Origin of the sequence: Microbacterium sp. OR21, from assembly GCF_047306785.1 — a bacterium.
Taxonomy (GTDB): Bacteria; Actinomycetota; Actinomycetes; order Actinomycetales; family Microbacteriaceae; genus Microbacterium; species Microbacterium esteraromaticum_E.
Window position 1 is genome coordinate 224,556 of sequence record NZ_JAZEXJ010000003.1, and the last position, 54,393, is coordinate 278,948.

The following is a 54,393-nucleotide window of genomic DNA, read 5'->3' on the forward strand; positions in this document are numbered from 1 at the left end:
GCCGTCTACGCCGCCGGTGTCGGCCAGCACCAGATGTGGGCCGCGCAGTTCATCAAGTACGAGCGGCCCAACTCGTGGTTGAACTCGGGTGGGGCCGGCACCATGGGCTACTCGGTTCCCGCTGCGATGGGCGCGAAGGTGGCCGAACCCGACCGTGTCGTGTGGGCGATCGACGGCGACGGATGCTTCCAGATGACCAACCAGGAGCTTGCGACCTGTGTCATCAACAACATCCCGATCAAGGTCGCGATCATCAACAACTCCTCGCTCGGCATGGTGCGGCAGTGGCAGACGCTGTTCTACGACGGACGTCACTCGAACACCGACCTGAACACCGGTCACGGCACCGTGCGCATCCCCGACTTCGTCAAGCTCGCCGAGGCGTACGGCTGCCTCGCCCTGCGGGTCGAGAAGGAGGAGGACGTCGACGACGCCATCCGCACGGCGCTCGAGACCAACGACCGTCCGGTCGTGATCGATTTCGTCGTGAGCGCCGACGCGATGGTGTGGCCGATGGTGCCGCAGGGCGTCAGCAACAGCTACATCCAGTACGCGCGTGACCACGCCCCGGCATTCGATGAGGAGATCTGAGCCATGTCCACACACGTGCTGAGCCTTCTCGTCGAGGACACCCCCGGCATCCTGACCCGCGTCGCGGGTCTGTTCGCGCGCCGCGGCTTCAACATCCACTCGCTCGCCGTCGGGGTGACGGAGGTGGCGGGGATCTCCCGCATCACCGTCGTCGTCGACGTCGAGGCGCTGCCGCTCGAGCAGGTCACCAAGCAGCTGAACAAGCTGATCAACGTGATCAAGATCGTCGAGCTCGAGCCGTCGACCTCGGTGCAGCGCGAGCACATGCTCATCAAGGTGCGCACCGACAACAACACCCGCTCGAACGTGCTCGAGATCGTGAACCTCTTCCGCGCCTCGATCGTCGACTACGCCCCGGATGCCGTGGTGATCGAGGTCACCGGCGACCAGGGCAAGGTGCAGGCGCTGCTGCGGGCGCTCGAGCCGTTCGGCATCAAGGAGCTGGCCCAGTCGGGCCTGCTCGCCATCGGCCGCGGCGGCAAGAGCATCACCGAGCGCGTTCTGCGCGGCTGACACAACTTACGAACCACTAGCAAGGAGAAACAACACCGTGAGCACCGAGATCTTCTACGACGCGGACGCCGACCTCTCGATAATCCAGGGCAAGAAGGTCGCCATCGTCGGCTACGGCTCGCAGGGCCACGCCCACGCGATGAACCTTCGTGATTCGGGCGTCGAGGTCACCATCGCCCTCAAGGAGGGCTCGAAGTCGATCGCCAAGGCCGAGGAGGCGGGCTTCCCCGTCAAGAACGTGGCGGACGCCGCCGAGTGGGCCGACGTCATCATGATCCTCGCGCCGGACCAGCACCAGCGCACGATCTACAACGAGTCCATCAAGGACAAGCTCAAGCCCGGCAAGGCCCTCGCCTTCGCGCACGGCTTCAACATCCGCTTCGGCTACATCGACGCCCCCGAGGGCGTCGACGTCATCCTCATCGCGCCGAAGGCTCCGGGGCACACCGTCCGCCGCGAGTTCGTCGCCGGCCGCGGCATCCCCGACATCATCGCCGTCGAGCGCGACGCGTCGGGCAAGGCATGGGAGCTCGCGCTGTCTTACGCGAAGGCCATCGGCGGCACCCGCGCAGGCGTCATCAAGACGACCTTCACCGAAGAGACCGAGACCGACCTGTTCGGCGAGCAGGCCGTGCTCTGCGGTGGCATGAGCCACCTCGTGCAGGCGGGCTTCGAGACTCTCGTCGAGGCGGGCTACCAGCCGCAGATCGCGTACTTCGAGGTGCTGCACGAGCTGAAGCTGATCGTCGACCTGATGTGGGAGGGCGGCATCGCCAAGCAGCGCTGGTCGATCTCCGACACCGCCGAGTTCGGCGACTACGTCTCGGGCCCGCGCGTCATCGACGCCGGTGTCAAGGAGCGCATGCAGGGCGTGCTGGCCGACATCCAGTCGGGCGCCTTCGCCAAGCGCTTCATCGAGGACCAGGACAACGGGGCCGAGGAGTTCCTGGCGCTGCGTGAGAAGGAGCAGGGTCACCCGATCGAGGCGACCGGCAAGGAGCTGCGCTCGCTGTTCGCATGGAAGTCGCAGGACGAGGACTACGTCGAGGGCAGCGCCGCACGCTGATCTGATCTGTCCGAAAGGAGGCATCCGGCTCGCCGGGTGCCTCCTTTCGCGTCCGCGGGCATCGCGAGACATCCGATGTCTATGCCAGGATGGGGACATGCGACAGGACTGGTTCGACGAAGCCCGATTCGGGCTGTTCGCGCACTTCGGCGTCTACAGCGTGGCGGCCAGGCACGAATGGGTGCAGAGCTACGAACGATTGACCGACGACGACTACCGGCAGTACGCCGAGCACTTCGATCCCGATCGCTTCGACGCACGAGCCCTCGCGCGGCGGGCGAAGAGCACCGGGATGGGCTACGTCGTGCTCACCGCCAAGCACCACGACGGTTTCTGCCTGTTCGACTCCGCGCTCACCGACTTCACCTCGCAGGTCGCATGCGGCCGCGATCTGGTTCGCGAGTACGTCGACGCGCTGCGCGAGGAGGGGGTGAAGGTCGGCCTCTACTACTCGCTCATCGACTGGCACCACCCCGACTTCACCGTCGACTGGAATCACCCGCGACGCGACGACGTCGATGCCGCTTCGCTCAACGACGGACGCGATATGGCCCGCTACCGGGACTACCTCCATGCACAGGTGCGCGAGCTGCTCACCGGCTACGGCGAGCTCGACTATCTCTTCTTCGACTTCACCTACCCCGAGGAGCGCGACGGGTGGGCGGGCAAGGGCCCGGAGGACTGGGATGCCGAAGCTCTGCTGGCGATGTGCCGTGACCTGCAGCCGGGCATGCTGGTCAACGACCGTCTGGGCATCCCCGCGGACTTCGTCACCCCCGAGCAGTACCAGCCCACGTCCCCTCTCGTTGACGAGGCGGGGGAGCGCCAGGTCTGGGAGGCCTGTCAGACGCTCAACGGCTCGTGGGGCTACCACCGCGACAACACCGATCAGAAATCGGCGACGCTGCTCGTGCAGATGCTCGCCGACTCGGTGTCGATGGACGGCAACATGCTGCTCAACATCGGACCGGACGGGCGCGGGGCGATCGCCCCGCGTGACGCGGCGACCCTCGATGAGATCGGGGAGTGGATGTCGCTGCATCGGGATGCCGTCGTCGGCGCCGGCCACGCGGATCTCGTCCCGCCGCGCGAGGGCGTCTACACCCGACGCGGCAGCAGGCTCTACCTGCACCTGTTCAGCTGGCCGCTCGGCTTCGTGCACCTGCCCGACCTGGCCGGCAAGGTGTCGTTCGCCCGACTGCTGAACGACGGATCCTGGCTGCGGACCTCTGTGGCCGATCCCGAGCAGCGTGCGTCGCTCATGACGCCCGCGGGTGAGGCGGAGGGCACGCTGACCGTGCACCTCCCGGTGCGTCGCCCGGACGTGCTCGTGCCGGTGATCGAGCTCACCCTGGAGTGAGCTGGCGGGTCAGAGATCGGATCTTCACGACCCCTGCGCCGCATCCTCCACGACGATCGGCGGAGTGTCGCTCGCGGCCCACTCGGGTGCCGGCAGCGTCACGGTCTGCCCGCCCTGGATCTGACGCAGCGCATCGGCGATCTCCTCGGCGTTGACGGGTACGGGCAGGCCGCACTTCTCGAGCTCCGAGGCGAACTTCAGCGTCAGACGCTGCTTGCCCGCCTCGACCGCCTCCGCGGTCGTGCCGTACCTGATCTCGCTGCCGGTCTGGATGTCGGAGACCGTGTCGCACACGTGGTAGACCGAGCCGCCGTCGACCCACGTGACCGCATCCTCGCCGAGCAGCTGGATGACGGTCGACTGGTCGGCGGTGTACTTCTCGACGGATGGCGGATTGACATCGACGCCGATGATCGCGGCGACGACGGCGAGGACGATGCCGACGGCGCCGGCGATGGTCTTCTGCCCCTTGTCCATGTCCTTATTCAGGAAGATGAGGATGATCAGCGGCAGGAACGCCACGATCGCGATGATCGCCCCGAGCTGGTTCTGCACGAAGAACCGGGCGGTGTCGGACTTCCTCGCCGGATCCAGCCGGTTCGCCTTCTTCCAGAGGATCGAGCCCGTGATCGAGAGAGCTGCGATCACCACGAGCAGCACGATCAGGGTGGTGAACGCCCACTGAGGGAAGACCGCCTCGCCGCCGCCCTGGACGAGCAAGCCGGTATCGGGATCGCGTGTCAGCTCGCCGTCTGCGCCGGTCACCTCGCGCTGACGGAGCAGCCAGAAGATGCCGACGGCCTCTGCGGCGATGGCGAGGGTCCACAGCGCGGCGGCGATCCACCGCAGCGTCGTCGATCTCCTCTTCGCTTCGGCGGTCGGCACCCAGGTGCGCTCCGGCCCGTCGCCTCCGGCGCCGGATTCAGTGGTCGCCCTGCTGTTCTCTGCCACGCGTTCCTCCCCGGGAGTCTGGTGTCCTGAGCCTAGTGGGACGCGGCATCAGGCGTGGGTACGCTGGAGGGATGAATTCCGACTCCGAGGACGACGCGCTCAGCTGGGCGGGTGACGATGCGCTCGAGGCGCGACGGCCGGCACCCTCGCGACGACACGATGCCCCCGCGGCGGACCGCCAGGCGCCCGTCTCGGGTGCGGGGAACGAGCGCTCCGACGCACCCGCTTCGCGGGGCGTGGAGCCGGTGGCAGACACCCGCGCGGAGGAAGACGAGTCGCAGGGCATCGGCACCGCCACGCTCGTCATGCTCGGCATCCTCGGGGGCGTGTACCTCCTCTACACGATCGGCTGGGCGATCGGCGGAGTCGGGATGCAGGCGAAGGCGATGTTCATGCTGCCCGCGCCTCTCTATCTCGCGAGCATGTGGATCGCCGTGCTCGCGCCCGCCCTCTGGTTCACCGCGACTCTGCTGCTCACCCGTGGCGGCAGGGACTGGGTGCGTATCAGCGCACTGGTGGTCGGGGCGGCGCTGCTCGTGCCCTGGCCGTTCGTCGTCGCCGGGGGAGGGGGAGCGCTGTGACAGAGAGTGCGCACCCCGCATCGGCCGCTCCGACCGCCTCGCGCCTCGTCAGCGCGATGCGCGGATTCGTCACTGGCCTGCTCGGGCTCGCCTACGCATTCCTGATCTGGAACGCCACGTTCTACCTGATCGAGATGGCGCAGGCGGGAATCAGCGGCTACGGGTGGACCGTGCTGCTGATGCCGGTGATCGTCCCGATGATCGTGTTCGTCGTCGCCCTGCTGATCAGCCGGCGTCGCACGTTCGGCGTCTTCGTCGTCGTGATGCTCGCAGGACTCGGCCTGAGCGCGGTGTTCTGGCTCGACACGCTCAGCTTCGCACTGCGCAACGGCGCCTCGCTGCTCGGCTGAGCGCGGAACACGGGCGCCCGGAAACAGCGCGTCACACGGTCGGGACGCCGGAGCGCCCTGGGGTAAAGTGTGTCCCGATCGCGCCCCGACGGCGTGCGGCGCATCGGCTGACCCCCGCTCGTCCTGCCCCGAAGGATCTCTGTGCCGAACAACACCGCCACCAAGCCCGTCGTCCTGCTCGCCGAAGTGCTCTCACCCGCGACGATCGAGGCTCTCGGCCCCGATTTCGACGTGCGCGAGGTCGACGGAACCGATCGTGAGGCGCTGTTCTCGGCCCTCGCCGACGCTGACGCCGTGCTGGTGCGCTCGGCGACGCGCATCGACGCCGAGGCTCTCACCCACGCTCCGAAGCTCAAGGTCGTCGCCCGCGCCGGCGTCGGACTCGACAACGTCGACATCAAGGCGGCGACGGCAGCCGGCGTCATGGTCGTCAATGCGCCCACCTCGAACATCGTCTCGGCCGCCGAGCTCACTGTGGGTCACATCCTGAGCCTCGCCCGCCGCATCCCCGCCGCGCACGCGTCTCTCTCGGGCGGCGCGTGGAAGCGCAGCTCGTTCACCGGTGCCGAGCTCTTCGAGAAGACGGTCGGCATCATCGGGCTCGGCCGCATCGGCGCTCTCGTCGCCGCGCGCCTGAACGCCTTCGACATGCGCGTCATCGCCTATGACCCGTACGTCACCAGCGCACGTGCGCAGCAGCTGGGCGTGCAGCTGGTCACCCTCGACGAGCTGATCGCCGAGTCCGACTTCATCACCATTCACATGCCCAAGACGCCGGAGACGACCGGCATGATCGCCGCCGAGCAGTTCGCGGCGATGAAGCCGACCGCGTTCGTGGTGAACGTCGCGCGCGGGGGTCTGATCGACGAGGGCGATCTGCACGAGGCGCTCGTGGCCGGCGAGATCGCCGGCGCCGGGCTCGACGTGTTCACCTCCGAGCCGCCGGCAGAGGGCAGCACCGCGCAGGCGCTGCTCGGCCTGCCGAACGTCGTCGTGACGCCGCACCTCGGTGCCAGCACCGACGAGGCGCAGGAGAAGGCCGGCGTGTCCGTGGCACGCTCGGTTCGCCTGGCCCTCGGCGGCGACCTCGTCCCCGACGCGGTCAATGTCGCCGGCGGGGTCATCGACCCGTACGTGCGCCCTGGCATCCCGCTGGTCGAGAAGCTCGGCCAGATCTTCTCCGCCCTCGCGCAGGCGCCGCTCACCAGCCTCGACGTCGAGGTGCACGGCGAGCTGAACAGCTACGACGTCAGCGTGCTGCGCCTCGCCGCGCTCAAGGGCGTGTTCACCAACATCGTCAGCGAGACGGTGTCGTACGTGAACGCCCCGCTGCTGGCCGAGCAGCGCGGCATCGCCGTGCGTCTGCTGCAGGATGAGATCAGCGAGGAGTACCGCAATGTGATCACGCTGCGCGGCGCGCTCTCCGACGGCTCGCAGCTCGCCGTCTCGGGTACGCTCACAGGCCCGAAGCAGATCGAGAAGCTCGTGTCGATCAACGAGCACGCCATCGAGCTGCCGATCGAGAAGCACCACGTCGTGATGCTGTACACCGACCGTCCCGGAATCGTCGCGGTCTACGGCCAGAAGTTCGGCGAGGCCGGCATCAACATCGCCGGCATGCAGATCGCACGCCAGGCCGCCGGCGCCCAGGCGCTCAGCGTGCTGACGCTGGACTCGCCCGTCTCGGAGCAGCTGCTCGAAGACGTCAGCGCCGCGATCAACGCCGACCTGTTCCGCCAGATCGAGATCGCCGAGGTCTGATCGCTCACACGCGCTGACGCGGGTTCCGGTTCACTCCGGGGCCCGCGTCGCCGCATCCACGACCAGATCGATCAGTCGGTCGAGGGCGACGCCGGTGGGCACGAAATCGCTCATCCCGCCCTGCTCGTCGCCGGGTTCGGCGAGTGAGTTGTTGAAGTACAGGCCGTCGCTCAGCAGCATCACCAGATCCAGCGCCGTCTCGTCGCGCACGTGCGGGCGGATGGCCGCGGCCCAGCGGTCGCGCACCTCGCGCAGGGCATCTGATGCCACGGCCGAGCCCCCCTGGGCGAGCCGTGTCATGGCGATGAGCGCGCGGTCGAGGGCGTCGTCCTCCATCACGGAGGTGCGCACGTAGTACGCGATCGGTCCGTCGACCGCCCCGGACATCCGCTCGAGATCCTCATCGGTCAGCGCCGCCAGCCGAGCGGCGAGGCCGGCGGTCAGCCCCTCCTTCGAGGCAAAGTGATAGAGCAGACCGCCCTTCGAGACGCCCGCCTCCCGGGCGACGGCCTCGAGCGTCGCGGCTCGCTCGCCGTCTGAGATGAGGATGCTCTGGTACGCGTCGAGCACGCGTTCGCGTGCCAGCGGGGGACGGGGCATCTGGCTCTCCTGACTGTCGGACTCTGTGTTACTGTACCATCCGGACGGTTTAGAAATCGGATTCGAGGATCCAGAAGGGGTGCGGTCATGTCCACCACAGCCACGATCCGGCTCTCCGAGGAGCACGGCGCGCGCGTCGGTGCCCGCGGGTGGGCTGCCCTGGCAGTGCTCATGCTGCCCGTGCTGCTGGTCTCGGTCGACAACACCGTGCTCAGCTTCGCGTTGCCCGAGATCTCGCTCGCACTACGGCCTACGGGCGCCGAGCAGCTGTGGGTGATCGACGTCTACTCCCTCGTGCTCGCAGGCCTCCTGGTAACCATGGGCGTGATGGGAGATCGGTACGGTCGGCGTCGGATGCTCTTCATCGGCGCCACGGGCTTCGCTATCGTCTCCGCTCTCGCGGCGTTCGCGCCGACGGCGGGGCTGCTGATCGCCGCGCGGGCGGCGCTCGGCTTCTTCGGCGCCATGCTGATGCCCTCGACACTGTCGCTTCTGCGCTCGATCTTCCCCAACAGGGACCAGCGCCGACTCGCCATCGCGATCTGGGCATCCGGGTTCTCGGCGGGATCCGCGCTGGGGCCGGTCGTCGGCGGGTTCCTTCTCGAGCACTTCGCATGGGGCTCGGTCTTCCTCATCGCTGTCCCCATGCTCATCCCGCTGCTCATCGGCGGCTTCTGGCTGCTGCCCGAGAGCCGCGACCCGAACCCGGGTCGCATCGACCCGATCGGCATCCTCCTGTCGATGGCCGCCATGGTGCCCGTCGTCTACGCCATCAAGTCGTTCGCCGTCGACGGGCCGACGCTCATGGCGGTCGCGCTCGTGCTCATCGGGCTCACGATGGGCTGGCTCTTCGTGCGTCGCCAGCTGCGTGCCGAAACGCCCATGCTCGACATGAACCTGTTCCGTCGAGGCGGCTTCAGCGGCGCGATCCTCGTCAACCTGCTCAGCGTCATCGCGCTCGTCGGCTTCCTCTACTTCGTCCCGCAGCAGCTGCAGCTGGTGCTCGGCCTCTCGCCCATGGCCGCCGGCCTCGCACTCGTGCCCGGCATGGTCGCGATGATCATCGCCGGCCTCAGCGTCGTCCCGATCTCCCGCCGCGTTCCGCCCCACATCGTCGTTCCGGTGGGCCTGCTGCTGTCGGTCGGCGGATACCTCGTCGTCGCCCTGACCGCGCAGTGGAACAGCGTCACCTGGCTGATCCTGGCCTTCATCGTCCTGGGGATCGGGATCGGCGCCGCCGAGACCATCTCCAACGAGCTCATCCTCGCGCACGCGCCGCCTGCGAAGGCCGGCGCCGCCAGTGCGGTCTCGGAGACGGCGTACGAGCTCGGGGCGGTGCTCGGCACGGCCGTGCTCGGCGGGATCATCACCGCCTTCTACCGCGGCGCGCTGACCATCCCGGACGGGGTGCCGGAGGCATCCGCGAGCCAGGCGCGCGAGACCCTCGCGGGGGCTTATGCCGCTGCGCAGGAGCTGCCGAACGGTCAGGCGGATGCCCTGTGGCAGGCGGCGACGCACGCCTTCGACTCCGGCATCGTCACGACATCGCTCATCGGAGCGCTGCTGGTGGCATCCGCCATCGTCATCGCCGCCACCACTCTGCGCCCTGGCCGCTGACATCCGGCGCGGGTCGGCGCATGCGCGCCGGTACGCTGGAGACCGTGTCCGCGGCGACCGGCGTGGCGGACGAGCAGCGCCCCTAGGAGTCTCATGTCGCGCGTCGTGAAGCTGGCAGTCATCCCCGGTGACGGAATCGGCAGAGAGGTCATCGCACAGGCCGAGCGCGTTCTCGATGCAGTCACCGCCGGCGGCGATGTGACCTTCGAGAAGACGCCCTTCTCGCTCGGGGCCGACCGCTATCTCGCGACGGGTGACACGCTCACCGACGACGACCTCGCGGCGATCCGCTCGCACGACGCGATCCTGCTCGGTGCGGTCGGCGGCATGCCGGGCGACGAACGCCTGAAAGACGCCAACATCGAGCGCGGTCTGCTGCTCAAGCTCCGGTTCGAGCTCGATCACTACGTGAACCTCCGACCGTCGAAGCTCTTCCCCGGGGCATCCGGGCCCCTCGCCGACCCTGGCGAGATCGACTTCGTCGTCGTGCGCGAAGGCACCGAGGGTCCCTACGTGGGCAACGGCGGGGCGATCCGCAAGGGCACGCCGCACGAGGTCGCCAACGAGACCAGCGTCAACACCGCCTTCGGCGTCGAGCGCGTGGTGCGGTACGCCTTCGATCTCGCCGAGCGGCGGCGCCGGAGGCTCACCCTCGTGCACAAGACCAACGTGCTCGTGCATGCCGGGGCGATCTGGAAGCGGATCGTCGATGAGGTCGCGTCCGAGCATCCGGATGTCGCCGTCGACTACCTGCACGTCGATGCGGCCACCATCTTCCTCGTGACCGACCCCGCGCGATTCGATGTGATCGTCACCGACAACCTGTTCGGCGACATCCTCACCGATCTCGCCGGCGCCGTCACCGGCGGCATCGGACTGGCGGCCTCGGGCAACATCAACCCCGACGGCACCTTCCCTTCGATGTTCGAGCCCGTGCACGGCTCCGCGCCCGACATCGCCGGGCAGCAGAAGGCCGACCCGACCGCAGCGATCCTCTCGGTCGCCCTGCTGCTCGACCACCTCGGTCTGCGCGAGGAGGCGGCTCGCGTGCAGCGGGCGGTCGAGGCCGACATCGCCGGCCGGGACGGTGCTCGCACCACCACCGAGACGGGTGACGCGATCATCGCCCGACTGCAGGCGTAATCTGAGAACACGCGCATCGACGCCGCACCCGACAGAGGACAGACATGACCGACACCGCCACCACGGCCAGCTCCGGCACCGCTGAGCTCACGTTCGCCGTGACGAAGAACCTCGCCGCCAAGAGTCCTGCTCAGCGCGAGGAGATCCTGAAGAACCCGGGCTTCGGCACGAACTTCACCGATCACATGGTCGACATCTGCTGGTCCGAGAAGGGCGGCTGGCACCGTCCGCGCGTGCAGCCTTACGGGCCCATCGCGCTCGATCCGGCCGCGGCGGTGCTGCACTACGGGCAGGAGATCTTCGAGGGCATCAAGGCGTACCGGCACGCCGACGGCGGGGTGTACACCTTCCGCCCCGATCGCAACGCCGAGCGCCTGCGTCGCAGCGCCCGCCGGCTCGCGCTGCCCGAGCTGCCCACCGAGTACTTCGTGCAGTCCATCCGCGAGCTGATCGCCGTCGACGGCGGCTGGGTGCCGTCCGGTGTCGATCAGAGCCTCTACCTGCGTCCCTTCATGTTCGCGAAGGAGGCCTTCCTCGGCGTGCGCCCCGCGAAGAAGGTGGCCTACTACCTCATCGCCTCGCCGGCCGGCGCCTACTTCACCGGCGGTGTGAAGCCCGTGCGCATCTGGCTGTCCAAGACCTACGCGCGCGCCGGCAAGGGCGGCACGGGAGCGGCGAAGACAGGCGGCAACTACGCCTCCAGCCTGCTGCCGCAGGCGGAGGCTGCCGCTCAGGGCTGCGACCAGGTCGTCTTCCTCGACCAGGACGGCAACGTCGAAGAGCTCGGCGGAATGAACATCGTGTTCGTCTACAAGGACGGCCGCATCGTCACGCCCCAGTCCGACAGCATCCTCGAGGGCATCACGCGCGACTCGCTGCTGCAGCTCGCCGAGGACCGCGGGCTCACGGTCGAGCGCCGTGCCGTCTCGCTCGACGAGTGGCGCCAGGGTGTGGCATCCGGCGACATCGTCGAGGTGTTCGCCTGCGGCACCGCCGCGGTGGTCACCCCGATCGGCGCCCTCGTGTCGGACGACTTCGAAGACCAGCAGCCCCTGGGCGAGCTGGCCCTGTCGCTGCGCGAGGAGCTGACCGACATCCAGTACGGCCGCCGTGAGGACAAGCACGGCTGGCTCGTCCGCGTGGACTGACGTCCCGCTTCGAGACCCCGCCCGTCCTTCTGCAGGACGGGCGGGGTCTCTGCTGTCAGGGATAGGCTGGCGGGGTGAAGATCGCGCGTTTCAGTCACAACGACGGCATCCGGTACGGCATCCTCGACGAGAGCGAGGTCGTCGTCCTCGACGGCGACCCGATGTTCGCCGGGTACCAGCCGACGGGGGAGCGCGTTCCGGTCGCCGACGTCGCCCTGCTGGCACCGGTGATCCCGCGGTCGAAGGTCGTCTGCGTGGGCCGCAACTACCATGACCATGCCGCCGAGTTCGGCAACGTCGCCCCCGAGGAGCCACTGCTCTTCCTCAAGCCGAACACCGCGGTCATCGGCCCGGGCGACAGCATCGTGCGACCGGCGATCTCCGAGCGCACCGAGTTCGAGGGCGAGCTCGTCGCGGTCATCGGTCGCATCGCCAAGAACGTCAGCGCGGAGAACGCTCTGGACTACGTCTTCGGCTACACGATCGGCAACGACGTGACCGCGCGCGACCTGCAGCGCAAAGACGGTCAGTGGACGCGCGGCAAGGGCTTCGACACCTTCTGCCCGCTCGGCCCGATCATCGAGACCGAGTTCGACCCTTCGACCGCGCGGCTCGAGACGCGGGTCAACGGAGAGATCCGTCAGCAGGCTCCGCTGACCGACATGGTCCACTCGGTCGCCGACATCATCGCCTACGCCTCTGCGGCGTTCACCCTGCTGCCCGGAGACGTGATCATGACCGGCACCCCTGCCGGCGTCGGCGAGGTCGTCGCCGGTGACACCATCGAGATCGAGATCGACGGCATCGGCGTGCTGCGCAATCCCGTGCGCGACGCCGTGCCCGCCGCGTGAGCACCGCGCTCGGCGACCTGCGCGCCGTCCAGCGCCGCACCGTCGGCGTGCTCGCCGCGGGCCAGGTGCTCGGCGGCATCGCCTTCGGCGCGACCGTCTCGCTCGGCGCGCTGCTCGCCGCTGACCTCTCGGGCGACGACGCCCTGTCTGGTCTGGCGACCGCCTCGGTCACACTTGGTGCGGCGGCGTTCGCCATTCCGCTGGCGCGCTTCGCCGCTCGCCGCGGACGCCGTATGTCGCTGACCGCCGGCAACCTGCTCGCCCTGATCGGCATCGGCATCGTGATCACCTCGGCCTCGGTGCGCTTCTTCCCGCTGCTGCTGGTCGGGATCATCATGATCGGGATGGGCAACGCCGGCAACCTGCAGTCGCGCTTCGCCGCTACCGACCTCGCCGATCCTGCGCACCGAGGACGCGATCTGTCGATCGTCGTCTGGTCGACCACCGTCGGCGGGGTGACGGGGCCGCTGCTGCTGCCGGTCGGCGAAGAGGTCGGCGCTCTGATCGGGATGCCTCCGCTCACCGGCTCGTACCTGTTCTCGCTCTTCGCGCAGGCGGCGGCCCTCGTGCTCTACGTGGTCGCGCTTCGCCCCGATCCGCTGCTGACCGCGATCAGCCTGGCGGGTTCCTCGGCCAAGAGCGCGGTGCTGGGCGCCGATATCGACCGGCCCGTCGTCGCCCGCTACGCGATCTTCGCGGTGTCGGGTTCGCACGCGGTGATGGCGTCGGTGATGGCGATGACGCCGATCCACCTGAAGCATATGGCGCACGGCGGCGGGCACGGCTCGACCCAGGAGGTGACGCTGCTCGTCGGTGTCACGATCGCGTTGCACGTTGCCGGCATGTACGGCCTCTCGCCGCTGTTCGGCATCCTCGCCGACCGGTGGGGGCGCATCCGGGTCGTGCTGCTCGGCCAGGCCATGCTGACCGCATCGCTGCTGACGGCGATCATCGCCGGAGACCACCCCGCCGGGGTCATGGTCGCCCTGATCCTGCTCGGTCTCGGCTGGAGCGCCGCGACCGTCGCGGGGGCGGCCCTGCTGACGGAGTCGTCGACCGTGCTGATGCGCCCGCGTCGGCAGGGAGTCAGCGACTCGCTGATGAGCCTGACCGCAGCTGTGGGCGCGGCGGGCGCCGGGATCGTGCTCACCGAATTCGGCTATGGCGGGCTCGCGACCGTCGCACTCGTGCTCGTGGTCGCGATCACGGCGCTGTCGCCGCTTGGCCGCATCCGCGCGGCCGCATGAGCTGGGCGGGCACCGGAGAGGCCTTCGCCGCGTCGTATGCCGCGCTGTGCGCGGGCACCGGCGAGACGATGCGGGAGATCGCCGGCCCCGCCCGGGGGCGCACGCTTCTCGACGTCGGTGCCGGCGACGGGACGCTCGCCGCAGCATGGGCTGATGCCGGGTGGCGCGTCGTCGCGACCGAGCCGGAGCCCAGCATGCGCGAGGTGGCCGGTGTCGGGCATCCGCAGCTGACGATCCTGGGCGACGGACTGCCGCACCTCTCGTTCGGCGACCGGGCATTCGACGTCGTGACGGCGAACTTCGTGCTGAACCACGTGTCAGCCCCTCGGGTCGCCGCTGTCGAGCTGCGGCGGGTCGCCCGCGAACTCGTCATCGCCACCACCTGGACGGCATCGCCCACGGCGCTGTGGGGTGACGTCATCGCGCGCGCGGGCCTGATCCCGGCGCCGTCGGGCCGCCTGCCGGCGGACAAGGATTTCGAACGCACAGCCGAGGGGTTCGCCGGCATGCTGGCCGACGCCGGCTGGCATGCCGAGGTCACCGAGCTGACCTGGACGTGGCACGCCGATCCCGAGGCGCTGTGGCGCTCGGTCGCCGGGGGAGTCGCGGGAGCAGGCGCGTTCTATCTGACGCTTCCGGATGCCGACCGCGAGCGCTTCCGTTCCGCCTTCGACGCTCTCGTCGCCGAGCGAGCCGACGACGGCCGGATACCGATGACGCAGACCGCCGCGATCGCCGTCGACCGGCTCGACTGAGCCGGAACGGAGAGGCCGGAGCGCGGCATCCGCCCCCGGATAGAATCGAGGGGATATGGCTACCGTGCATCCCCTCACCACCACCGCAACCGGATCCGACATCCGCGTGCGCTTCTGCCCTTCGCCGACCGGCCTGCCGCACGTCGGCATGGTGCGCACGGCGCTGTACAACTGGGCGTACGCCCGCCACAACGGCGGCAAGCTGATCTTCCGCATCGAAGACACCGACGCGGCGCGCGACAGCGAGGAGAGCTTCCGCCAGCTGGTCGACGCGCTCACCTGGATGAAGATCGACTGGGACGAGGGCGTCGAGGTGGGCGGCCCGCACGCACCGTACCGCCAGTCGGAGCGCCACGACATCTACCGCGGTGTGATCGAGAAGCTGCGGGCGACCGGGGCGCTGTACGAGAGCTACTCGACGGCGGAGGAGATCGACGCGCGCAACGAGGCCAACGGCCGCGCGAAGCAGCTCGGCTACGACAACTTCGACCGCGACCTCACCGACGAGCAGAAGGCCGCCTTCCGCGCCGAGGGCCGTCAGCCGGCGCTGCGCCTGCGGGTGCCCGATGAGGACCTCACGTACGTCGACCTCATCCGCGGCGAGGTGACGTTCCCCGCGGGTTCGTTCCCCGACTTCGTCGTCGTGCGCCCCAACGGCGTGCCGCTGTACACCTTCGTGAACCCCGTCGACGATGCGCTGATGGGCATCACTCACGTGCTGCGCGGCGAGGACCTCATGCCGTCGACCGCCCGCCAGCTCGCGCTGTACGACGCGCTGATCGAGGCGGGCGTCACCACCTTCGTGCCGCGCTTCGCGCACATGCCGCTGGTGCTGGGCGAGACCGGCAACAAGAAGCTGTCGAAGCGCGACCCGCAGGCAGACCTGTTCCTGCATCGCGAGCGCGGCTTCATCCACGAGGGCCTGCTCAACTACCTCGCGCTGCTCGGCTGGTCGATCGCTGCCGACCGCGACGTGTTCTCGCTCGACGAGTTCATCGCCGCCTTCGACATCGCCGACGTCAACCCGAACCCGGCCCGCTTCGACCAGAAGAAGGCCGAGTCGATCAACGGTGACCACATCCGGATGCTGGATGAGAAGGACTTCGCCGAGCGGATGCTGCCCTATCTCGCCGCGGCCGACGTGTTCGGCGGCGAGCCGACGCACGAGCAGATCGTGCTCGCGTTCCGCGCGGCACCGCTCGTGCAGGAGCGCATGCAGCTGCTGGGGGAGTCGGCCGGCATGCTCGGCTTCCTCTTCACCGACAACGTGTCGTACGAGGCCGACGCGCTGAAGGGCCTTCCGGCGAACGCCGCCGAGGTTCTCGCGGCGTGCGTCGCGGCTCTCGAGCCGGTCGAGGACTTCACACCGGATGCCATCCAGTCAGCGCTCTCGGCGAAGCTCGTCGACGAGCTCGGGCTGAAGCCCCGCGTCGCGTACGGCCCGCCGCGCGTCGCCCTGACGGGTCGCCGCGTCTCGCCGCCGCTGTTCGAGTCGATGGAGCTGCTGGGCAAGGAGGAGTCGCTGCGGCGACTGCGCACGCTCGCTGACTTCCTGGCGTGAACCTTCAGGCGGCGCCGGATGCCGTGATGCCGGCCGCCGAGACGGACGTGATCCTCGGCGACCTGGGCGTGCTGCTGCTCGAGTGCGGCACGTCAGTGACCGATGTGCGCGGCTCACTCGAGCAGGTGAGCCGCCGCGCGGCGCCGGAGACGACCCTGGAGTTCGCGATCCTTCCGGAGATGGTGATGGTGAGCCGGCCCGGTGCGGCATCGGCGACCACGACCGTGATCGGCAAAGGCGAGGCGCTGACGTTCCGGCAGTCGGCTCGCGCCAGCAGGCTGGTGCGCGACCTCGAGATGGGTGCGGTGCCGCTGGCATCCGCTCCGGCGCGCATGGCGGCGATCCGCGCCACCCCGCGACGGATGCCCGGGGTGCAGAGCGTCATCGGCTGTGGCCTGCTCTCGGCGTCTCTCGCGGTGCTGTTCCGCTGCCCCTGGTGGGCGGCTGTGCTCGCGCTGCTGGTGGGTCTGCTGGTCGGCGGGCTCACGATCCTGATGATGCGGGTGCGTGCGGCAGCGGCGGTCGCCCCCTTCGTGTCGTCGTTCCTGTCGACGCTGCTCGTCGGCCTGGTCGCCAATGCCCTGGAGCTCGGGCCGGTGCCCCTGTTCGCGGTGTGCGCGCCGGTCGCGATCCTCGTTCCGGGAGCGCTGATCACGAACGCGCTGCTCGAGCTGACCTCGACGGACATCGTGACCGGCGCATCGCGGCTCATGTACGGACTGATCATGCTGGCGTTCATGGCAGCAGGTCTGTACTCGGGTGCCGCCCTGACGGGTCTGCGCGTCGATTCGGCCTCGGCCGCGCTGGTCGGCGAGGCCGTGCACCTCGCGAACGAGAGCGGGGGATGGGATGCCCTGCCGCCGCTGTGGACTGCATGGCCTGCCGTCATCGTCCTCGCCGTCGGCATCGGTCTGGCGTTCGGATCCGGCTTCCGGCTCACCTTCGTGTGCATCGCGGCGATGACCGGCACGTACGCTGTGCTCGCGTTCTTCAGTCAGCAGGTGGGCAGCGTCGTTGCGACCGGGATCGCCGCGGCGGTGCTGTTCGTCGCGGCCCGCGTGCTCGAGCGTGTGACGCTGGCCGTGCCGGCGACCGTGTCGTTCCAGCCCGCGTTCCTGCTGCTCGTGCCCGGCACGATCGGATTGGTGGCGCTCGCGAGCTTCGACGCGCAGGCACTGGTGTCGGCGCCGATGATGTTCCTCAGCCTGTGCATCGGCACGAAGGTCGGCTCGCTGCTGGCCGACCTCGCGCGCATCACCCGCTCGACGGTGTTCCTGCGGTGGACGAAGCCGGCCCGCATGGGGGAGCTGTGATGCGCGGGGTTGCGCCACGCCCGGGCATCCCGTGCCGATTCGCGATCTGCACCCCGCTCGGGTAAGCTTGACTCTCGGTGCGAGGCTCCGGTTTCGCCCTTGGGGTATGGTGTAATTGGCAACACGGCTGATTCTGGTTCAGTTGTTCTTGGTTCGAGTCCAGGTACCCCAGCCGACAGGCAGGCCCGGAATTCCGCAGCAGAGCGGAGGATCCGGGCCTCTGTCGTCTCGGGACGCGGCGGGTAGCGTACTCGACATGAGGCAGGTGTGGATCGTGTACCACGACAGTGGACCGGACAACAATATTCTCGGCGTCTTCGACGACGAGGCCGAGGCTTACGAGTTCCAGGAGCTCATCGCTCCGCAGTACGAGAAGGGGGCGCTGCTCACGCCGTTCCGCGTTCCCTGGCGCTGCACCGACAACGCGACAGAGTTGGGGATCTGAGCACCGCATCAGTTCGATGCACGTGACCCGGTCGTTCGCACAGCGTGGATGCGTTGCTCAGGTCACGGAGATCAGGGATCGCTGCCAGCCGGTCGATCCGTCGGGGGCGATCGGTGCGCTCTCCTCGACCTGCATCTCGCCGTCCTTATTGATCGCACGCACGGTGACGTAGTGGGTTCCGGGGGTGGCATCCCACTCCAGCACCCACTGCACCCAGGTGTCGGTGTTGATCGGGGTCGACAGGTCCGCTCGCTGCCAATCGCCGTCGTCGATGCGCACTTCGACGGCCTCGATGCCCACGGTCTGCGCCCACGCCACACCGGCGATCGGGATGCGTCCGGCGGCGACGCTCTTGCCGATCTTCGGCGTGTCGATGCGCGACGAGAACTTGATGGGCGCTTCTGCGCTGTAGCCGCGCGGCGTCCAGTACGCCTCGTCCTTCTCGAACGTCGTGACCTTGAGCTCGGTCACCCATTTCGTCGCCGAGACATATCCGTACAGTCCGGGCACCACCATGCGGACCGGGAATCCGTGCTCGAGCGGCAGCGGCTCACCGTTCATGCCGACGGCGAAGATCGCGTCGAGCCCCTCGTCGGTGAGCGCCGACAGAGGCGTGCTCGCGGTGTAGCCGTCGACGCTGCGGGAGAGCACCATGTCGGCGTCGGTGTGCGGGCCGGCCAGCTGCAGCACATCGCGGATCGGCACCCCGAGCCACATCGCATTCCCGACCAGTTCGCCACCGACCACGTTCGACACGCAGGTCAGGGTGATCGCGTACTCTTCCAGCCCCATCTCCACCAGCTGGTCGAACGTGAGTTCGACCCGCTTGTCGACCATGCCGTCGATCACCAGCCGCCACGTGGCCGGGTCCACTGTGGGCACGGTGAGGGCGGTGTCGACCCGGTAGAAGTCCGAGTTGGGGGTGAACAGCGGTGTGATCCCGGGGACCTCGAGCTCGGCTCCCTCGGGGATCGTCACCGAGGATCGGGGTGGAGGCAGGCGCAGCCCCTTGCGGATCGCCGCGACGGATGCGGTCGCCGCGTTCACTGCGCGGGCCGTGATCCCGACGATCAGCGCGGATGCCCCGGCGATCCCGGCGAGAGCGAAGAACCGTCGCCTGTCGATAGTCACGCCGTCTGCGGGGGCGGCTCCTGCCTCGGGGGCGACGGCCGCACGCTGCCAGGATACGAGCCGCTTGCAGAGGAAGATGAGCGCGACGCATCCCGCGACCGCGCCGATCACCGGCGGGAGGAACGCGAGCGGGGTGACTCCCGCGCGCGTCGTGGTCGCGGCCACCGACAGCGCCCCGGCGATGCCGAGTGCGATCACGCCGAGAGGAGGCCGGACGAGCTGCAGGATGCCGGCCACGGCCGATGCGATGACCACTGCGAGTCCCAGTCCGATCAGCAGCGCGATCTTGTCGAACTCTCCGAACGTCGAGATGGCGAACTCCTTCAGCGGCTGCGGCACGACGTCGATGACGAACGAGCCCACCGCCAGCACCGGACTCGCATCCCTGGCGACCAGCAGCGCCGACAGCTCTGCCGCCGCGAGGAACACCAGACCACTGACCACTCCCGCGATCGCGGCGAAGACGATGAACGTGCCCCGACGATTCTGCTTCGACATTGCTCCCCGATCCTCCGATCGGCCCCGAGGGCCGCTTGCTGAGTGGTTCGGAGTCAGAACCGGATCGGATCGAATGCGCGGCAGGGCGCGTAGCATCCGTCGGCTCGACCCGCCAGACCCTTCGGCTCCGCCCGCCGCCGTCGCAGTCTGGAGCAGACATGAACAAGCGAAGGGGAGAACGCGATGGCCACTCAGCTGAACAAGAAGGCCCTCGAGCACGCCCAGGGGCTGCGGCGCAAGGGCGACGTCGTGCGCGATGAGCGTGACGACTGGAGCGAGCACGCACCCAGCACCGACGACGAGAACGCCTTCATCGACAAGCACGGCATGGACGAATTCGCCCTGTGGCACCTCGGCGAGGACACCAGCGCCACCGAGGGCACGAAGGGACGGTACAGCTTCCCATACGGCGACTTCCGCCGGCTGCACCGGTGCGCGGTGATCTCGGCCGAGAGCAGGGCGGGTCAGTACGATTACACGTCGATCGAGAAGGCTCTGAAAGATCTGCTCAGCGAGATCGACGACGACTGACAGCGATACGCCGAGTCGCCCTGCGGCGCCGTCGCGCTCACTCGCGATGGCGCCGCAGCTCGTCGCCTCCGCGATCGCGTGACTCGTCCGCTGCGCTCACTCGCGATTCGTCGAGCCGGTCCGGACCCGGGTCTTCGACCGTCTCGTACCGTGTCTCGTCGACGATCCGGCCACGATCCGACGCTGCGTCGTGCTGCGTGCCAGAAGCGGTGGCCGTCCGCTCGTCCGTGATGACGTACCTGTGCACGCGGATCCGCTTGCGCGCGGGTCGCTGGTCCACAGCGGCGGACTCGACCGAGGCGGCATCGCGCGTATCGGAGGCGGAGTCGGAGTCGGTGTCGCTGTCGGTGTCGCTGTCGTCGTAGTAGTCGTGGATGCGGTCGATGTCGTCGTCGGTCAGAGCGCCGTCGGCATCGATGCGAGGCGCGTGCTTGACCGTGTCCTTGTCGTACCGCACGTGCAGCATCTCGCCGTCGAAGTCGGCGTCGCGCAGCGGCACGAACGACTCCGACCTGCCGAACCAGCCGGTGGCGACACCGGCGAACAGCGGCTGACCGCCTTCCGGATCGACGTACACGTGCTTCACCGTGCCGATCCTGGATCCGTCTGCGTCGACGACATCCGCGTCGAACAGACTGTTGATCCTGTATGCCTCGATCATGCGTTGTCCTCCTGTCTGTCGCGGGCAGTTCAGCGTCCGAGTCCTACGCGGTCGACCCGGCGGTGGTAGCGCATTCCGCCGATGCCGCCGAGGATCGCGCCGCCCAGACTGACCAGAGCCACGACGATCGCGGTGACGATGCCGGTCACCGTCAGGCTGCCCTCATCCACGGGGATGCGGGGGAAGCTGTTCAGCTGACCGAGCACATTGAACTGCGAACCGGCCACGGCGGCGATGATGGCCACCACGATCGCGATGACGATGGCCCAGATCCAGACGGCCAGGCCCTGCTTCGCCCCTGAGAATCGGGCCATCCGACCGGCGACGTAGCCGCCGCAGTAGTAGGCGATGAACAGCAGGACGGCCAGGGCGATCGCCCCGATGATGGTGACCGTCTGCGCATCCGCGCCGATCTCCTGCGCGGCGTCTTCGACGTCGCCCTCGGTGACACCGAGACCGAGACCGGCCCCGACCGCGCCCAGAAGGGCCGTCAGCAGAACCGCCGTGCCGGTCGCCGTGAGCCAGCCGAAGAAGGCGGAGCCCCACTTGAAGCCGCCGAACCGCTCCTGCTCCCGCTCCAGCGCCTCTTCGCGCTGGGTGGGTCCTCGCTCAGCTGACACCGCTGCGGCTTCGCGGTCACGAGGATCCGAATTGGGTGTGCTCATCTCGACTCCTGACGTCTGGTGGGCGGATCATGCCCACGTCATCTCCCCAGAGTCGGCGCTGAGCCCTGCGACGAGGAGGGGGTTGACCTCCCGGCATCCGACGTGCCGTCCGTCGCGGCTGCACCGCCCAGGGACGTATTCATGTGGATCGCGGCTACGCTGACTGCATCCCGCACGCAGTCGCAACAGACTCAGGAGCCGCGATGACTAACCTCGAGAAGAACCCGCCGCTGAGCGTTCTCGACACGGGCGAGCCGTGCACCGCGGTGGAGGTGCTCACACCTCGTGAGGTGCCGCTTGGCGGCATCCGGGCCATGACGGTCTACCGCACCCTGCCGCAGCGGCGTCGATCGCTCGTGGGAGCGTGGTGCTTTCTCGATCACTACGGCCCGGATGACGTCGCCGAGACAGGCGGCATGGAGGTGCCGCGGCATCCGCACACCGGACTCGCGACGGTGTCGTGGCTCTTCACCGGGCGCATCGACCACCTCGACTCGAACGGCGTCGCGGCAGCGGTGCTGCCGGGTGAGCTCAACCTCATGATCGCGGGTCGGGGAATCACCCATCAGGAGATCAGCACCCCCGAGACGACGGTGCTGCACGGCGTGCAGCTCTGGTATGTCCTCCCGGATGCCACCAGGTTCTCAGAGCACAGCTTCGCGCACTACGCGCCGGACCCCGTCGAACTGCCCGGCGCGAGCATCCGGGTGTTCATCGGCTCGCTGCTCGGATCAACCTCTCCGGTCGACACGCGAACCCCGGACATGCTCGGTGCCGAGCTTCTTCTCGAAGCCGGCGCGAGTGTCACGCTGCCTGTTCGTCGCGACTTCGAGCACGCGGCCCTCGCCGAGACCGGATCCATCACCGTCAACGACGCCGCGGTGCAGCATCGTGAGCTCGGCTACGCGCCCACCGGCGCTGACACGATGCAGATCGCTGCGGGACCCGAGGGCGCACGTGTGATCCTGCTCGGCGGCGTGCCGCTGGGCGAGCAGATCGTGATGTGGTGGAACTTCATCGGGCGCAGTCACGACGAGATCGAGGAGTTCCGTCGCCGCTATCAGGCGGAGCTGGGATTCGATCCGGCCGACGACCGTGACGGGGGCAAGCCCGCGCTGTTCGGGCCCTACCCCGACGGTCAGCTCCCGCCGCTGCCCGCGCCGCCGCTGCCGACGGTGCGGCTGCGGCCCCGCGAGTAGCTCAGCCCCGCAGCGCGAGACCGATCGTCAGGGAGATGACGGCCAGCAGCGGCAGCACGCCCTGCGTCAGCGCGGCGCGGCGCTTGTCACTGCTGGAGGCGAAGAGCACCGTCGCGGCGGCGGCCATCGAGCCGGCACCGGCGTAGACGAGCGCGGCTCCCGCGTCTGCGGCTCCGCTGACGATGAGCGCGATGCCGATCGCGGTGATCAGGGCGAGGAACAGGTTGTAGAACCCCTGGTTGTACGCCATCTCCTTCGTCGCCTGCGCCTCCTCAGGCGAGGTGCCGAAGGTTGAGCGCACCCGTGGACTGGTCCACGCGATCGACTCCATGTAGAAGATGTAGACGTGCAGCAGCGCCGCCAGAGCGGCGAGGATGAGCGCGGCGATGATCATGATCATGCCTCTCAGCGGGTCAGAGCCTTGACCGCCGCGCCGTGCTCGCTGCGGCGTTCGGCGATGTGGTCGGCGTACTCCGGATGCTTGGGAAGCCACGCCACGACATAGGGGCAGACCGGGACGATGCGCTTGCCGGCGGCCACCACGTCGTCGACGGCAGCGCGCACCAGCTTCGACGCCAGGCCCTGCCCGCTGTACTCGTCGGAGACGCCGGTGTGGAACAGCACCCGCTCGTCGCCCACGTCGACGTACGACACCTCGCCGATCTCATCCGACAGCATGCCGTTCGGCCCGCGGTCGATCAGCACGTAGCGCGACTGGTCGGGCAGCTCGCGAACCTCGAAGCGCTCGACGGTCATGACAGCACCTTTCCGTTGTCGTTGCGTGGGCGCACCGGATGCTCGCTGAGGATCGAGATCCTGTTGAACATGTTGATGGTCAGCGCAACCCATTCCGCGGCGGCGAACGCCTCGTCGCCGAGAACGGCATGAGCACCTGACAGATCGGCCTTCGACTCCTCCGTGAGCGGCAGACGGGTCGCAGCCTCCGCGATCGCCAGCACTGCGGTCTCCCGCTCGGAGAAGAGGCTCGTTTCACGCCATGCCGGCAGAAGATCGATCTTCTGCTGCGGGATTCCGGCGCCTCGGGCCTCGCGCGTGTGCAGATCGAGGCAGAACGCGCAGGCGTTCAGCTGAGAGGTACGGATCTTGATGAACTCGCTCTCCTGCAGCGTCAGGCCGCGGCGCTCGGCTTCGCCCGCCACAGCGCGAGAGTAGTCGCCCGCGGCCTTCCAGACCTCGGGAGCGGACTTGTCGAGATAGGGGCGCATTTCTCTCCTCGGATGCAGGGACCGGCCGCCGTGCGGCTCTCAGCACCAACCTAGACGCCGAGCCCTGCATTCCCGGGAAGCCGGTGCCGAGACCGGCCCTTCGCAGGCCCGACGGATGCAGAATGGAAGACCGGGCATCCGGATTCGAGTCAAGAGGAGACGAGCATGACCAGCGGAACCAGCGACACCGGAGAGATCACCCGCCGCGACGGCGCTGAGACGGCGGTGCTGGCGGGCGGCTGCTTCTGGGGCATGGAGGACCTGGTGCGTCGTCAGCCGGGCGTCCTGGCCACGAGAGTCGGCTACACCGGCGGCGAGAACGATCACGCCACCTATCGCAACCACCCCGGTCACGCAGAGGCGCTCGAGATCGTCTACGACCCGTCGCAGACCACGTATCGCGACATCCTGGCCTTCTTCTTCCAGATCCACGACCCGTCGACGCTCAACCGTCAGGGCAACGACATCGGCACCAGCTATCGCTCGGCGATCTTCCCCCTCGACGGCGAGCAGGAGCGGATCGCGCGCGAGACCATCGCCGACGTCGACGCCTCGGGACTGTGGCCGGCCCCGGCCGTCACGACGATCGAGGCCGCCGGGCCGTTCTGGGAGGCGGAGCCCGAGCACCAGGACTATCTCGTGCGCTACCCGAACGGCTACACCTGCCACTTCCCGCGCGCCGGCTGGGTGCTGCCTCGGCGCGAGGCCGACGCGACGGCCTGAGCCCCGGCCGCCCGTGCGGCTATCGGTGCGGCCGAGCAGGTGTCAAGGGGGTGCGCCGGCGGCGCACCCTCCGTAGCGTCGGGGGATGGACACCACCGAGAACACTCCGCGCCTGCGCCGAGCGATCAGCGGCCCCATGCTCTTCGCGTTCATCCTCGGAGACGTGCTCGGCGCGGGGATCTACGCGCTGATGGGCGTGCTGTCCGAGAGCGCAGGGGGCATGCTATGGGCGCCTCTCGTGGTCGCCCTCCTGCTTGCTCTGCTGACGGCCGGCTCCTATGCGGAGCTGGTGACGAAGTATCCGCGAGCCGGGGGAGCGGCGGTGTTCGCCGAACGCGCGTTCCGCAGTCCGCTGCTGTCGTTCCTCGTCGGCTTCAGCATGCTCGCCGCCGGCGTCGTGAGCGCCGCGGGGCTGGCGATCGCGTTCTCCGGCGACTACCTTGCGACGTTCATCGATGTGCCGGTGATCCCCGCTGCGATGGTGTTCCTCGTGCTGATCGGACTGCTGAACGCCCGCGGCATCCGCGAGTCGATGGGCACGAATCTCGTCATGACGGCGATCGAGCTCACCGGACTGGTGATCGTCATCGTCGTGGTGGCCATGTTCGTGGGTGGGGGCGGGGGAGACCTCGGCCGCGCGACCGAGCTGCCCGAGGGCGTCGGTGCCGCGGGTGCGGTGCTGGGCGGTGCGATCGTCGCCTATTACTCGTTCGTGGGTTTCGAGACCTCGGCGAACGTGATCGAGGAGGTCAGGCAGCCGAGCCGTGTGTACCCGCGTGCTCTGTTCGGCGCGCTGGTGACAGCGGGCATCGTGTACGTGCTCGTCGGGATCGCCAGCGCAGCCGCCCTGCCGAGCTCCGACCTGCAGGAGTCGACCGGTCCGCTGCTCGCCGTCGTCGAGGCCACCGGGGTGAGCGTGCCGTCGTGGCTGTTCAGCCTCATCGCCCTGATCGCGGTGGCCAACGGCGCCCTGCTCACCATGATCATGGCGAGTCGTCTCGCCTTCGGCATGGCGGAGCAGGGCCTGCTGCCCGCACCGCTGGGTCGGGTGCTGCCTCGCCGCCGCACGCCGTGGGTGGCGATCGCCTCGACGACGGTGGTCGCGATGCTGCTGACCCTCATCGGCGACCTGGCGACCCTGGCCGAGACCGTGGTGCTCCTGCTGCTGCTGGTCTTCATCAGCGCGAACGTCTCGGTGCTGGTGCTGCGGCGTCAGCGGGTCGAGCACGAGCACTTCCGGGTCTGGACGTTCGTGCCCGTGCTCGGCGTCATCTCGTGCGTGGTTCTGCTCACCCAGCAGCGCCCGATCGTGTGGCTGTTCGCGGCGATCCTGCTGGCTGTAGGCGTAATCCTGTGGCTCACGACCCGCCGCTTCGCCGGGCAGCCGGTCGACGACCGCGTGGTCGACGAGTCCGCACAGGTGTGAGCCTCAGCGCCGGGGCAGGACGCCGGCGCCTTCGCGAAGCTCGAAGACCAGCTGGGTCTCGGTGGCGCGCACGATCTCGTGCACGGTGATGCGCTCGAGCACGATGTCGCGCAGAGCGGCCGCATCGGCGACCGCCACATGCACGAGGAAGTCGTCGGCGCCGGCGATGTGGAACACCTGCAGCACGCCCGATGTGGCCGCGAGTGCATCGAACAGCGCCTCGACGCCGTCTCGGCTGTGATTCCCGAGGCGCACGCGGATCATCGCCTGCACGGGCGCACCCACGGCGGCCGGATCGATCTCGAGACGTGGGCCGGTGATCACGCCGCGGCTGCGCAGGGTGCGAAGCCGGAAGGCGCATGTCGACGCCGGGATGCCCAGCCCGAGAGCCACGTCCTTGATGGGCGCCTGCGGGTCGTCGATCAGCGCTCCGAGGATGCGCAGGTCGAGTTCGTCGACGACGCCCTGCTGTGCTGCTGCCAACTTCCGCTCCTGGGATCGATGCTGATTTGCTCAGGCAACAACTTACGCGCCGCCTGCGGCCTCGCGCGACAACACGACTGGACTGCGATGAGCCGGGGGAGCAGGATCGAAGCATGTCCGACATGCCGTTGCACCCCGACACCGTAGCCGTCCACGCCGGGCGCGCCGACTTCGGCGCCCTGGGCGTGCATGCCGCTCCCATCGACCTGTCATCGACCAACCCGCTGCCCGACATCCTGCACGGCGGAGACTCGTACGAGTCGATGGCCACCGGCGGGCATCCGCTGCCGGACGGCGGCAACGTGTACGCCCGGCTCTGGAACCCCACCGTCGCCCGCTTCGAGGAGGCCCTCTCCGAGCTCGAGCATTCCGAGGCGTCGGTCGCCTTCGGCTCGGGGATGGCGGCCATGACGGCCGCGTTCCTCGCCCACACCACCGCGGTCGGCAAGCGGCACGTCATCGCGGTGCGCCCGCTCTACGGCGGCACGGACCACCTGCTCGACTCGGGCCTGCTCGGCGTCGAGGTCACCTTCTGCCACGAGCGCGAGGTGGCCGGGAGCATCCGTCCCGACACCGGCATGATCGTGCTCGAGACACCGGCCAACCCCACGCTCGACCTGGTCGACATCGCCGCCGTCGTGGCGCAGTCCGACGGCATCGCGGTCCTCGTCGACAACACCTTCGCCACGCCGCTGCTGCAGAACCCGCTGGATCTCGGGGCGGCGATGTCGCTGCACAGCGCGACGAAGTACATCGGCGGGCACGGGGATGTGATCGCCGGCGTGATCTCGTGCAGCGAGCAGACCGCCGAGGCGCTGCGGCGCGTGCGCGCCATCACCGGCGCCCTGCTGCATCCGCTCGGTGCGTACCTGCTGCACCGCGGCCTGGCCACCCTACCCATGCGCATCCGCGCCCAGCAGGCGTCCGCTCGCACGCTCGCGCACGCCCTGCAGCAGAATCCCGCTGTCACCGAGGTGCTGTATCCCGAGTTCGGCGACGAGCGCGGACTGATCGGGCGGCAGATGCGCGGCGGAGGAGCGATGATCGCGATCCGTCTGGCGGGCGGGTACTCCGCCGCAGAGGCCCTCACGGGTGCGGTGCGGCTGTTCACCCATGCCGTCTCGCTCGGCGGCGTCGACTCGCTCATCCAGCATCCGGCTGCGCTGACCCATCGTCCGGTCGCGCCGGAGGCTCGTCCCGGAGCCGACATCGTCCGGCTGTCCGTCGGACTCGAGAACGTCGAGGACCTGCTGGCGGATCTCGAGCAGGCGCTCGTCGACGTACCGGTGCACGCCCACGCGTGAGCCGCGCGGGCGTGCCGGTGCCGCCATCAGGGCGTGGGGCTGCCGCCGTTGACGTTCAGCGTCTCTCCCAGCACGTAACTGGATTCCGGTGAGGTGAGGAACACGTACGCCGGAGCGAGCTCGGTGGGCTGACCTGCGCGGCCCAGCGGCGTGCTCTTGCCGAACTCCGGCAGAGCGTCCTTCGGCTGACCGTCCGAGACCTGCAGGGGAGTCCAGATCGGGCCGGGCGCCACCGCGTTGACGCGGATGCCCTTGCCGGCGACCTGCTGCGCGAGGCCCTTCGTGAAGTTGTTGATCGCGGCCTTGGTCGAGGCGTAGTCCAGCAGGTGCGGAGACGGCTCGTACGCCTGGATGGACGTGGTGTTGACGATCGTCGACCCTGCAGGCATGTGCGGCAGAGCCGCCCGGGAGATGCGGAACATGGCGATGATGTTCGTCGTGAACGTCTCGGTCACCTGCTCGTCGTCGAGGTCGGCGATGTCCTCGACGGAGATCTGCTTGCCGGCGTTGTTCACCAGCGCGTCCAACCCACCGAGCGCCTGCACCGCCTGTTCGACGAGCTCCTCGCAGAAGCCCGCATCGGTCAGGTCGCCGGGGAAGAGGAAGGCACGGCGTCCGCAGTCCTCGATCACCGCCTTGACGTGCCTGGCGTCCTCCTCCTCTTCGGGCAGGTACGACAGGGCGACGTCGGCGCCCTCCCGGGCGAAGGCGATCGCCACCGCCGAGCCGATCCCGGAGTCCGAGCCGGTGATGAGCGCCTTGCGCCCCTCCAGCCGCCCGGTGCCGCGGTATGACCGCTCGCCGCGGTCGGCCTTCGGATCCAGCTCCGCATCGAGGCCCGGCTCGGGCTGGTGCTGCTTGGGCGGGGTGATGGAGGGGAAGCGATCCACCGGGTTCTGGAAGGTCAGCTGGTCTGTCGTGCTCGCATCTGTCATCGTCATCGCTCCTTGTCTCATTGGGGTGTCCGAGCCACCCTGCTCACCCGCGGCGCGCACGGAAAGGGGGTTGCGCGCGGGCTTGCGGGCACTGCGCGCGCCGTCGCGACATGACACGATGGTGTGATGAGCTCCGCCAACCTCTCCAAGGATGAGACCGCAAGCCGTGCCGCGTCGATCACGCTGCACGACGTGCGCGTCGAACTCGATCTCGCCGGCGCCCCCGAGCGCGCACGTACTGGATTCCCCAGCGCGACGACCCTGAGGTTCGACTCGACCGCGCCCGAGACCTGGCTGGATTTCATCGGCGAGTCCGTCGACCGGGTGACGGTCGACGGTGAGGAGCGCGACGTCCGGTGGGACGGCGCGCGCATCCTGCTCGACCGCCTCGGCGGCTCGCACGTGGTGCGGGTCGAGGGCGTGGCGGCGTACAGCCGTTCGGGGGAGGGGATGCATCGCTTCCACGATCCCGTCGACGGCGAGACCTACCTGTACACACAGTACGAGCCGGCGGACTCGCGCCGCGTCATGGCGTGCTTCGAGCAGCCCGATCTGAAGGCCGCCTACACGTTCGAGGTGACAGCACCCGCCGGCTGGCACCTGCTGTCGAACCAGTCGCCGGCCCATGTCACGCCGGGCATCGGCGTGCAGACCGTCGAGTTCGCCCCCACTCTGCCCATCTCGAGCTTCATCACCTCGGTCGCCGCCGGACCCTACGCGCGCATCGACGGGGAATGGTCGCGCGACGAGCAGCGGATCGATCTCGGTGTGCTGTGCCGCGCCTCGCTGGCCGAGCACCTCGAGGCCGATGAGATCCTCGAGGTCACCCGGCAGGGACTCGACTTCTTCACCGACGCCTTCGCATACCCGTATCCGTGGGGCAAGTACGACCAGATCTTCGTGCCCGAGTACAACCTCGGTGCGATGGAGAACCCCGGGCTGGTCACCTTCACCGAGTCGTACATCAACCGCGGTGCCGCGACCGACGCCCAGCGCGGCGGGCGGGCGAACACGATCCTGCACGAGATGGCTCACATGTGGTTCGGCGATCTCGTCACCATGCGGTGGTGGGATGATCTGTGGCTCAAGGAGTCGTTCGCCGACTACATGGGCACGCACGCCTCCGCCGCCGCCACCCGCTTCACCGACGCCTGGGCGCGCTTCGCGAACAGCCGCAAGACGTGGGCCTACCGTCAGGATCAGCTGCCGACCACGCATCCGATCGTCGCCGACATCCCCGACCTCGAGGCGGCGAAGCTGAACTTCGACGGCATCACCTACGCGAAGGGCGCCTCGGTGCTCAAGCAGCTGGTCGCGTTCGTCGGGGAGGACGCCTTCTTCGAGGGCGCCCGACGCTACTTCGCCGCCCACGCGTTCGGCAACACCACTCTCGGAGGCCTGCTCGACCAGCTCGAGGCCGCCTCCGGTCAGCCTCTGCGCGACTGGTCGCGCTCGTGGCTCGAGACGAGCGGGGTCTCGGCTCTCTGGCTCGAGACGGATGCCGAGGGCAGGCGCGTGATCGTGCAGGACAGCGGCGAGGCCGCGCCCCGCCCGCACCGGCTGCGCGTCGGGCTGTACGACCTGGTCGACGGTGCACTCGCGCTGCGCGAGCGCATCGAGCTCACCATCGAGCAGGAGCGCACCGAGGTCGAGATCCCGGATGCCGATCTCATCCTGCTCAACGACGACGACCTCACCTATGCCAAGGTGCGTCTCGACGAGCGCTCGCTCAGCACCGTCGCCACCTCGCTGTCGACGCTGACGGACGAGCTCGCCCGGGGCCTCGTCTGGTCGTCGCTGTGGAATGCGACGCGCGATGGCGAGCTCGCCGCCGTGCGCTACCTCGAGATCGTCCGCGCACACGCCCCCGCCGAGCCGAACATCGGACTGCTCAGTGCGACGCTGCTCAACGCGGCCTTCGCGATCGGCCACTACATCGACGGCGACGAGCGTGCCGAGCAGCGCCGGGCATGGGTCGACTCGACCTGGGCGGCCCTGCAGGAGGCTGACCCGGGCAGCGACGCGCAGCTCTCCTGGGCGCGTGCCTTCGCCGCAGCCTCGTCGTTCGACGACGTGCGCGCCGCCGACGTGCGCGCCATCCTCGACGGCCATGCGCCGCAGGGGCTGCCGATGGACGCAGATCTGCGCTGGCTCCTGCTGACCGCCCTGGCCGCCACCGGCCACGCAGACGCCGAGACCATCGCCGCCGAACGCGCCGCCGATGACACGGCCGCCGGTCGCACCGCCGAGATCCGCGCCCTGGCATCACGACCCGACGCGTCGACCCGCGCCGCGGCATGGGAGTCGGCGTGGAACGACCTCGAACTGAGCAACGACCACCTCGACGCGACAATCGCGGGTTTCCGTGCCGGAGACCGTCGCGACCTGATCGACGGATACGACGCGGAGTACTTCGCGCGGATCAGGGACGTGTGGGCGCAGCGCAGCATCGAACTGGCGCAGCGACTGGTGCTGGGTCTGTTCCCGGCAGCCGAGAGCACCGAGGCGGTGGATGCCTGGCTCGAGCAGAACGGCGATGCGCCCGGAGCCCTGCGCCGGCTGGTCATCGAGTCGCGCGATGATCTCGCCCGAGACCTGCGGGTGCGGGCGGCGCAGTCCGGACTCTGATCAGACGTCGAGGCTCTGAGCCGGATCCAGTTCGAAGAACGTCCCGCCGCCCTGCTCGGTGGCCCACTGCAGCCGCTGGCGATGCATGGTGAGACCGACGCCCGACAGGGTCATGTCGTGCGTGCCGAAGCAGCGGCGAGGCGCCACAGCGAGGACGAAGTCCATCGCCTCGCCGATCTTCAGCCACGGCGCGCCGATGGGAGCGGCGAGCGTGTTCACCTCGACGCCCTCCGGCACCGCATAGGAGTCGCCGGGGTAGTACAGCTCGTCGTTGACGAGAACACCGAGATTCTCGATCTGCGGCATGCTCTCGTGGATCACCGCGTGCTGACCGCCGAAGAAGCGCAGGGTGAAGCCGTCGACCGTCACCTCGTCGCCCGGCGCGACGACCGTGATCTCGTGGTCCGCTGCCGAGGCCGCCACACCCGCGGTGCTGAAGACCGGCACGCCAGGGGCCGCCCGGAGGATCCGATCGAGGTGCGAGGCGTTCCAGTGATCCGGATGCTCATGGGTGATCACGACGGCGACCACCGCGGCGAGGTCGTCGAGTGGAGTGGTGAACGAACCGGGGTCGATGATGAGGGTCCTGCCGGCCTCGTCGATTCGCAGCGCCGCGTGCTCGTACTTCGTGATTCGCATGACGGCAGTCAACTCCGAAGCCTGCTCGAGGGCAAACGATGTGACGCGACACGCCCGTGATGCCTGCCCGGGTCGCATCGATTTGGAGCGGCGGGTCGCCCCGTGACAGACTTGCACGGTTGCCAGGACGGCCCTCGGGTCGGAACGGCCCCATCGTATAGCGGCCTAGTACGCCGCCCTCTCACGGCGGTAACGCGGGTTCGAATCCCGCTGGGGTCACAGCGACCAGAAGGCCCTCCGAGAAATCGGAGGGCCTTCTGCTTCGCGTCGCCGGTTCTATTCATCGGAATGAAACCCAGACGTCCCGGGTTCTTCTCGACATGACTGACATCGAATTCGGGCTCGACACCTTCGGCGGCGTCACGACCGATGCCCACGGGGAACCCGTCCCGCATCCGCAGGTGATCCGCGACATCGTCGACGAGGCCGTGCTGGCGGACCGGGTCGGACTGGACTTTTTCGGGCTGGGTGAGCATCACCGTCCCGATTTCGCGGTCTCCAGCCCCGAGATCGTACTGTCGGCCGTCGCGGCGCGGACCGAGCGCATCCGGCTCGGGTCGGCGGTGACCGTGCTCAGCTCCGACGACCCCGTGCGCGTGTTCGAGCGCTTCTCCACGCTCGACGCGGTCTCGAACGGCCGGGCCGAGATCGTCGCGGGCCGCGGGTCGTTCATCGAGTCCTTCCCGCTGTTCGGCTTCGACCTGCGTCAGTACGAGGAGCTGTTCGAGGAGCGGCTCGACCTGCTCTCGCTGCTGCTGAAGGAGGAGCCGGTCACCTGGCACGGCGCCACGCGGCCGTCGCTCGAGAACCAGCGGGTCTTCCCCACGACGGCGAACGGTCTGCGCACCTGGGTCGGGGTCGGTGGCAGCCCTGACTCGGTCGTGCGCACCGCGCGGTACAACTTCGGCCTCTTCCTCGCCATCATCGGCGGTCCGGCAGCGCGCTTCGCGCCGTACATCGACCTGTTCGCACGGGCGCAGGACCAGTTCGGGGTGCCCCATCAGCCCGTCGCCGTGCACTCGCCAGGACTCGTCGCCGAGACCGACGAGCAGGCGCGAGCCCTCACCCACGACGGCTGGCTCGCGATGCGCACTCGACTCGGCCACGAGCGCGGCTGGCCTCCGCCCGCTGTCGGCGACTTCGAGCGGGAGATCGAGAGCGGTGCGCTGTACATCGGATCCCCGGAGACGGTGGCGCGCAAGATCGTCGGCACGCTGCGCACACTCGACGTGAGCCGCTTCGATCTGAAGTACGACCAGAGCGGCATCACGCATGCCACGATGCTGGATTCGATCGGTCTGTACGGCGAGAAGGTCGTGCCGATGGTGAAGGACATGCTCGCCTGAGCGCGTGCCGCACCGATTTGGATCGCTGCGATCGGTCATGGCATACTTGAACGGTTGCAGTGACGGCCCCATCGTATAGCGGCCTAGTACGCCGCCCTCTCACGGCGGTAACGCGGGTTCGAATCCCGCTGGGGTCACTGACATGAAGAAGGCCCTCCGGCTTCCGGAGGGCCTTCTCGCATCTGGCGCGCTTCAGCCCTTCCGCCATTCGTCGTCGGTGAGGTGCGAACCCGCCTGCGGTCCCATCTGCAGCATCCCTCCGTCGACGCTCCAGTCAGCGCCGGTGACGTAGCTCGCCTCTGCCGAGGCGAGGAAGGCGATGACAGCCGCGACCTCCTCGGCCTTCCCGGGTCGTCCCAGCGGCACGCCGGGACGGTGCGTGCGATCGGCATCCTCCGAGGTGCGTCCACTCGCGGCCGTGGCGATCTCGCCGGGCGCCACGGCGTTCGCCGTGATCCCGTGCATGCCGAGCTCCTGCGCCATCGTCTTGATCAAACCCGACAGCCCGTGCTTGGCGGCGATGTAAGGCGCAAGCCCCACGCGAGGCTGATGGGCGTGCACGCTGGTCACCGCGATGATGCGGCCTCCGGCGCCCGCCGCGACCATGAGCTTCGCCGCCGCCTGCATGCCGGCGAACGCCCCGTCGAGATTGAGCGCGACGGTGTCACGCCATTGCGCCAGTGGCACCTCGAGGAACGGTCGCGGCACGCTCGCGCCGGCGTTGTTCACGAACACGTCCACACCGCCGAGCCGGTCGGCGAGGGCGTCGATGACGTCGGCCACGTCGTCGAGCTCGGTGGCGTCGAATCGTGAGACCACCGCCTTGCGCCCGCGCTCGCGTACGCCTGCCGCAGTGCGCTCGGCGCCCTCCTCATCGCTGTGCCAGGTGATGCCGACATCCATGCCGGCGTCGGCGAGCGCCAGTGCCGTCGCTGCGCCGATGCCCGAGTCGGATGCGGTGACGATGGCATGACGCGGGGTGAAGGTCTGAGCTGTCATGCACGCACGCTACCGAACGGACTGATCGACAGCGAGGGGTTTACCCGTTGCCTCCGGATGCCCTATGCAGCCGTCACTGCGGCGTGACCGGCGAGCGCAGCGCGATGCCGCGCAGTCGTGGATCACGCAGCGGGAAGATCATCAGCAGCACGAGCGCGCCGCCGTACAGGGCGAAGGGCATCCACAGCGGCAGCACGGCGGCGAGAGCGCCGAACGCAGCCATCGCCAGAGGCATCAGGCAGTCGTCGCCGAGTCGCGTGATCGACGACATGCGGCCGAGGTAGGCCGGAGCGACCGTGGCGGCGAATGTCGCTCCGAGCAGCACCGATGCGTATCCGGCGGTGAGACCGATCAGCAGGGACGCGGCGCCGACCGTCCACGGCGATCCGATGCCGAGGAGCGCGATGCCGGCGCCCTGGATCACCAGCGCCGTGAATCCGCCCGTCGCCTCGTGCCGAGGTCGCCGGCGCACGACGAGCAGCGCTCCGATCATGGCGCCGCCGCCGACGAGCGCCTCGAACGCGCCCACGGCCGCAGCGCCCCATCCCTGTCGCGTTGCCTGCAGCGCGAGGCCGACGGCGAGAGCCGGGCCCACCGCGAGATTCAGTCCCGACAGCGCGAGCACGAGCGTTCTGGTCGCCGAATCGTCCGCGAGATGCCGGAAGCCGGATGCGACGTCGTGCCGCACGGATACGCGACCGCCCCTGCGAGGCAGCGCGAACCGCGGACGCAGCCAGATCGCGATGAACGCGATGACGACGGTGAAGGTGACCGCATCGGCGGTCGCGCTGCCCGGCATCCCGGTCCCGGCGACGAGGAAACCGCCGGTGGCCGCCCCTGCCATCGTGCCGAGACGACTCGTGGTCTGGCTCAGAGCTGAGTACGTCGGAAGGTCGGCCGGTCGCACCAGCTGCCGGGGGATCGTGCCCGCCGCCGGCTCGTAGAAGGCGTCGCAGATGCCGAAGGCGATCGTCGCGATCAGCAGCACGACGACGGTCGGCTCTGTGCTCAGTATCCACAACGCCGTGGCGGCGAGCACGATGACGCGGATGCCGTTGAACAGCAGCATCATCCGGCTCGGGTCGACGCGATCGGCGATCGCTCCGCCGATCAGCAGGATCACGGCGCGCGGGATCGTCCCGGCGGCGACGATCAGGCCGGCCGCCGCCGGTGAGGAGATCTGCACGGCCGTCCAGGCGACGGCGATGGTCCACACCGCATCGCCCGCGTCGGACAGCGCCTTGACCACCAGCCAGGCCTGCACCATGACGTCGCGCCGGAACGGCGGCGGAGTGCGCAGCAGCACCGTGCCAGCGGTCGCCACGTCACACCTCCATGGGAAAACCATGCGCGAAGAAGAAGACCGGAATCCGCTGCCGACCGTCCATGCGATCGATGCTCGCCCGCCATTCGTCGACGGCAGCAGTGATCCGGTGCTGCAGGTCCACGAGCTCCTGCGGGGTCGCCCAGGCGAGGGCATCCGTGCTGAACGCCTCGACGTCGCAGCGCTCGCTCACCCGATTCCACGCCTGCAGACGCTCGAGCTGATGGCGCAGGTTCAGACGCTGCGCCTCCCGCGCCAGGTATGCGTCGGCGGGGGAGTCGATGTAGTCCCTGCTCGACCAGCTGAGCGACCTTCTGGCGAGCCGCCACCAGCTGGTGCGTCTGTCGCCGGTGGGGTCGTCGACCTGCTCGACGACGCCTGCCCGCTGCAGCATGCGCAGATGATGGCTGATGCTGCCCACCTGGGCGTCCAGCGCGCGCGCCAGAGCGCCTACCTGCGCATTCTCGTGCAGCTGCAGATGGTCGACGATGCGCCGGCGCAGCGGGTGGTGCACGGCGGTGATGACGGAGATCTCTTCCACGCCGGCAACGCTACGGCCGGTGCGCAGAGCTCACAAGACTTCTTGTACACCCCGGGAAATCAAGGCGCCGGGCCGCTCGGCACGCGGTCGGGCTGGACTCTGGACGCACTCAGAACGCGCACGGCGACCACACCGGCGATCGCAGGAGACAGGAAGCCCGACGCCACGAGCGCCGGCCACAGGGGGACGAGGGCGGCGACGGCGACCGCCCCGGCGAGCAGCAGTCGTGGCAGGGCGGCGACTCTCGACACCACCCACACCAGGAGCCCCACTCCCGTGGCGACCGGTGCGAGCGCCGCCCAGGGCGGCTCGCCGCCCGAGGCGGCACCGCTGAGGGTGTCGACGGCGTGCATGAGGACACCCGCTGTCAGCAGCGCGATGGCGCCCCCGACGGGCACGCGATGCGCCGGGAACCGGGCGGCCAGCCGCACTCCGGCGATCCACAGCAGCGGGATGCCGGTGAGGGCGCCCGCAGCCAGCCCGAGCTGCATCGCACGGGTCGAGTCGATCGTCGGGGTGAGCGCGCTGCCTGCGACGGCGAATGCTGCGGACGCCGCACCGAGGACCGCGCATGCCAGCGCGACGAGGCCCACGCCGCGGCTGAGCGACGTGGCCATCGCCGGAGTGGGCGATGCGGCGGGCACGCGAGCGGACGCGTCGACCGCGTGAGACCGCTGCGCCCCGGTGGGCACGACGCTCATCCTGACGCAGGCGACGACGAGCGCCAGGCTCGTGAGCGCTGCGACCAACGGGACGACCGCGGTCATCCCGATCACAGGCGGGAAGACGAGCGTGGCCGCGCCGGCCGCCGCATATCCCGCCGCGCGGGGGAGCGGGTGGGTGAGCTCGAGCACGAGTGATGTGATGACCGCCCCGCCGAGAGCCCAGCCGGCGCCGAGCAGAGCAGTGAACGCGCCCGAGAACGCGGTGTCGGCGAGCCCGGCATCCGCCCGGTCGATGCCGACCGACCACGACCAGGCCGTCAGGAACGCGAGAGCCCAGGCGGCGGATGCCGTGAGCATGATCGGAACCAGTCGGCCGGGGCGCATCCGGCCCGTGCACGTCAGCAGCGCGAGCAGCGACAGGGTCTGCAGAATCCCCGACAGCGCGCCGAGCGCGAGCGGCAGCCATCCGACGCCCCACTGCGCCACGATCCCGATCGACGTGATCAGCACGACCTGTGTCGCGGACGCGCACAGCAGGGCAACGATGGCGGTGACCAGGGCGACACGCACGGTGGCGCGCTCGGCGATGCCGTGCAGCGCCATCTGCAGGATCTCCACCGCGGCGGGCCGGGTGCGGCCCTCGGCCTCTGCCGCATCGAGCGCCGTGCCGATCAGCACCTCGCCGTTCTGCTCGCGCCACGGGCGCGGGTACCACTGCAGCAGACGGCGGTACCGGGCTTCGAGGGCGCTCATGCGATGGCCCCAGACGCACGGACCGGCCGCACTCGACTCGCCAGCCGAGCCGTCGCGACACGCGCCCTGGCCTGCAGGGCCTCGGCCTCCGCGCGCAGCGCGGACGAACCCGCGTCGGTGAGGGCGTAATAGCGACGTGCCCTTCCGTCGACGACCTCTTCGCCGTCCTGCTCGATCAGCCCCGCCGCCTCCAGGCGATCCAGCGCCGCGTAGAGGGTGGGCACCTTCAGCGTCGTCCGGCCCCCGCTGAGCTCCGACACCTCCCGCATGATGCCGTAGCCGTGGCGTCGCCCGCCCGCGAGGGCGCTGAGGATCCAGAACGACGGCTCGGTGATGGCGATGCTCATGGCGCCAATATATATCGGAGGAGAGAGTATTCCTAGGTCTCGTCGGTGGACGGCCCCCGACGACCGCGACGGCGGATCAGCCAGATCACCAGCAGCACGACAGCGACGATGCCGAGCCAGGGGAGCACGAAGCCGATGACCACCACGAGTCCGTTCAGTGCGCCGATCAGGCCGTTCCATCCGGCGAGCAGACCGTCGCCGAAGCCCGCCGGGTCGGCCCCGCTCGCCGTCGTCTGCTCGGTCAGCTGGATCGTCAAAGTCGACAGCGCCACCTGCTCGTCGAGCCGCTTCAGCTGCTGCTCGTAGCTCTCGAGCAGGGCCTGACGCTCACTCAGCGCAGACTCCGCCTCGATCAGATCTCCCACCGAACCCGACTTGCCCGTGAGCTCGGTCAGACGCTGCACCGACGCGCGCGCCGCATCGATCCGGGCCCGCAGATCGACGGCCGCAGCGGTCACGTCATCGCGCGAGATCGACGAGCGCACGACCTCCGCATCGTCTCCGACCGCCGCCATCACCTCGTCGAGATCGGCGGCGGGAACTCGGATGCTGATCCACCCCGTACCCGGTTCGCGAGGCTGCTCGGGGGCGGTGTCGCCGGCATCCGGATCCAGGCCGAGCGAGGCGGACTCCACGAAGCCGCCGTGCTCCACGGCCAGCGCCGCGATGTCATCAGCCGTCTTCTCGGCATCGCGCACGCGGAGCGTCATCTCCGCCGTGACGATGATCTCGCGTGTCTCATCGAGATGGGCGAACGGCAGATCGGCGCCCTTGCTCCCGGGGTCGTCGCGAGGTGCGACGCCGCCGCCCGCGGAGTCGGTGCCGCCGTCGCCGGATCCGTCGGAGGAATCCTCGACGGCGGTCGGTGGAACCTCGCCGACGGCGCCGCCCTCCGGTGACACCGTCGACGAGTCGCCGCTCGAGGCGCTCAGTCCCGTACCGATGCCGTCGAGCAGCGGGGGCGCGATCAGAGCGCCCGCTGCGAATGCTGCGGCGACGCCGAGCGCGGTGACCCACCCGCGCCTGCGCCGATCTCGCGCGGACCGCATTCCGCCCGGTGCACGCGGTTCCTGCGCGATGCGGTCGAAGACCGCCCGTTCCATGCCGGCGATGCTCTCGTCGCTCAGCGGCGGCAGTGCGTTCGTCTCGTTCATGCGTCCCTCACTTCCTTCACTGCGTCGCGAAGCCGCGAGCGCACCCGGGAGAGACGATTTCGAACCGCCGCGTGGCTGACACCCAGCCGGGCGGCGGCGGCCTCGTAGGCGTACCCCTCCACCGCGCACAGCCGGAAGATCCTCCGATCGATGTCGTCGAGCCGATCCACCTCCGCCGCGATGCGATCCGCCAGCGCCGAGGTGATCACCTGATCCTCGACGCTCACCGTCGCGGGCAGTGACTCGTCCAGAGCATCCGCCGTGTTGGCCCGGTCGCGCCGCATCCGCCGCAGCCGGTTCGCGGCCTGCAAGCGGCAGATGGTCGCGAGCCACGGCAGCAGGGACTCGCCCAGCAGGTCGAGTCCGGGCAGCTTCCGCCAGGCGACCACGAAGGTCTCCTGCACCACGTCCTCGGCATCGGAGGGCGAGCCGAGGATGCCGTGGGCGATCCAGTACACCGGGCGCACGTACTCGCGGTAGATCGCGCGGAACGCGTCCGGGTCACCGGCCGCGGCCTTGGCGGCCCACTCGCGGTCCTGCGTGCTCGCCGGCATCCCTTCTCCGATCGTCGTGGCTTCTCAGAGTGTCTCTCATCCAAGGGTGTCGCGAAACAGTCGACCGTCTCAGGATCGGGTACGATCGATCCAGCGAGAGGGAGTATCCCGATATCGCGCGGATCGTCATCACGAGCACCATCAAAGCTGCTCCGGCCGCGCGGCGCATGACACATGCGGGGAGAGACTTTCGGTTCTCACCGCACCCTCGAAAGGCGTCAGTCCTTGATTCCCGTCTGGTTCGAAGTCACGTCCCTCATCGTGCTCACCGTGATCCTCATCGCGGACCTCCTGCTCATCCTCAAGCGGCCGCACATCCCCTCCACCAAGGAATCGGCCCTGTGGGTGGGCTTCTACGTCACGCTCGCACTGATCTTCGCAGCCACACTGGCCTTCTTCGGCGACACGCAGTCGTCGCTCGACTTCCTCACCGGATGGGCGATGGAGTACAGCCTCTCCATCGACAATCTCTTCGTGTTCGTGCTGATCATGACGCAGTTCTCCGTGCCGCGTCGTTACCAGCAGGAGGCGCTGATGGTCGGCATCATCATCGCTCTCGTGCTGCGCGCGATCTTCATCCTCATCGTCGGTGCGGCGGTCGAGCACCTCAGCCCGATCTTCTACATCTTCGGCGCCTTCCTCGTCTTCACCGCCATCCGTCAGGCGATGCCCGACAAGGAGGAGGATGACGTGAAGACCGAGAACTTCATCGTCCGCCAGATCCGCCGGGTCATCCCGATCAGCGACGAGTACGACGGGCCGAAGGTGCGCACCGTCGTCAACGGCAAGAAGATCTGGACTCCGATGCTCATCGTGTTCGTGTCGCTCGGCGTGACCGACCTGATGTTCGCCGTCGACTCGATCCCCGCGATCTTCGGCGTGACCACCAACCCGTTCATCGTGTTCACCGCCAACCTGTTCGCCCTCATGGGACTTCGCCAGCTCTACTTCCTGCTCGGCGACTTGCTCGACCGGCTGCGATACCTGCACTACGGCGTCGCGTTCATCCTCGGCTTCATCGGGGTGAAGCTGATCCTGCACGCGATGCACGAGAACGAGCTGGCGTTCATCAACGGCGGGCAGCCGATCGAGTGGGCGCCGGACATCAACAACTGGGTGTCGCTCGGCGTCATCTTCGCCTCGATGGCCGTCGCCACGATCGCCAGCCTGGTCGCCTCGCGTCGGGAGAAGCGGGCCGTCGTCGAGCGCTGAGCCGATTTCGCAGTGTGAAACACAGCGCGGAACCACCCGTCGTCGCCATGTAAACTGACCGGCATGCGGCGGGTGGTTCTTCTTCTTAGCAGCCGCGACGGGACCTCGATCTAAGGCCTTCCTCGTCGCGGAGTCCATCATGGGCCGACTCCTCGAGCCATCTAAGGAACACACCGCATGACCAGCAGCACCGCGCCGCGCACTCTGGCCGAGAAGGTCTGGGACGACCATCTCGTCGTCAAGGGCGAGAACGGCGAGCCCGACCTCATCTACATCGACCTGCACCTCGTGCATGAGGTCACTAGCCCCCAGGCGTTCGACGGTCTGCGCGCCGAAGGGCGTCCGCTGCGGCGGCTCGACCTCACGATCGCGACCGAGGACCACAACACGCCCACGCTGGCGATCGACAAGCCGATCGCCGATCTGACCAGCCGCACGCAGATCGAGACCCTGCGTCGCAACGCCGCCGAGTTCGGTGTGCGGCTGCACTCGCTGGGGGACGCCGAGCAGGGCATCGTGCACGTGGTCGGCCCGCAGCTCGGCCTCACGATGCCCGGCATCACGGTGGTGTGCGGCGACTCGCACACCTCGACGCACGGCGCCTTCGGCGCGATGGCGTTCGGTATCGGCACCAGCGAGGTCGAGCACGTCATGGCGACCCAGACGCTCCCGCTGAAGCCCTTCAAGACCATGGCCATCAACGTCGAGGGCACCCTGCGTCCCGGTGTCACGGCGAAGGACATCATCCTCGCGGTCATCGCGAAGATCGGCACCGGCGGGGGACAGGGCTACGTGCTCGAGTACCGCGGCAGCGCCATCCGCGCCCTCTCGATGGAGGGCCGCATGACCATCTGCAACATGTCGATCGAGGCCGGCGCTCGCGCCGGCATGGTCGCCCCCGACGAGACGACCTTCGCGTACGTCAAGGACAAGCCGCACGCCCCGCAGGGCAAGGACTGGGACGATGCGGTCGCGTACTGGCGCACGCTTCCCACCGACGAGGGTGCGGTCTTCGACGCCGAGGTGTTCATCGACGCCGACGAGCTCGAGCCGTTCGTCACGTGGGGCACGAACCCCGGTCAGGGCAGCTCGCTGTCGGCTGCCGTGCCCGACCCCGCCGCCTTCGCGGACCCGAACGAGCGCGCAGCCGCCGAGCGGGCGCTCGAGTACATGGATCTCGCGCCCGGAACCCCGCTGAAGGACGTGCGCGTCGACGCCGTCTTCATGGGATCCTGCACGAACAGCCGCATCGAGGACCTGCGCGCCTTCGCGTCGATCATCGACGGCAAGAAGAAGGCGGACGGCGTGCGCGTCATGGTCGTCCCCGGATCCGCGCGGGTGCGGCTCGAGGCCGAGGCTGAGGGCATCGACAAGATCGTCGAGGCGTTCGGAGCGGAGTGGCGCTTCGCCGGATGCTCGATGTGCCTCGGCATGAACCCCGACCAGCTCGCTCCGGGCGAGCGGTGCGCCTCGACGTCCAACCGCAACTTCGAGGGCCGTCAGGGCAAGGGCGGTCGCACGCACCTCGTCTCGCCGCTGGTCGCCGCGGCGACCGCCATCCGCGGCACCCTGTCCAGCCCCGCAGACCTGGAGGCGAGCAACTGATGGAGAAGTTCACCACCCACACCGGCATCGCGGCACCGCTGAAGCGCTCGAACGTCGACACCGATCAGATCATCCCCGCTGTCTTCCTCAAGCGCGTCACCAAGACCGGCTTCGAGGACGCCCTGTTCCACGGCTGGCGTCAGGACCCGGATTTCGTGCTCAACCAGCCGGAGTTCCAGGGGGCGTCGGTGCTCGTCGCGGGCCCCGACTTCGGCACCGGATCCAGTCGCGAGCACGCTGTCTGGGCGCTGCGCGACTTCGGCTTCAAGGTCGTGCTCTCATCGCGTTTCGCCGACATCTTCCGCGGCAACTCGGGCAAGCAGGGCCTGCTCGCAGCGACCGTCGACGACGCCGACATCGAGCGCATCTGGCAGCTGATCGACGAACGGCCGGGGCGTGAGATCGTCGTCGATCTCGAGGCTCGCACCGTGACCGTGCCCGGCGACGGCGGCGACGCCGAACCCGCCTTCCAGGCCCCCATCGGGATCGACGATTACACTAGATGGCGGCTCCTCGAAGGGCTCGACGACATCGGGCTCACTCTGCGCAACGAAGAGAAGATCGCGCAGTTCGAGGCCCGTCGCGAATCGTGGCGGCCACGCACCCTCCCCATCCGATAGGACGGGATACCGTGGGCCGGGGGCCACAAGCCCTGCGGCACCAGCCGTGAGAGACACAGAGATCGCGGCGAACGCCGCGATGTCCCGAAGAAGATGAGGCCCGAATGACGACATCGCCGCGAGTTGCTGTAGACGACCGGCTTCCGGCTCCCGCCGGATCCGTCCTCGCGATCCGCGGCGGCAGGCCGCTGCGCGGGCGCGTCGACGTGAAGGGTGCCAAGAACCTCGCCACCAAGGCGATGGTCGCCACCCTCCTCGGCGAGACGGCGAGCACGCTGCGGGATGTGCCCGACCTCAGCGACGTCGCCGTCGTGCGGTCCCTGCTCGAGGTGCACGGCGTCACGGTCACCGAGGGCGATGAGCCCGGTTCGCTCGTGCTCGACCCGAGCCTGGTCGAGTCGGCGCACTACGAGGAGATCGACGCGCATGCCGGTGCATCGCGCATCCCGATCCTGTTCTGCGGGCCGCTGCTGCATCGTCTCGGCCAGGCGTTCATCCCCGACCTCGGCGGATGCCGGATCGGCGACCGTCCCATCGACTTCCACCTCGACGCGCTGCGCAAGTTCGGCGCGGTGGTCGAGAAGCAGCCCAGCGGCATCCGCCTCTCCGCGCCCACCGGGCTCAAGGGCGCGAAGATCCACCTGCCCTACCCGAGCGTCGGAGCCACCGAGCAGGTGCTGCTGACCGCCGTGCGCGCCGCAGGGGTCACCGAGCTTCGCAACGCGGCCATCGAACCCGAGATCATGGACCTCATCGCGGTTCTGCAGAAGATGGGCGCGATCATCTCGTACGAGCCCAACCGGGTGATCCTCATCGAGGGCGTCGACGAGCTGCGCGGCTACGACCATCGCGCCATCTTCGACCGCAACGAAGCCGCGTCGTGGGCGTGCGCTGCGCTGGCCACCGACGGCGAGATCTTCGTCGGCGGTGCGAAGCAGCAGGAGATGCTCACCTTCCTCAACGTGTTCCGCAAGGCCGGCGGCTGGTTCGATGTGCAGGAGGACGGCATCCTCTTCCGCCGTGCCGGCGCGCTCAAGCCCGTCGTGGTCGAGACCGACGTGCACCCCGGATTCATGACCGACTGGCAGCAGCCCCTCATCGTGGCGCTGACGCAGGCGAGCGGCCGCTCCGTCGTGCACGAGACCGTCTACGAGAACCGCTTCGGCTTCACCCAGGCGCTGGTGAAGATGGGCGCCGACATCGAGGTGCACCCGCACGGGCTGCAGCACGGTCCGCGCCGCGTGCCGCGTCGTGAGCTCGAGCAGGCGGCCGTCATCACGGGACCCACTCCGCTGCACGCGGCCGACATCGTCGTGCCCGACCTGCGCGGCGGCTACAGCCACGTGATCGCGGCGCTGACCGCCGAGGGCGAGTCGCAGGTGTCGGGTGTCGACATCCTCAGCCGCGGCTACGAGAAGTTCCTCGACAAGCTCCGCGCGCTGGGCGCGGACTTCGACGTCGTCCGGTGACCTGATGGCCGCCTCTGAACGCAGCCGTCCGAGCCTCTTCTGGCCGCTCGCGGTGATCGTCATCCCGCTGGTGTCCCTGCTGGCGAAGATCACCGTCACCCACCCCGAGAAACTGCCGCGCACGGGGTCGTTCGTGCTGGCGCCGAACCACTACTCGGAGTTCGACCCGCTGATCGTCGCGATCGCCGTGTTCCGCACCGGACGACTGCCGCGGTTCATGGCGAAGGACAGCCTGTTCCGGGTGCCCGTGCTCGGCTGGATCCTGCGCAGGACGGGGATGATCCCCGTCGCGCGGGCCTCGTCAGCATCCGCCGCGAAGCAGACGCTCAGGCAGTCGCGAGAGCTGGTCGAGAACGGCCGCGGGGTGATCGTGTACCCCGAGGGCACCCTGACCCGGGACCCCGGCATGTGGCCCATGCGCGGAAAGTCCGGTGCGGTGCGACTCGCGCTCACCGGCGACATCCCGCTCATCCCGATGGCGCAGTGGGGCACGCAGCAGATCATGGGGCGCTACCAGAAGGGGCTCAGCCTCTGGCCGCTTCGCAAGCCCGTCCGTGTGCTGATCGGCGACCCGGTGGATCTGTCCGATCTGCGTGGCCGCGCGGGCGAGCCCGGCGTGCTGAACATCGCGACCGAGCGACTGATGGCGGCCATCACCGAGCTGCTCGAAGAGCTGCGCGGCGAGGAGGCGCCCGAGAAGCGCTGGAACCCGGGCGACCACGGGCAGAAGGAGACGGGCCGTCTTGATCCATAAGCGCACACTGCAGCCCTCCGGTGTCCGCGCGGCCGTCGTCGGCGCGGGCAGCTGGGGCACCACCTTCGGCAAGATCCTCTCCGACGGCGGCGCCCAGGTCACCATGTGGGCCCGGCGTCCCGAGCTCGCCCACGAGATCGACGAGGCGAAGCGCAATTCGAAGTACCTGCCCGGCATCAACCTGCCGCGCAGCATGCGGGCGACGCACGAGCTCGCCCACGCTCTCGACGGCGCGGAGCAGGTGTACCTGTCGGTGCCGAGCCAGACCCTGCGTGAGAACCTCAAGGCGCTCCGCCCGCTGCTCGACGGTCGCGACATCCCGATCGTCAGCCTGATGAAGGGCGTCGAGCGCTCATCGGGGCTGCGGATGAGCCAGGTCATCGAGCAGGAGCTGCGCTGCGATCCGGATCGGATCGCCGTGGCATCCGGACCCAATCTCGCGCTCGAGATCGCGCGTGAGCAGCCGACCGCGGCCGTCATCGCCTCCGGCAGCCAGGAGACGGCGGATGCCGTGGCGCGCACCGCCCGCAACCGCTACTTCCGCTCGTTCGTGAACACCGACGTGATCGGCACCGAGTTCGGCGGCGTGCTGAAGAATCTCATCGCCGTCGCGATCGGGATCGTCGACGGCGTCGGATACGGCGAGAACACCAAGGCGTCGATCATCACCCGCGGCCTGGTCGAGATGACCGACTTCGCCGTGGCGAACGGCGCGCGTCCCGAGACGCTGCAGGGTCTCGCGGGTCTCGGCGACCTCATCGCGACGTGCCAGTCACCGCTCAGCCGCAACAACACCGCCGGCCGGCTGCTCGGTCAGGGATACGACTTCCACGACGTCGTGAAGCAGATGAACCAGACCGCGGAGGGCCTGGCGTCGGTCGCCCCGATCCTTCAGCTCGCGCACGAGTCCGAAGTGCACATGCCCATCGTGGAGCAGGTGAAGATGGTGCTGGACGGGCGCATGGACCCGCGCGACATCGCACCGCACCTCACCACCGACGACGACACTCCCCAGGAGGAGACGACCAAACATGGACAAGCAGACGGTGGTGGTGCTCTTCGGCGGGCGTTCCAGCGAGCATTCGATCAGCTCCGCAACGGCGGGCGGGGTGCTCGCGGCGATTGACCGCGATCGCTACGACGTGATCCCGGTCGGGATCACCCGCGACGGCGCTTTCGTGCTCGAGCAGGACGACCCGGCGAAGTTCGCCCTCGACGCCGCCCGCATGCCCGAGGTGCTCGACAACGGCACACGCATCCGCTGGCCGGAGGCCGGCGGCGACCGTCGGCTGCGCGTCGTCGCGCCCGATGACTCGCTGGTCGATCTGGGCGCCGTCGACGTGGTGCTGCCGATCCTGCACGGCACGCACGGCGAGGACGGCACCATCCAGGGATTCCTCGACATCCTCGAGATCCCCTACGCCGGCGGCGGCGTGCTCGATTCCGCCATGTGCATGGACAAGCACTTCATGAAGGTGGCACTCGAGTCCGACGGCATCGCCGTCGCCCCGTGGGTCACGGTGCGACAGCGCGCCTGGCAGCGGGACTCGGCATCCCTGCGGGCGGCGATCGCCGAGCTGGGACTGCCGCTGTTCGTGAAACCCGCCCGAGCGGGATCCAGCGTGGGCGTGTCGAAGGTCGAGAGCCTCGGTGGGCTCGACGCGGCTCTCGAGATCGCCTTCGCGGAGGACGAGAAGGTGCTCGTCGAGACGGGGATCGTCGGCCGGGAGATCGAGGTTGCGATCCTCGAGAGCGCCGACGGCGTGCGCGCATCGCTGCCGGGGGAGATCGTGCTCACCTCGCGCGGCTTCTATGACTTCGAGGGCAAGTACCTGGGCGGCGACGGGGTCGACGTCGTCTGCCCGGCCGAGATGTCGGATGCCCAGATCGCGGCCGTGCAGCAGATCGGCGTCCGCGCCTTCGAGGCGGTCGACGGGAAGGGCCTGGCCCGCGTCGACGTGTTCCTCACCGCGGACGGCGAGATCGTCGTCAACGAGCTGAACACGATGCCCGGATTCACTCCGATCTCGATGTTCCCCAAATGCTGGATCGCCTCGGGCCTGAGCTACAGCGAGCTGATCACCGAGCTGATCGAAGGCGGTCTGCGCCGCTGACCCCGGACCCCCGCTCCTGCGCCGCCGGGTTCACCGGGCGGTACGGGGCGGAGCGCAGGTCACTCGGGCAGCTCGTCCGGCGCCGTGCAGCGGCTGTCGGCGTCGATCTCCCGCACTCCCGAGACGATCCCGGCGCTGGTGAGCACGTCGTTCGCGCTGACGATCTCGGTGTCGACGAAGACCTGCACGGCCGGGTTGCGCCCGTAGGTCGTCATCCGCATCCGCGGCGCGTCGGACTCGTCGACCAGCCAGTCGATGCCCTCCAGGGTGACGCACTGCAGATCCGCGGTCGGTCCCGGCACGGTCACACCGCAGGTCAGGATGATGCTGGTCTTGCCGTCCGCCCCGTATGCGCCGGTGGCCTGTGCATCGGTCCAACGACGGTCCTGCCCGGCCACGCTCTGCGGCAGACGCACGGTCACCTCGGCGCACTGCGGGTTGTTCGCATCCTCAGCCGGGGTGAGCGCGACCGTGGTCGAGCATCCGGTCAGAGCGAGCATCGCCGCCGCACAGGTGATCAGGGCGAGACGGCGGAGCATGATTCCAGGCTACCGTTGTCGGCATGGCATCCGCTTCCGACGACGACCCGCGCATCGGCGACATCTCGGAGGGAAGGGTGCTGCGCGCGATCCTCGCGCGCACCGCGCCGGCGTCGCACACCGTGCTCGGGCCCGGCGACGATGCGGCCGTGATCGCCGCGCCCTCCGCGTCGGTCGTCGCCACCGCCGACACTCTCGTCGAGGGCCCCGACTTCCGGCTGGCCTGGTCGAGCGGGTACGACCTCGGCTGGAAGTCCGCCGCGGTGAATCTCTCCGACATCGCTGCGATGGGCGCCGTCCCCACGGCGCTCCTCGTCTCGCTGGCCGTGCCGTCGGATACGCGGCTGTCGTTCGTCGAGGCGATGGCCGACGGATTCCGCGAGTGCTGCGCAGAACTGGCGCCCGGATGCTCCGTCGTCGGCGGCGACCTCACCGTCTCGGAGCTGCTGGTCATCGCCGTCACAGCCCTGGGCGATCTCGACGGCCGCACGGTGGTCACTCGGGCGGGCGCCCGGCCGGGCGACGTCGTCGCCCTCGCCGGCGAGCTCGGTGTGGCCGCGGCGGGGCTCGGGCTGCTCTTCGCGCGCTTCCGCGACGGCACGACGCCGGTCGGCGTCGATCGCTCGGCACTGGATGCCGCCCAGCAGCGCGCCCTGGATCGCCAACTGCGCCCCGTGCCGCCGCTGGCGCTCGGGCCGGCCGCGGCGGGTGCGGGAGCCACGGCCATGATGGACGTCTCCGATGGCCTGGCACTGGACGCATCGCGCCTCGCCGATGCATCCGACGTCACGATCGACCTCTCCGGGGTCGCCCTGGACGCCCTCGCGTTCGGGGGAGACCGCGGACGAGCACTCGGCGGGGGAGAGGACCATGGTCTGCTGGCGACGTTCCCCGCGGGTGCGCTGCCCGACGGCTTCGCGCGCATCGGCACCGTCATCGCCCGCAGCGGCGACTCGCTGCTCGTCGACGGCGAGCCCGTCACGCGGGCGGGCTGGGATCCGTACCGGGACTGGGATCACAGCCGATAGCGCCTTCCGGCGCGAGCTCAGCCGGAGCGGGCCGGCTCCGCCCACCACACCCTGGTGTCGCCGTAGGTCTTCTCGCGCAGCAGCGAGAGGCCGGCGGCATCGAGGTCGGGGGCGGTCGCCCGCCTGCCCCGCTCGATCACGACCACGGCATCCGGTGAGAGCAGTGGTGCCAGCGCGACGAGGTCGGCCGTCATCGCCGCGTCGTCAAGGTCGTAGGGCGGGTCGGTGAACACCAGGTCGAACGGACCCTGCGCGCGGGACAGATACGAGCGGACGGCGCTCTGATGCACCTTCGTCGCCGCCGACCTGGCCATCGCCTTGGCGACCACCGCCGCGTTGCGTCCGACCACGTTCGCCGCCGAGCGCGAGATCTCCACGAGATCGACATGCACAGCGCCCCGACTCCACGCCTCCAACCCGAGCGCGCCACTGCCCGCGTAGAGATCGAGTACGCGGGCACCGTCGACGGCATCCATCGACTCGAGTGCGCCGAAGAGCGACTCGCGCACACGGTCGCTGGTCGGGCGGGTGCCGGTGCCCGGCACGTCCAGGCGTGCGCCGCGAGCGGCGCCGGCGATGATCCTCGTCACCCGATCACGATACGACACGGCCGTCGATGTCTCCGTCTCTCCCTAGACTCGAACCATGCCCTTCGCGCTCGACACGCCGCTGACCACCGCCGTCGGCGCGTCCACGGCCAAGACGCTCGAGAAGGCCTTCGGCATGACCACCGTCGCCGACCTGCTCGGGCACTACCCCCGTCGCTACGCCGACCGGGGCGAGCTCACGCCGATCCTCGAGCTGCCGATCGGCGAGACAGTCACGATCGTGGGCGAGGTCGTCTCGGCCACCGCCCGCGAGATGCGCAACCGCCGCGGCGCGATGCTCGAGGTCGTCATCGGCGACGGCGTCGGCCAGATGTCGCTGACGTTCTTCGCGAAGAACATGGGTCAGGCGGAGTGGCGCAGGAAGGAGCTGTCGGTCGGTCGGCGCGGGATCTTCTCGGGCAAGGTCGGGATGTTCAAGGACAGGGTGCAGTTCACCCACCCCGACTATCAGCTCTTCGACGACACCGAGAGCGCGTACCGGCAGGCCGATGCGATGCAGGACGTGCCGATCCCGATCTATCCGGCGACATCCGCGATGCAGAGCTGGCAGATCGCGAAGGTGATCGGCGCGGTGCTCGATCAGGTCGGCGGCATCCCCGATCCGCTGTCCGACGACATCCGCGCACGCGAGGGTCTGCTGACCGCCCAGCAGGCGCTGGACTGCATCCACCGGCCCCGACGCCGTGCAGACGTCGAGCCGGCGGTGCGCACCCTGCGCATGCACGAGGCGCTGGTGCTGCAGACGGCGCTGCTGCAGCAGCGCATCCAGGTGCGCGCCCTGACCGCCACTCCGCGCACGGCGCGCCCCGGCGGGCTGCTCGAGCGCTTCGACGCCACGCTGCCGTTCACCCTGACGCCCGACCAGCAGCGCGTCGGCGCCGAGATCGCCGCCGACCTCGCCGCCGATCGGCCGATGAACCGGCTCATCCAGGGCGAGGTGGGCTCGGGAAAGACGCTGGTCGCGCTGAGGGCGATGCTGCAGACGGCCGAATCCGGGGGACAGGCGGCGCTCATCGCGCCGACCGAGGTGCTCGCCGCGCAGCATCTGCGTTCGATCACGAAGATGCTCGGTCCAGACATGGCGGCCGAGCTGATCCCGACCCTGCTCACCGGGCAGATGCCGGCTCCGGCGCGACGCAAGGCTGCACTGCGCGTGGCATCCGGGCAGTCGCTGATCGTGATCGGCACCCACGCGCTGCTCTCGGAGAAGACGACCTTCGCCGATCTCGCCCTCGTGGTCGTCGACGAGCAGCACCGCTTCGGCGTCGAGCAGCGCGAGATGCTGCGCGCGAAGGGCACCGCCCCGCACGCGATCGTGCTGACGGCGACACCCATCCCGCGCACCGTCGCCATGACCGTGTTCGGTGACCTCGACACCTCGGTGATCCGCTCGATGCCCGCCGGACGCGCCGGCATACAGACCCATGTGGCGCCGCTGGCAGAGCACCCCGAGTGGTTCCAGCGGGTGTGGGCGCGTGCCGCCGAGGAGATCGCCGACGGCCGGCAGGTCTTCGCCGTCTGCGCGGCGATCGACACGGCGAAGGACTCGCTCGAATCCGGCGATGAGCCACCACCCGACGTCGATGGCAAGGGGCCGCGCTGGGGGGTCGTGCAGCTGGATGAGATCCTGGCGACGCATCCCGTGCTCGGCGGGGTGCGTCGAGCGGTGCTGCACGGCAAGATGCCGGCCGACGAGAAGGACGCGGTGATGCGCGCGGTGGCGCGCGGCGAGATCGACCTGCTCATCGCCACCACCGTGATCGAGGTCGGCGTCGACGTTCCCAACGCGTCGACCATGGTGATCATGGACGCCGATCGATTCGGCGTCTCTCAGCTGCACCAGCTGCGCGGCCGGGTGGGGCGAGGCGAGCATCCGGGTCTCTGTCTGCTCGTCACTGAGGCGGAGGGCGGATCCGTCGCCCGCGAGCGGGTCGAGGCCGTCGCTGCGACGCTCGACGGGTTCGAGCTGGCCGAGGTCGACCTGGAGCTGCGTGGCGAGGGAGACGTGCTGGGGGCCGCGCAGGCCGGCGTGAAGTCCTCGCTGCGGCTGCTGCGCGTGGTGAAGGATGCCGGGCTCATCGCGTACGCCCGCGACATCGCGGCCGACATCCTGCGCGATGACCCGATGCTGCTCGAGCACCCTGGTCTTCGCGTCGCGATCGCGGGCCGCGTGAGCGAATCCGACCGGGCGGCGCTCAGCAAGAACTGAGGGTGCGGTGCCCTAGGCTGAAGGCGTGAATTCTCGGATCGCCGTCGTTCCCGGATCGTTCGACCCGCCCACCCTGGGTCATCTCGATGTGATCTCTCGCGCCGCTCGCCTGTACGACGAGCTGCACGTGCTCGTGGTGCACAACCCGGGCAAGGAGGCGATGCTCCCCATCGCCCAGCGTCTGAGCCTGCTCGAGCAGTCCATCGCCGAGGCCGGCGTCGAGGGGCACATCATCGTCGGCTCCTGGAGCATGGGGCTGCTGGTCGACTACGCTCGCGACGTCGACGCCGGGGTGCTGGTCAAGGGCATCCGCTCGCAGGTCGATGTCGCGTACGAGTCGCCGATGGCGATCGTGAACCGCCACCTCGCCGACATCGAGACGGTCTTCCTGCTGCCCGACCCTGCGCACGCGTTGGTGTCGAGCTCGCTGGTGCGTCAGGTCGCGGCCCTGGGCGGCGACGTCTCGCCGTTCGTCCCGCCCGTCGTCGCCTCGTTCCTCGACACCGGAGCCCGCGGGCTATGAGGCGGGTAGCATAGCGGGGTGAAGTCCCGAGTCAACGGCCCCTTCTTCCTTCCTGTCCGCGACATCGTCCGCAAGCCGGGAGAGATGCGCGAGCATCACTACGAGGTGACCCTTGCCGAGAAATGGGGTGAGGGCATCGTCGCGGTCGAAGCCGGCGAGACGCTCGACCTCGACGTGCGTCTCGAGTCGGTGCACGAAGGCATCCTCGTGTCGGGAACCGCGGATTCGCAGTACTCCGGAGAGTGCGGCCGGTGCCTCACAGAGATCTCTGCGCCCGTCGAAGTCGAGTTCCAGGAGCTTTTCGCGTATCCTGGTGAGGAGGAAACTGACTTCGAAGTTCAAGACGACCACGTGGATCTTGAAACTCTGGTCAGGGATGCGATCGTGTTGTCGCTTCCATTCCAGCCGGTGTGTCAGCCGGACTGCCCGGGTCTCGACCCGAACACGGGTGAGAGGCTGACCGAGAGCGCCGGTGCAGAGAGCCCTGCTCCCATCGATCCTCGGTGGAGCGCGCTCCGACAGATCACAGACCAGGACGGTGCGGCAGAGAGCCGTGCCGCCGAGAAAGAAGAGAGCTAGTCATGGCTGGTAACCCCCCGAAGCGCAAGGTCTCCCGTTCGAACACCCGCTCGCGCCGCGCGCAGTGGAAGGCCGAGGCTCCCGCGCTGGTCAAGACCGTCGAGAACGGCAAGGTCGTCTACAGCCGCCCGCACCAGGCGAAGGTCGTCACCGACTCGCAGGGCACCGAGCTGTTCCTCGAGTACAAGGGCCGCAAGGTCGCCGACATCTGATCGGATCGGTCATGACCGAGATCCTCGCCGGGCGAGCCTCGCTGGTCGAGAAGCTCGACGTCGACATCGATCCTGAGCTGCTGGAACGCGCGCTCACGCACCGTTCCTACGCGTACGAGCACGGCGGCATCCCGCACAACGAGCGCCTCGAGTTCCTCGGGGACTCGGTGCTCGGGCTCGCCGTGACCGTGATGCTGTTCACCACGCATCCCGACCTCGACGAGGGCGAGCTGGCCAAGCGACGCGCGAGCGTCGTCTCGACGGTCGCTCTCGCCGAGGTCGCTCGCGCCATCGGCCTCGGCAAGCATCTGCGCCTCGGCCGTGGCGAGGAGCACACGGGAGGGCGTGACAAGGACTCGATCCTCGCGGACACCATGGAGGCCGTCTTCGGCGCGACCTTCCTGTCGGCCGGGCCGGACGCCGCCACCGAGCTGGTGCTGCGCCTGACCGAGCCGCTGCTGGCCGACCCCGAGCGCTACGGCGCCGCGATGGATCCGAAGACGAGCCTGCAGGAGCTCGCCGCCCGCACGGGTGCGACACCCCCGGTGTACTCGATTGAGTCGGCCGGGCCCGACCACGACCGCGTCTTCACGGCGACGGTGCGTGTCGGCGATCTGGCGTGCACCGGAGTCGGCACGAGCAAGAAGACCGCCGAGATGGCTGCCGCTCTCACGGCGTGGCGCGAACTCAGCGACCGGGTCTGACCGGGCGTGCCCGAGCTTCCCGAAGTCGAGGTCGTCCGTCACGGTCTCGCCCCGGCCGTCACCGACGCCCGGATCGTGTCGGTCGACGTGCTCGACGAGCGTGCCCTCACCAGGCATCCGCTGGACGCAGCCGACTTCGTCGGCCGTCTGGAAGGGCGCGACGTGCGGGGCGCCGCCCGGCGTGGCAAGTTCCTCTGGCTGCCGCTGGACGACACCGCCGCGGAGTCGGAAGCTCTCGTCGCGCACCTCGGCATGAGCGGGCAGATGCTGCTGCGCGATCCGGATGCCCCGCTCGAACGCCATGAGCGCGTGCGGATGCGCATCGAGCATCCGCGTCACGGAATGCTCGCCGTGGTCTTCGCCGATCAGCGCACCTTCGGATCGCTCGCCGTCGATCGTCTGCTGCCCACACCGGATGCCGCGCCCGGCGGCCACGGCACTGACGATCCGCTGGTGCCCTCCCAGGTCGCGCACATCGCCCGCGATCCGCTCGACCCCGCCTTCGACGAGCGGGGCGTGATCGACCGGGTGCGCCGGCGCTCCAGTGCCATCAAGCGCATCCTGCTCGACCAGTCACTGGTCAGCGGGATCGGCAACATCTACGCCGACGAGTCGCTGTGGGCAGCGCGCAT

At 69.1% G+C, this 54,393-nt stretch carries 57 protein-coding genes and 3 tRNA genes (2 of these 60 running past the window's edge); 40 read left to right on the top strand and 20 right to left on the bottom strand.

Annotated features, from left to right (window positions below):
* From V2S04_RS09610 to V2S04_RS09625, 4 genes are all read left to right on the top strand, one after another.
* Positions 1-591, top strand: the 3' portion of a protein-coding gene (locus V2S04_RS09610; protein WP_413638296.1) for an acetolactate synthase large subunit. Its footprint begins 1,212 nt before the window's first position; only the last 591 of its 1,803 coding nucleotides appear in the window; its start codon lies beyond the left edge, outside the window; it ends in the stop codon at positions 589-591.
* A gap of 3 nt (positions 592-594) precedes the next feature.
* Positions 595-1,104, top strand: coding sequence for an acetolactate synthase small subunit (gene ilvN / locus V2S04_RS09615; protein WP_413638297.1), 510 nt, complete (start codon positions 595-597; stop codon positions 1,102-1,104).
* Positions 1,105-1,141: 37 nt separating this feature from the next.
* Complete coding sequence (gene ilvC, locus V2S04_RS09620; protein WP_099195933.1) at positions 1,142-2,170, top strand: ketol-acid reductoisomerase; 1,029 nt, start codon at positions 1,142-1,144, stop codon at positions 2,168-2,170.
* A gap of 97 nt (positions 2,171-2,267) precedes the next feature.
* Positions 2,268-3,530 (top strand): alpha-L-fucosidase, encoded by a 1,263-nt coding sequence (locus V2S04_RS09625; RefSeq protein WP_413638298.1) that lies wholly within the window; start codon positions 2,268-2,270, stop codon positions 3,528-3,530.
* A gap of 24 nt (positions 3,531-3,554) precedes the next feature.
* Here V2S04_RS09625 and V2S04_RS09630 read toward each other — a convergent pair whose 3' ends face one another.
* On the bottom strand, positions 3,555-4,481 hold the full coding sequence (locus tag V2S04_RS09630) for a hypothetical protein (protein ID WP_413638299.1): 927 nt from the start codon (positions 4,479-4,481) through the stop codon (positions 3,555-3,557).
* A 71-nt stretch (positions 4,482-4,552) separates the two neighbouring features.
* On the opposite strand from V2S04_RS09630, the gene V2S04_RS09635 reads away from it, so the two are divergent.
* The 3 genes from V2S04_RS09635 to serA all read left to right on the top strand — a co-directional run bounded on the left by V2S04_RS09635 (position 4,553) and on the right by serA (position 7,173).
* A complete protein-coding gene (locus tag V2S04_RS09635) occupies positions 4,553-5,062 on the top strand; it encodes a hypothetical protein (protein ID WP_413638300.1) in 510 nt (169 codons plus the stop codon).
* Positions 5,059-5,412, top strand: a complete 354-nt coding sequence (locus V2S04_RS09640; protein WP_413638301.1) for a hypothetical protein — start codon at positions 5,059-5,061, stop codon at positions 5,410-5,412. Before V2S04_RS09635 ends, V2S04_RS09640 begins: the two co-directional genes overlap by 4 nt.
* A gap of 141 nt (positions 5,413-5,553) precedes the next feature.
* Positions 5,554-7,173: a phosphoglycerate dehydrogenase gene (gene serA / locus V2S04_RS09645; protein ID WP_413638302.1), complete on the top strand. Its 1,620-nt coding sequence runs from the start codon at positions 5,554-5,556 to the stop codon at positions 7,171-7,173.
* 30 nt (positions 7,174-7,203) lie between these two features.
* On the opposite strand, the gene V2S04_RS09650 is transcribed toward serA, so the two are convergent.
* Complete coding sequence (locus V2S04_RS09650; RefSeq protein WP_413638303.1) at positions 7,204-7,773, bottom strand: TetR/AcrR family transcriptional regulator; 570 nt, start codon at positions 7,771-7,773, stop codon at positions 7,204-7,206.
* Between the two features lie 87 nt (positions 7,774-7,860).
* Between V2S04_RS09650 and V2S04_RS09655 the strand changes: the two genes are divergently transcribed.
* The 10 genes from V2S04_RS09655 (at position 7,861) to V2S04_RS09700 (ending at position 17,853) form a co-directional block, all read left to right on the top strand.
* Positions 7,861-9,390: an MFS transporter gene (locus V2S04_RS09655; protein WP_413638304.1), complete on the top strand. Its 1,530-nt coding sequence runs from the start codon at positions 7,861-7,863 to the stop codon at positions 9,388-9,390.
* 93 nt (positions 9,391-9,483) lie between these two features.
* Positions 9,484-10,533, top strand: a complete 1,050-nt coding sequence (locus V2S04_RS09660; RefSeq protein ID WP_413638305.1) for a 3-isopropylmalate dehydrogenase — start codon at positions 9,484-9,486, stop codon at positions 10,531-10,533.
* A gap of 44 nt (positions 10,534-10,577) precedes the next feature.
* Positions 10,578-11,681 (top strand): branched-chain amino acid aminotransferase, encoded by a 1,104-nt coding sequence (locus V2S04_RS09665; RefSeq protein WP_413638306.1) that lies wholly within the window; start codon positions 10,578-10,580, stop codon positions 11,679-11,681.
* A 74-nt stretch (positions 11,682-11,755) separates the two neighbouring features.
* Positions 11,756-12,532 (top strand): fumarylacetoacetate hydrolase family protein, encoded by a 777-nt coding sequence (locus V2S04_RS09670; protein WP_413638307.1) that lies wholly within the window; start codon positions 11,756-11,758, stop codon positions 12,530-12,532.
* On the top strand, positions 12,529-13,779 hold the full coding sequence (locus tag V2S04_RS09675; RefSeq protein WP_413638308.1) for an MFS transporter: 1,251 nt from the start codon (positions 12,529-12,531) through the stop codon (positions 13,777-13,779). Before V2S04_RS09670 ends, V2S04_RS09675 begins: the two co-directional genes overlap by 4 nt.
* Positions 13,776-14,534, top strand: a complete 759-nt coding sequence (locus V2S04_RS09680) for a class I SAM-dependent methyltransferase (protein WP_413638309.1) — start codon at positions 13,776-13,778, stop codon at positions 14,532-14,534. The genes V2S04_RS09675 and V2S04_RS09680 overlap by 4 nt, the downstream gene beginning before the upstream one ends.
* Before the next feature lie 55 nt (positions 14,535-14,589).
* Complete coding sequence (gene gltX / locus V2S04_RS09685; protein WP_413638310.1) at positions 14,590-16,095, top strand: glutamate--tRNA ligase; 1,506 nt, start codon at positions 14,590-14,592, stop codon at positions 16,093-16,095.
* Complete coding sequence (locus tag V2S04_RS09690) at positions 16,092-17,408, top strand: threonine/serine exporter family protein (RefSeq protein WP_413638311.1); 1,317 nt, start codon at positions 16,092-16,094, stop codon at positions 17,406-17,408. Before gltX ends, V2S04_RS09690 begins: the two co-directional genes overlap by 4 nt.
* Positions 17,409-17,508: 100 nt before the next feature.
* Positions 17,509-17,580 (top strand) — tRNA-Gln (locus V2S04_RS09695).
* An 84-nt stretch (positions 17,581-17,664) separates the two neighbouring features.
* Positions 17,665-17,853, top strand: coding sequence for a hypothetical protein (locus V2S04_RS09700; protein WP_413638312.1), 189 nt, complete (start codon positions 17,665-17,667; stop codon positions 17,851-17,853).
* A gap of 57 nt (positions 17,854-17,910) precedes the next feature.
* Here V2S04_RS09700 and V2S04_RS09705 read toward each other — a convergent pair whose 3' ends face one another.
* Entirely contained in the window at positions 17,911-19,482 is a 1,572-nt protein-coding gene (locus V2S04_RS09705; RefSeq protein WP_413638313.1) for a molybdopterin-dependent oxidoreductase, read from the bottom strand.
* A 183-nt stretch (positions 19,483-19,665) separates the two neighbouring features.
* On the opposite strand from V2S04_RS09705, the gene V2S04_RS09710 reads away from it, so the two are divergent.
* Positions 19,666-20,013, top strand: coding sequence for a hypothetical protein (locus V2S04_RS09710; RefSeq protein WP_413638314.1), 348 nt, complete (start codon positions 19,666-19,668; stop codon positions 20,011-20,013).
* A 37-nt stretch (positions 20,014-20,050) separates the two neighbouring features.
* Here the strand turns inward: V2S04_RS09710 and V2S04_RS09715 are convergent, their stop codons facing one another.
* Positions 20,051-20,674, bottom strand: coding sequence for a PRC-barrel domain-containing protein (locus tag V2S04_RS09715; protein ID WP_413638315.1), 624 nt, complete (start codon positions 20,672-20,674; stop codon positions 20,051-20,053).
* A 29-nt stretch (positions 20,675-20,703) separates the two neighbouring features.
* Positions 20,704-21,339, bottom strand: a complete 636-nt coding sequence (locus V2S04_RS09720) for a hypothetical protein (RefSeq protein ID WP_181417676.1) — start codon at positions 21,337-21,339, stop codon at positions 20,704-20,706.
* A gap of 203 nt (positions 21,340-21,542) precedes the next feature.
* Between V2S04_RS09720 and V2S04_RS09725 the strand changes: the two genes are divergently transcribed.
* Entirely contained in the window at positions 21,543-22,538 is a 996-nt protein-coding gene (locus V2S04_RS09725; protein ID WP_413638316.1) for a pirin family protein, read from the top strand.
* Between the two features lies 1 nt (position 22,539).
* Here V2S04_RS09725 and V2S04_RS09730 read toward each other — a convergent pair whose 3' ends face one another.
* From V2S04_RS09730 to V2S04_RS09740, 3 genes are read right to left on the bottom strand one after another with little or no spacing between them, the layout of a single operon-like run.
* On the bottom strand, positions 22,540-22,932 hold the full coding sequence (locus V2S04_RS09730; protein WP_413638317.1) for a DUF1304 domain-containing protein: 393 nt from the start codon (positions 22,930-22,932) through the stop codon (positions 22,540-22,542).
* Between the two features lie 11 nt (positions 22,933-22,943).
* Positions 22,944-23,294, bottom strand: a complete 351-nt coding sequence (locus tag V2S04_RS09735; protein WP_413638318.1) for a GNAT family N-acetyltransferase — start codon at positions 23,292-23,294, stop codon at positions 22,944-22,946.
* A complete protein-coding gene (locus V2S04_RS09740; RefSeq protein ID WP_413638319.1) occupies positions 23,291-23,764 on the bottom strand; it encodes a carboxymuconolactone decarboxylase family protein in 474 nt (157 codons plus the stop codon). Before V2S04_RS09740 ends, V2S04_RS09735 begins: the two co-directional genes overlap by 4 nt.
* A 165-nt stretch (positions 23,765-23,929) precedes the next feature.
* On the opposite strand from V2S04_RS09740, the gene msrA reads away from it, so the two are divergent.
* Together msrA and V2S04_RS09750 are read left to right on the top strand one after the other, a co-directional pair.
* A complete protein-coding gene (msrA, locus tag V2S04_RS09745) occupies positions 23,930-24,487 on the top strand; it encodes a peptide-methionine (S)-S-oxide reductase MsrA (protein WP_413638320.1) in 558 nt (185 codons plus the stop codon).
* An 85-nt stretch (positions 24,488-24,572) separates the two neighbouring features.
* A complete protein-coding gene (locus tag V2S04_RS09750; RefSeq protein ID WP_413638321.1) occupies positions 24,573-25,913 on the top strand; it encodes an APC family permease in 1,341 nt (446 codons plus the stop codon).
* Positions 25,914-25,916: 3 nt separating this feature from the next.
* Here V2S04_RS09750 and V2S04_RS09755 read toward each other — a convergent pair whose 3' ends face one another.
* Positions 25,917-26,396 (bottom strand): Lrp/AsnC family transcriptional regulator, encoded by a 480-nt coding sequence (locus tag V2S04_RS09755; RefSeq protein ID WP_413638322.1) that lies wholly within the window; start codon positions 26,394-26,396, stop codon positions 25,917-25,919.
* A gap of 113 nt (positions 26,397-26,509) precedes the next feature.
* Between V2S04_RS09755 and V2S04_RS09760 the strand changes: the two genes are divergently transcribed.
* The gene (locus V2S04_RS09760) at positions 26,510-27,700 is read left to right on the top strand and encodes a trans-sulfuration enzyme family protein (RefSeq protein WP_413638323.1); all 1,191 of its coding nucleotides are present in this window, start codon (positions 26,510-26,512) and stop codon (positions 27,698-27,700) included.
* 26 nt (positions 27,701-27,726) lie between these two features.
* On the opposite strand, the gene V2S04_RS09765 is transcribed toward V2S04_RS09760, so the two are convergent.
* Positions 27,727-28,635: an SDR family oxidoreductase gene (locus tag V2S04_RS09765; RefSeq protein WP_340086817.1), complete on the bottom strand. Its 909-nt coding sequence runs from the start codon at positions 28,633-28,635 to the stop codon at positions 27,727-27,729.
* Between the two features lie 126 nt (positions 28,636-28,761).
* On the opposite strand from V2S04_RS09765, the gene pepN reads away from it, so the two are divergent.
* On the top strand, positions 28,762-31,263 hold the full coding sequence (pepN, locus tag V2S04_RS09770; RefSeq protein WP_413638324.1) for an aminopeptidase N: 2,502 nt from the start codon (positions 28,762-28,764) through the stop codon (positions 31,261-31,263).
* Here pepN and V2S04_RS09775 read toward each other — a convergent pair whose 3' ends face one another.
* Positions 31,264-31,902: an MBL fold metallo-hydrolase gene (locus tag V2S04_RS09775; protein ID WP_413638325.1), complete on the bottom strand. Its 639-nt coding sequence runs from the start codon at positions 31,900-31,902 to the stop codon at positions 31,264-31,266.
* A gap of 146 nt (positions 31,903-32,048) precedes the next feature.
* Here V2S04_RS09775 and V2S04_RS09780 point away from each other — a divergent pair.
* The 3 genes from V2S04_RS09780 to V2S04_RS09790 all read left to right on the top strand — a co-directional run bounded on the left by V2S04_RS09780 (position 32,049) and on the right by V2S04_RS09790 (position 33,385).
* A tRNA-Glu gene (locus V2S04_RS09780) sits at positions 32,049-32,121 on the top strand.
* Between the two features lie 101 nt (positions 32,122-32,222).
* Positions 32,223-33,248: an Atu2307/SP_0267 family LLM class monooxygenase gene (locus V2S04_RS09785; RefSeq protein ID WP_413638326.1), complete on the top strand. Its 1,026-nt coding sequence runs from the start codon at positions 32,223-32,225 to the stop codon at positions 33,246-33,248.
* Between the two features lie 64 nt (positions 33,249-33,312).
* Positions 33,313-33,385, top strand: a tRNA-Glu gene (locus tag V2S04_RS09790).
* 55 nt (positions 33,386-33,440) lie between these two features.
* Here the strand turns inward: V2S04_RS09790 and V2S04_RS09795 are convergent.
* The 7 genes from V2S04_RS09795 to V2S04_RS09825 all read right to left on the bottom strand — a co-directional run bounded on the left by V2S04_RS09795 (position 33,441) and on the right by V2S04_RS09825 (position 39,585).
* Positions 33,441-34,247: an SDR family oxidoreductase gene (locus V2S04_RS09795; protein WP_413638327.1), complete on the bottom strand. Its 807-nt coding sequence runs from the start codon at positions 34,245-34,247 to the stop codon at positions 33,441-33,443.
* A 73-nt stretch (positions 34,248-34,320) separates the two neighbouring features.
* Entirely contained in the window at positions 34,321-35,571 is a 1,251-nt protein-coding gene (locus V2S04_RS09800; RefSeq protein ID WP_413638328.1) for an MFS transporter, read from the bottom strand.
* A gap of 1 nt (position 35,572) precedes the next feature.
* Complete coding sequence (locus tag V2S04_RS09805; RefSeq protein ID WP_413638329.1) at positions 35,573-36,112, bottom strand: ArsR/SmtB family transcription factor; 540 nt, start codon at positions 36,110-36,112, stop codon at positions 35,573-35,575.
* A 59-nt stretch (positions 36,113-36,171) separates the two neighbouring features.
* On the bottom strand, positions 36,172-37,530 hold the full coding sequence (locus tag V2S04_RS09810; protein ID WP_413638330.1) for a hypothetical protein: 1,359 nt from the start codon (positions 37,528-37,530) through the stop codon (positions 36,172-36,174).
* Positions 37,527-37,877 carry a PadR family transcriptional regulator gene (locus tag V2S04_RS09815; protein WP_413638331.1) on the bottom strand — a complete coding sequence of 117 codons (351 nt, stop codon included), beginning with the start codon at positions 37,875-37,877 and terminating at the stop codon, positions 37,527-37,529. The genes V2S04_RS09810 and V2S04_RS09815 overlap by 4 nt, the downstream gene beginning before the upstream one ends.
* A 32-nt stretch (positions 37,878-37,909) precedes the next feature.
* On the bottom strand, positions 37,910-39,031 hold the full coding sequence (locus tag V2S04_RS09820) for a DUF4349 domain-containing protein (RefSeq protein ID WP_413638332.1): 1,122 nt from the start codon (positions 39,029-39,031) through the stop codon (positions 37,910-37,912).
* Positions 39,028-39,585: an RNA polymerase sigma factor gene (locus tag V2S04_RS09825; protein ID WP_413638333.1), complete on the bottom strand. Its 558-nt coding sequence runs from the start codon at positions 39,583-39,585 to the stop codon at positions 39,028-39,030. Before V2S04_RS09825 ends, V2S04_RS09820 begins: the two co-directional genes overlap by 4 nt.
* 174 nt (positions 39,586-39,759) lie before the next feature.
* Here V2S04_RS09825 and V2S04_RS09830 point away from each other — a divergent pair, with 174 nt between their 5' ends.
* From V2S04_RS09830 to V2S04_RS09860, 7 genes are all read left to right on the top strand, one after another.
* Positions 39,760-40,797 (top strand): TerC/Alx family metal homeostasis membrane protein, encoded by a 1,038-nt coding sequence (locus tag V2S04_RS09830; protein WP_413638334.1) that lies wholly within the window; start codon positions 39,760-39,762, stop codon positions 40,795-40,797.
* Between the two features lie 177 nt (positions 40,798-40,974).
* Positions 40,975-42,402: a 3-isopropylmalate dehydratase large subunit gene (gene leuC, locus V2S04_RS09835; RefSeq protein WP_099196213.1), complete on the top strand. Its 1,428-nt coding sequence runs from the start codon at positions 40,975-40,977 to the stop codon at positions 42,400-42,402.
* A complete protein-coding gene (leuD, locus tag V2S04_RS09840; RefSeq protein ID WP_413638335.1) occupies positions 42,402-43,022 on the top strand; it encodes a 3-isopropylmalate dehydratase small subunit in 621 nt (206 codons plus the stop codon). The genes leuC and leuD overlap by 1 nt, the downstream gene beginning before the upstream one ends.
* 104 nt (positions 43,023-43,126) lie before the next feature.
* Positions 43,127-44,491: a UDP-N-acetylglucosamine 1-carboxyvinyltransferase gene (gene murA / locus V2S04_RS09845; RefSeq protein ID WP_099196211.1), complete on the top strand. Its 1,365-nt coding sequence runs from the start codon at positions 43,127-43,129 to the stop codon at positions 44,489-44,491.
* 4 nt (positions 44,492-44,495) lie between these two features.
* Positions 44,496-45,245 carry a lysophospholipid acyltransferase family protein gene (locus tag V2S04_RS09850; RefSeq protein WP_413638336.1) on the top strand — a complete coding sequence of 250 codons (750 nt, stop codon included), beginning with the start codon at positions 44,496-44,498 and terminating at the stop codon, positions 45,243-45,245.
* Entirely contained in the window at positions 45,235-46,371 is a 1,137-nt protein-coding gene (locus V2S04_RS09855) for an NAD(P)H-dependent glycerol-3-phosphate dehydrogenase (RefSeq protein ID WP_413638337.1), read from the top strand. Before V2S04_RS09850 ends, V2S04_RS09855 begins: the two co-directional genes overlap by 11 nt.
* Positions 46,277-47,359, top strand: coding sequence for a D-alanine--D-alanine ligase family protein (locus V2S04_RS09860; RefSeq protein ID WP_413638338.1), 1,083 nt, complete (start codon positions 46,277-46,279; stop codon positions 47,357-47,359). The genes V2S04_RS09855 and V2S04_RS09860 overlap by 95 nt, the downstream gene beginning before the upstream one ends.
* Positions 47,360-47,418: 59 nt before the next feature.
* Here V2S04_RS09860 and V2S04_RS09865 read toward each other — a convergent pair whose 3' ends face one another.
* Positions 47,419-47,898: a DUF3515 family protein gene (locus V2S04_RS09865; protein WP_340086778.1), complete on the bottom strand. Its 480-nt coding sequence runs from the start codon at positions 47,896-47,898 to the stop codon at positions 47,419-47,421.
* A gap of 23 nt (positions 47,899-47,921) precedes the next feature.
* Between V2S04_RS09865 and thiL the strand changes: the two genes are divergently transcribed.
* The gene (thiL, locus tag V2S04_RS09870; RefSeq protein ID WP_413638339.1) at positions 47,922-48,926 is read left to right on the top strand and encodes a thiamine-phosphate kinase; all 1,005 of its coding nucleotides are present in this window, start codon (positions 47,922-47,924) and stop codon (positions 48,924-48,926) included.
* Positions 48,927-48,943: 17 nt separating this feature from the next.
* Here thiL and rsmD read toward each other — a convergent pair whose 3' ends face one another.
* A complete protein-coding gene (gene rsmD / locus V2S04_RS09875) occupies positions 48,944-49,516 on the bottom strand; it encodes a 16S rRNA (guanine(966)-N(2))-methyltransferase RsmD (RefSeq protein WP_413638340.1) in 573 nt (190 codons plus the stop codon).
* 55 nt (positions 49,517-49,571) lie between these two features.
* Between rsmD and V2S04_RS09880 the strand changes: the two genes are divergently transcribed.
* The 6 genes from V2S04_RS09880 to mutM form a co-directional block, all read left to right on the top strand.
* Entirely contained in the window at positions 49,572-51,743 is a 2,172-nt protein-coding gene (locus V2S04_RS09880) for an ATP-dependent DNA helicase RecG (protein WP_413638341.1), read from the top strand.
* A gap of 25 nt (positions 51,744-51,768) precedes the next feature.
* The gene (gene coaD / locus V2S04_RS09885) at positions 51,769-52,266 is read left to right on the top strand and encodes a pantetheine-phosphate adenylyltransferase (protein ID WP_413638342.1); all 498 of its coding nucleotides are present in this window, start codon (positions 51,769-51,771) and stop codon (positions 52,264-52,266) included.
* Positions 52,267-52,350: 84 nt separating this feature from the next.
* Complete coding sequence (locus tag V2S04_RS09890; protein ID WP_099194799.1) at positions 52,351-52,845, top strand: YceD family protein; 495 nt, start codon at positions 52,351-52,353, stop codon at positions 52,843-52,845.
* 2 nt (positions 52,846-52,847) lie between these two features.
* A complete protein-coding gene (rpmF, locus tag V2S04_RS09895; RefSeq protein WP_040165203.1) occupies positions 52,848-53,057 on the top strand; it encodes a 50S ribosomal protein L32 in 210 nt (69 codons plus the stop codon).
* Positions 53,058-53,068: 11 nt separating this feature from the next.
* The gene (gene rnc, locus V2S04_RS09900) at positions 53,069-53,761 is read left to right on the top strand and encodes a ribonuclease III (RefSeq protein ID WP_413638343.1); all 693 of its coding nucleotides are present in this window, start codon (positions 53,069-53,071) and stop codon (positions 53,759-53,761) included.
* Between the two features lie 6 nt (positions 53,762-53,767).
* Positions 53,768-54,393: the 5' portion of a bifunctional DNA-formamidopyrimidine glycosylase/DNA-(apurinic or apyrimidinic site) lyase gene (mutM, locus tag V2S04_RS09905; RefSeq protein ID WP_413638344.1), read on the top strand. It continues 277 nt past the right edge of the window; the window shows 626 of its 903 coding nt (coding positions 1-626); it begins with the start codon at positions 53,768-53,770; its stop codon lies off the right edge, out of view.

What these genes read in the sequence shown, in the direction of transcription:
- ilvN (WP_413638297.1), top strand. Translation starts at nt 595, where the DNA reads ATGTCCACACACGTGCTGAGCCTTCTCGTCGAGGACACCCCCGGCATC.
- V2S04_RS09850 (WP_413638336.1), top strand. Translation starts at nt 44,496, where the DNA reads ATGGCCGCCTCTGAACGCAGCCGTCCGAGCCTCTTCTGGCCGCTCGCG.
- V2S04_RS09880 (WP_413638341.1), top strand. Translation starts at nt 49,572, where the DNA reads ATGCCCTTCGCGCTCGACACGCCGCTGACCACCGCCGTCGGCGCGTCC.
- V2S04_RS09825 (WP_413638333.1), bottom strand. Translation starts at nt 39,585, where the DNA reads ATGCCGGCGAGCACGCAGGACCGCGAGTGGGCCGCCAAGGCCGCGGCC.
- V2S04_RS09710 (WP_413638314.1), top strand. Translation starts at nt 19,666, where the DNA reads ATGGCCACTCAGCTGAACAAGAAGGCCCTCGAGCACGCCCAGGGGCTG.
- V2S04_RS09750 (WP_413638321.1), top strand. Translation starts at nt 24,573, where the DNA reads ATGGACACCACCGAGAACACTCCGCGCCTGCGCCGAGCGATCAGCGGC.
- V2S04_RS09760 (WP_413638323.1), top strand. Translation starts at nt 26,510, where the DNA reads ATGTCCGACATGCCGTTGCACCCCGACACCGTAGCCGTCCACGCCGGG.
- V2S04_RS09810 (WP_413638330.1), bottom strand. Translation starts at nt 37,530, where the DNA reads ATGAGCGCCCTCGAAGCCCGGTACCGCCGTCTGCTGCAGTGGTACCCG.
- rpmF (WP_040165203.1), top strand. Translation starts at nt 52,848, where the DNA reads ATGGCTGGTAACCCCCCGAAGCGCAAGGTCTCCCGTTCGAACACCCGC.
- thiL (WP_413638339.1), top strand. Translation starts at nt 47,922, where the DNA reads ATGGCATCCGCTTCCGACGACGACCCGCGCATCGGCGACATCTCGGAG.
- leuC (WP_099196213.1), top strand. Translation starts at nt 40,975, where the DNA reads ATGACCAGCAGCACCGCGCCGCGCACTCTGGCCGAGAAGGTCTGGGAC.
- V2S04_RS09795 (WP_413638327.1), bottom strand. Translation starts at nt 34,247, where the DNA reads ATGACAGCTCAGACCTTCACCCCGCGTCATGCCATCGTCACCGCATCC.
- leuD (WP_413638335.1), top strand. Translation starts at nt 42,402, where the DNA reads ATGGAGAAGTTCACCACCCACACCGGCATCGCGGCACCGCTGAAGCGC.
- V2S04_RS09820 (WP_413638332.1), bottom strand. Translation starts at nt 39,031, where the DNA reads ATGAACGAGACGAACGCACTGCCGCCGCTGAGCGACGAGAGCATCGCC.
- V2S04_RS09865 (WP_340086778.1), bottom strand. Translation starts at nt 47,898, where the DNA reads ATGCTCCGCCGTCTCGCCCTGATCACCTGTGCGGCGGCGATGCTCGCT.
- V2S04_RS09735 (WP_413638318.1), bottom strand. Translation starts at nt 23,294, where the DNA reads ATGACCGTCGAGCGCTTCGAGGTTCGCGAGCTGCCCGACCAGTCGCGC.
- V2S04_RS09635 (WP_413638300.1), top strand. Translation starts at nt 4,553, where the DNA reads ATGAATTCCGACTCCGAGGACGACGCGCTCAGCTGGGCGGGTGACGAT.
- V2S04_RS09705 (WP_413638313.1), bottom strand. Translation starts at nt 19,482, where the DNA reads ATGTCGAAGCAGAATCGTCGGGGCACGTTCATCGTCTTCGCCGCGATC.
- V2S04_RS09655 (WP_413638304.1), top strand. Translation starts at nt 7,861, where the DNA reads ATGTCCACCACAGCCACGATCCGGCTCTCCGAGGAGCACGGCGCGCGC.
- V2S04_RS09720 (WP_181417676.1), bottom strand. Translation starts at nt 21,339, where the DNA reads ATGAGCACACCCAATTCGGATCCTCGTGACCGCGAAGCCGCAGCGGTG.
- V2S04_RS09725 (WP_413638316.1), top strand. Translation starts at nt 21,543, where the DNA reads ATGACTAACCTCGAGAAGAACCCGCCGCTGAGCGTTCTCGACACGGGC.
- V2S04_RS09680 (WP_413638309.1), top strand. Translation starts at nt 13,776, where the DNA reads ATGAGCTGGGCGGGCACCGGAGAGGCCTTCGCCGCGTCGTATGCCGCG.
- V2S04_RS09730 (WP_413638317.1), bottom strand. Translation starts at nt 22,932, where the DNA reads ATGATCATCGCCGCGCTCATCCTCGCCGCTCTGGCGGCGCTGCTGCAC.
- V2S04_RS09740 (WP_413638319.1), bottom strand. Translation starts at nt 23,764, where the DNA reads ATGCGCCCCTATCTCGACAAGTCCGCTCCCGAGGTCTGGAAGGCCGCG.
- V2S04_RS09830 (WP_413638334.1), top strand. Translation starts at nt 39,760, where the DNA reads ATGCGGGGAGAGACTTTCGGTTCTCACCGCACCCTCGAAAGGCGTCAG.
- V2S04_RS09890 (WP_099194799.1), top strand. Translation starts at nt 52,351, where the DNA reads ATGCGCGAGCATCACTACGAGGTGACCCTTGCCGAGAAATGGGGTGAG.
- V2S04_RS09765 (WP_340086817.1), bottom strand. Translation starts at nt 28,635, where the DNA reads ATGACAGATGCGAGCACGACAGACCAGCTGACCTTCCAGAACCCGGTG.
- gltX (WP_413638310.1), top strand. Translation starts at nt 14,590, where the DNA reads ATGGCTACCGTGCATCCCCTCACCACCACCGCAACCGGATCCGACATC.
- V2S04_RS09715 (WP_413638315.1), bottom strand. Translation starts at nt 20,674, where the DNA reads ATGATCGAGGCATACAGGATCAACAGTCTGTTCGACGCGGATGTCGTC.
- V2S04_RS09625 (WP_413638298.1), top strand. Translation starts at nt 2,268, where the DNA reads ATGCGACAGGACTGGTTCGACGAAGCCCGATTCGGGCTGTTCGCGCAC.
- V2S04_RS09785 (WP_413638326.1), top strand. Translation starts at nt 32,223, where the DNA reads ATGACTGACATCGAATTCGGGCTCGACACCTTCGGCGGCGTCACGACC.
- pepN (WP_413638324.1), top strand. Translation starts at nt 28,762, where the DNA reads ATGAGCTCCGCCAACCTCTCCAAGGATGAGACCGCAAGCCGTGCCGCG.
- V2S04_RS09815 (WP_413638331.1), bottom strand. Translation starts at nt 37,877, where the DNA reads ATGAGCATCGCCATCACCGAGCCGTCGTTCTGGATCCTCAGCGCCCTC.
- V2S04_RS09650 (WP_413638303.1), bottom strand. Translation starts at nt 7,773, where the DNA reads ATGCCCCGTCCCCCGCTGGCACGCGAACGCGTGCTCGACGCGTACCAG.
- V2S04_RS09775 (WP_413638325.1), bottom strand. Translation starts at nt 31,902, where the DNA reads ATGCGAATCACGAAGTACGAGCACGCGGCGCTGCGAATCGACGAGGCC.
- msrA (WP_413638320.1), top strand. Translation starts at nt 23,930, where the DNA reads ATGACCAGCGGAACCAGCGACACCGGAGAGATCACCCGCCGCGACGGC.
- V2S04_RS09700 (WP_413638312.1), top strand. Translation starts at nt 17,665, where the DNA reads ATGAGGCAGGTGTGGATCGTGTACCACGACAGTGGACCGGACAACAAT.
- V2S04_RS09660 (WP_413638305.1), top strand. Translation starts at nt 9,484, where the DNA reads ATGTCGCGCGTCGTGAAGCTGGCAGTCATCCCCGGTGACGGAATCGGC.
- murA (WP_099196211.1), top strand. Translation starts at nt 43,127, where the DNA reads ATGACGACATCGCCGCGAGTTGCTGTAGACGACCGGCTTCCGGCTCCC.
- V2S04_RS09665 (WP_413638306.1), top strand. Translation starts at nt 10,578, where the DNA reads ATGACCGACACCGCCACCACGGCCAGCTCCGGCACCGCTGAGCTCACG.
- rnc (WP_413638343.1), top strand. Translation starts at nt 53,069, where the DNA reads ATGACCGAGATCCTCGCCGGGCGAGCCTCGCTGGTCGAGAAGCTCGAC.
- V2S04_RS09860 (WP_413638338.1), top strand. Translation starts at nt 46,277, where the DNA reads ATGGACAAGCAGACGGTGGTGGTGCTCTTCGGCGGGCGTTCCAGCGAG.